We start from the raw sequence: 54,713 nt of genomic DNA, 5'->3' as shown, positions 1-54,713 counted from the left end.
TGATCGCGGGAACCTCGATCGGCGCCGTCGTTGGCGGCTGCTTCGCCGCCGGCAAGCTCACGGAGCTGTCGGACTTCGCGATCAGCCTGACCAAGCGTCGTGTCGTCGGGCTGATGGATTTTCATATCGGCGGGGCCGGGCTCATCGCCGGCGGGCGGCTCAAGCGGCTCCTGGAGCGCGACCTCACCGACACCCGCATCGAGGCGCTGCCGGTGCGTTTCGTGGCGATTGCCACCGAACTCGGCTCTGGCCACGAGATCTGGCTGACGCATGGCCCGCTGGTCGAGGCGCTGCGTGCCTCCTATGCCCTGCCCGGCGTCTTCGACCCCGTGAAGCTCAGCGGGCGCTGGCTGATGGACGGCGCGCTGGTCAACCCGGTGCCGGTTACGGCCGCGCGCGCGATGGGCGCCGACGTCGTCATCTGCGTCAATCTCAACAGCGATCTCACCGGACGCGGCACCACCATCCAGAGCCACGCGGCCGAACCCGATCCCGAGCCCGAACTCGATACGCCGCCGACATCGCGCTGGTTCGGCGGCATCACCGGTGCGGCCAAGCGTGTGCGCGGCATGGTCGGCCGCCCCAGCAGCGATCGGCCTGGGCTCGCCGGCGTCATGATCGACGCCTTCAACATCACGCAGGACCGGATCTCGCGCTCGCGTCTCGCCGGCGACCCGCCCGATGTGATGATCGGCCCAAAGCTCGGCCGCATCGGCCTATTCGATTTCCACCGCGCCGACGAGGCCTTCGAACTCGGCCGCCAGGCCACCCAGCGCGTCCTGGACGAGATCGAGGCCATGGTCGGCAGCCGCACGGCCAGCGTCGACTAAGCTGGTTGCGCCCCTAGCTTCAGGCCATCGCAATATAATCGCGCATCGCGCGGCTCTCCGCCTCGATCTCGGCGACGCGGTGCTTCACGACGTCGCCGATCGAGACGATGCCGGCGATCTTGCCGTTCTCGACGATCGGGACATGCCGGAACCGGCCCGACGTCATCATCTCCATCAGTTCGTCCATGCTGGTCTGCGGCCGGCAGGTCACGACCTTGGCGGTCATCGCCCGCGAGACCGGCATCTCCAGTGCCGCCGCACCGTTCGCGCCGAGCGCGCGGATGATGTCACGCTCCGACAGGATGCCGACGAGTGCGCCGTCCGCGCCCGTCACCACCACCGCGCCGATGCGCTTTTCGCTGAGGGTACGCACGGCTTCGGCCAATGTGCGGTGCGGTTGCACCGAGATCACATCATGGCCCTTGTCACCGAGAAGTTGAGCGACGTTCATAGAAACGATCCTCCTTTTTCAGGTGGCGCCGTTGACCGGCACGCGTTCAGCGGGACTGGAGTCCGGCCGCTGACGGATCGACTCGCCAAGGAGGCAGTTCCAAGTCCTTCGCAATGACGTAAGTGTGAGGGAAGACCGGGGCGCAGGCAAGGCTCCTTTGGCCATCGAGCAGGATGCGAAAAGTGGAAACCGGTTTTTCGCTATCGATCCTGCTCTGACTTTTTAGATGAGAGCATCGGCCCGAAAAGTGGGAACCGGTTTTCGGAACAAGCCGATGCAGAACCAAAGCCCTAGCCGCGTTAGGTTTTGACCGCGCCTTTGTCCAGAAGCGGAAACAGCAGCAGGCCGACGAGGAAGCCGCCGATATGGGCCTCCCAGGCGATGCTGGTCTCCTCGCCGAAGATCGGCACGAGCCCGGAACCGAACAGGATGTTGGTGACGAACCAGATTCCGATGAACAGGAGCGCCCGCGAATTGCGCCAGATCTGGCCGATGCGCTCGGCGGGGATTGCCTTGACGACCGCGTCATCTCCGAGCGCCCCAAAGCGCAGGCCAGGGGCGAAGACGAAGCGCGCGGCCGCCGCGGTGGCGCCGGCGACTCCAGCCGAGGCGCCCACCAGCGGCAGCACGTCGAGATCGCGCGACCACCAGTGCAGCAGCGCGCCGCCGATGGTCGACAGGCCCATCAGATTGAGGAAGCGTCCTGTACCGAGTCGGCGCGCGACCGGGCTGCCGAAAGCTGCGAGCCAGACGACGTTCGAGATCAGATGCACCCAGGAGCCGTGCAACAGGCCGTAGCTGAGCAGCGTCCAGAGCTTTGGGCCGCCATCGGCCAGAAGCAGCCGGGCGAGGCCGAGCCGGTCGGCGAGATCCTGCCCCTGCAGCGACAGCGCCAACGCGCTCAGGACCTCCTCCAGCCGGTCGGGCGCGAACCAGATGGTCAATCGCGCCGGCACGAAGGCGAACCAGGACATCACCAAGTAGTCGTTATAGTCGGACAGCAAGCCGCGCCCGGCCTGGATCAGCGCCAGCAGCGCCACCAGCCAGATAATGACGGCGGGAAGGTTCAGGATCGGCTCGCGCCCGGGAGGGGCGCCAGGACCGGAGGATGTGTCCGACATGCAGGCCAACCCTTGCCGATGGCGCAGGCCGACGCAAGCCTGCGCACGTAAACGCGAACGCCCGGAGACATAAAAAAGGGAGAGCCTCGCGGCTCTCCCTCCTCCAGGCTGCGACCGGTGCAGGCCGTTAAAGCCTGCGCCGGGGTCACTTCCCCTCCGCCCCCGCGGAGCCGTTAAAATTTATGATACATTCTAACGAGTTATCCACAATCCTAAGCTTTCATTAACCTTAACCGACCCCTGCGCAGGCCGCCCCGCCCCCGGCATGGCAAGACGGCATGCCGACTGCGTCCTCGATTCCCGTGAGGACCCGATTGTCCTTCCTCCTGACGCTTGTGGCCCATCGCGGCACGCAAGCCGTGCCGGAGGGGGACGACAGGCAGCATTGGACGCGCAATGAAGAATACGAGCACCCGACTGGTCCACGAATATTGGGACGCGTTGCGCGGCGACCGCGCCGCCCCCGAACGTGGCGAGATCGAACCCGGCGCGCTGCGACATGCGCTGGCCGATACCTTCGTGCTGGAAAACGAACCGATCGGCCCGGTTTTCCGGCTGGCGGGGACGCGGCTCTGCGCCCTCATCGGCAACGAACTGCGCGGCCGCGCCTTCACCGCGCTGTGGCCCGATGTCGAATCGCAAGGCGAGATGCGCCGTCTCGTCCAGACCGTGATGGACGAGACGGCTGGCGCCGTCGCCGGACTCTCGGGTGAGACGAAGACCGGCGCACCGGTCTATCTCGAACTTTTGCTGCTGCCCCTGCGCTATCGCGGCCGGACCCATGCGCGCGTGCTGGGCGCGCTGTCGCCGGCGGTCACGCCCGCCTGGCTCGGCCTCGACACATTGGCCGCGATGCGCATGATCTCGCTGCGCATGCTCTGGCCGCCCGTTCCATCCCAGCGCGCCTCAGAGCCGCCGATGCGCGCGGGGCCGCCAAAATTGATGGTCCTTCCCGGCGGCAGACTCTGAAAGCCTAACCAAGCGTTAACCCGAACGCGACTAGGGTCAGCCGGAATCAGGCTGGTCCCATTGATGTTGAGCGCATTGCAAACGCCCCGTACGGTCTCCCGTGCTGCCGAGCGCAGGCGGCACTATCGTATGAAGGTCGTTCTGCTGGGTCGCTACATGCTGCCCAACCGCATGGAATACCCCTGCCAGTCGGTCGACATCTCGCCCGGAGGCCTGCATCTTGCCGCGCCAGCCAAGGCGGCGCCGGGTGATCGCGTCATCGTCTATCTGGAGCATCTCGGCCGCATCGAGGGCGTCGCCGTACGCACCACGATGGAGGGCTTCGCGATGACCATCACCGCAACCAGCCGTAAACGCGAGAAATTCACCGCCCAGCTCACCTGGCTCGCCAATCGCGACGAATTGGGCCTGCCCGAAGATCGCCGCCACGAGCGCATCGTGCCGCGCAATCCGCGCTCGATCCTGACGATGGAGGACGGCATCGAGCATGTCGTGCGCATCATCGACATCTCGCTGTCGGGCACGGCCTTCTCGACCGATCTCGATCTGCCCATGGGCATGCCGGTGAAGATCGGTTCGACGCCCGCCAAGATCGTGCGCCGCTTCGACGGCGGTTTTGCCGCCGAATTCCGCTTCCCGCTCTCGGCGGACCTGCTCGACGAGAATCTCGAGCTCTAGAACACAGCGCCCCGGTGCGGGCCGCAGCCTGAACAGCGCGTTCCACGGCCACGCCTCGGCGGCAAACTGCATAGCCGGCTCTTGCGCGACGCGCAGACTACGACCAAAGCAGTGACCCGTATCACTGGGACGCCGCGACGCCTTGGTCACCGCCTATCGACTCATCATCTTCGACTTCGACGGAACCCTCGCCGACACCTACCCCTGGTTCGTGGGGGTGATGAACGGCGTCGCCGATCGTTACCGCTTTCGTCGCGTCGCGGCGCATGAGGTCGATACGCTGAGAGGCCAGAGCGCGCGGCAGGTCATTGCCCATCTTGGCGTTGCGAGCTGGAAGCTGCCCTTCATTGCCCGCCATATCCGTAGCCTTGCCGCCCGCGACAGCGAGCAGATCCCGCTCTTCGACGGCATTCACGCCATGCTGCTCAGGCTGAAGCAGGAGGGCTATGTGCTCGCCATCGCGAGCTCCAACTCCGAGCGCAATATCCGGCGCACATTGGGGCCCGAGACCGCGGCCTTGATCACGCATTATGCCTGCGGAGCGGGTTTGTTCGGCAAGGCGACGAAGTTCAGGCGGCTGGCGAAGGAGGCCCACATCCCGCATCGGCAATGCATCTGCATCGGCGACGAGATCAGGGATGCCGAGGCCGCCCGCGAGGCCGGCATGGCCTTCGGCGCCGTCGCCTGGGGCTTCACCAACGCCGACGCACTGCAGGCGCAGCGGCCGGCCTCCCTGTTCAGGCATCTCGACGAGATCGTCGCCGGTCTCTGCCTCGCTCCGGGCGCTGAAGCGCGCTGATCGGCGACATCAGCTCCCGATCGGCAGGCAAGCGCCATGGCGGAACCGGCATCCGCGAAACACTTCGCTAAAGTTAATCAAACCTGGATGCGTTAGCGGGCATCTCATAGTTAATGCGCGCTAAAGCCAGCGCTCACATTTCTTACCTTCCCATTTTGGGTCGATTTATACTGACTTTCATACCAAGCCCGGAACGGCGAAATACATAAATTTGCTTGTTTTCATTTCAATCGAAATCCATCCGCACTGAGCATGGTCATCCCCGGGACAAGGAAAGGGGACATCATGCTTTCAATTCACCGCAACTTTATCGGATCGGCGCTGGTCGCTCTGGTCATTGGCACCGGCGCGACGCAGGTTAAGGCCCAGTCGCCCGGCGGCATTCCGGTCGCGAGCCTGCCGATTTCTGCCTCGGGCGAGGCGCGTGCGCCCTATGCCTGGACCGACTTCTGCAAGCGCGTGCCGTCGGAATGCCGGGTCAACACCAGCGAGCCCGAGCGCGTCGAGATGACGGCGAAGCTGTGGAAGACCGTCGTTGCGGTCAACGGCAAGATCAATCGCGAGATCGAGCCGGTGACCGATCAGGAGCATTGGGGCGTCGTCGACCACTGGGACATCCCCGATGACGGCAAGGGCGACTGCGAGGACTATGCACTGCTGAAGCGCAAGCGCCTGGCCGAGGCCGGCATTCCGCGCCGCGCCATGCTGATGACGGTCGTGATCGACGAGGAGAACGCCGGCCATGCCGTGCTGATGATCCGCACCGATCGCGGCGACTTCATTCTCGACAACAAGCGCAACGCCATCCTGCCCTGGAACCAGACGGGCTATGTCTATGTGAAGCGCGAATCCCAGTACCAGACGGGCTGGACCTCGCTCGGCGGCGCCCAGACGCCGACCGTCGCCTCGGTGCGCTGACACCCGTTCATCACGCGAGCGCCCTGCTGCGGGCGCTGCAACACCCTCTTGGAGACTCGCTTGCGGCCTTGCACCGCAGTTGGTCTCCCATCTGACGGCGAGGCTCGGTCACGTCCCCACCCGTCCCCCAAGACTGGGTTTCGCCATAGGGCCGGTTCCTCTTCCCCGGGGAACCGGCCCGATCCTTTTTCGGGCTCAGAGCAGAATGCGAAGAACCGGGCGCCGGCTATTCGCATCCTGGCCTCACCCTTGGATCAGAGACGGATTCTGATCTCAGATGGGATCATCCGGCTCAGCCGAGGCGTTGCAGCCCGGCCGCGAACTGCTTCCAGCGCGCGACATAGCCCCGCGCCGAGGCGGTGATGCCGGCAGCGGCCGCCGCATCGAGCGTCCTAACAGCCCGCGCCGGCGAGCCGACAATCAGCGAATTGTCGGGAAACTCCTTGCCTTCCGTTACCAGCGCATTGGCGCCGACGAGGCAGTTGGTGCCGATCCTGGCGCCGTTCAGCACCGTCGCCCCCATGCCCACCAGGCTGTTCTCGCCGATGATGCAGCCATGCAGGATGGCGCGATGGCCAATCGTGCAGCCTGCGCCAACACGCAGCGGAAAACCCATATCGGTGTGCAGCACGCAGCCTTCCTGGATATTGCTGCCCGCGCCGATCTCGATCCATTCATTGTCGCCGCGCAAGACCGCGCCGAACCAGATGCCGACCTCGGCGCCGATCCTGACCCGGCCGATCAGATGCGCCTCGGGTGCGAGCCACCAGTCACCTTCGGGCGGGGTTTCCGGGGCGGTTCCGTCAAGCGAGTAGAGCGCCATGGGCCAATATCCTTCCAGGACCTGCCATGCAGGCAGGATCTGCATGCAGGATTGCAGGCCCGGCCAGCCTTCCGTCAAGCGCCGCCGAGAAGATGCAGCAGGTCGAGCACCACGCGTCCCGAGGCCATGCTCCAGAGCGAGGCGATCATGCTCGCCAGCATGACGAAGATGAAGGGCCGCCCCTCGATACGTCGGCCGCGCACGGTGTTGCGCAGGATCAGGAAGGGTGCGCTGAAGACGACAACGGGAACGCTCGCGACCGCCGCCAATCCACCGGCCTGCAGCAAGCGGAAATCGGCGCGCTGCGTCGTGAACAACTCGAACGCGCTGGCAAGCAAACCGGCAAAGGCGAAGCCGATGAACAGCGCCTGCAGCGCATCATAGGCAGCGGGCTCGATCGACAAGGGCGGGCACTCCGAACCGGACCCTTCCACCTTGGCGCATGGTTTACGAACTGTGAAGAAAACTCATAAGCAATGGTTAACCGGCCGCCGCCACGTCACTCGCGCGCCCAGCAACGCGCCGCCGCCCGCGCGATCATGGTTTACGCTCCCTTAAGCGGCCTCTGCTTCACTGAACCTCATCGATCCATCCGTCTCCCGTCAGGGAGAGCACGATGTCGTCCGGAAACCTGTCCCAGCTTTCCGGCGTCAGGCTCAGAAGGCCCCGCACGTGACCGCGTTCCTGTCCCAAGAGCATTCCGCCCAATTGGCCGCCGATCTCGCGGCCATGGTCCGCTCGCGCCTGAGGCGGCCTCCGCCGCCGCTGCCGCGCGCCGATTCCGCACTGGTGAAGGCCGCCTTCGCAATCATGCTGCTTGGCGCGGCTGCGACCGGCCTTGGCCTCTACGCCACTCATAGGGGACGCGAGACGGGGACGACGCTCCAGCCCGCCCGCATCGGCGACAGCGTGCTGATGGTGCCGCAGGACCTGACCGGCGCCGAGGCCGATGATTCGAGCCGCCTCGTCGGCATGGTGCGCCTCAGGCTGGGCTGGCCCGATCTCGGCCCGGCCCAGAACCGCACCCGACTGCTGGTGACGCTGAGCCCGCCCGACAAGGTCAACGAGCCGGCGACGCAACTTGCCGTCTATGCCCGTTTCCTGACGCCGACAGTCTGGTCCAATCCCGGTGGGCTCGTGGTGCGCGGCTTCCGCAAAGGCTCGCCCTATGAGGGCGACGAACTCTATGTCTCCGTGCCCGACGGGCGCGGCTTCGCGGCGCGCTGCCCGCTCGACACCGCAGCAGGCGCCTCGCTCGACGAGCTCTGCCGGGTGACGTTTCGCCACCGCGGCATCGACGTCAACATCCGCTTCCCGCGCCGGATCATCGCCGATTGGGAGCTGATGATCGGCGGCGTCCGCCGCACCATCGACGGCATGCTGCGCTGAGCACTTTTTAGGCACGCCGCAAGCCGGTCTCGAGGTGCGCTCCGGTGAGTCGGCTGGCGCGGATTTCGAGAACCGGAGCGGAGCGGACTTTTCGTCCGTGAGCACCGGAAGCGCAGAAAACCGCGTCAGACGGCCTCCGGAGTAGCGCTTCGGGGCCGGCGGCTCAGTCCTCGAGATCGACGTCGAGGATTGCCATGGTGAAGTTGAACGAGCGATCGCCGTCCTCGTCATCGACATGGATGATGCCGATGAACTCCTCGGCCAGATAAACTTCGGCTGAATCGTTCTTCTTCATGCGCGCCCGCACGCTGATCGCATGGTTGGCGAAGGTGCGGCGCAGGTAGCCTTCGAGCTTGGCGAGTTCTGTCTTGTCCACGGTATCGGTCCTTATCGGTTGCCGGGACGGATGCCATGGCGGGGCCGGAAGGGCAAGCCGGAAGGCTGTGGAGCCGCAGATCGACGGCTCCCCTGCTCGTCATCGCGAGTGCCGCCCTCCCATTCCCGCATGGCCACCGTCGCCCGGCGCCTGCACGCGCCGGCGCGATCTGCAATAGTGGGCACTCCCTTCGCTCATGATGGATCTCCCCATGACGCCGTGGCTGCCTGCCGCCCTCGCCTATGTCTCCAGCTGGCTCGAATTCCAGCTTCGCCATCACGACCAGCCGGGCTGCTCCATCGCCATAGCCAACGGACAGGAGATCGTTCTGGAAGCCGCCTTCGGCAAGGCGGATATCGCCACCGGCGAGGCGCTGACGCCGCGCCACGGCTTCCGCATCGCCTCGCACTCGAAGAGCTTCACCTCCGCCGGCATCCTGCGCCTGGTCGAAGCCGGCCGCCTTCGCCTCGACGACAAGGCGGGCAGCTTCGTGCCCGGCCTCCATCCCGAGGTCGCGACGGTGACGCTGGCGCAGCTCCTCTCCAACAGCGCCGGCCTGACGCGCGACGGCCCTGACAACGGCCAGTTCTTCGACCGCAAGCCCTATTGTGACAAAGCCGAACTGCTCGCCGACCTGGCATTGCCGCCCATCCTGCCCGCCTCGCAGCGCCTCAAATATTCCAATCACGGCTTCGGCCTGCTCGGCCTGGTGATCGAGGCGGTGACGGGCGAGCCCTATGCCGACTGGATCGCCAGGGAGGTCGTAGCAGCAGTCGGGCTTGCCGAAACCAGGCCCGATATCGGCCTCTGGACCGGCCCGATGGCCCGGGGACACAGCCCGAAATGGCCGCTCGGACATCGCGTCGTCGTACCCGGCGACAACCCTTGCCAGGCGATGATTTCGGCAGCCGGCTTCGTCGCCACGGCCGCCGATGTCGCGCGCTATTTCGCGCAGCTCTCGCCAAAGGCCGAGCGCAGCATCCTCTCCCCCCTCAATCGCCGCGAGATGAGTCGCCGGCTCTGGACCGACGAGGAAAGCAGCCTCGGTCGCCATTACGGGCTCGGCACCATCTCCGGTGGCGAGGGCGACTGGGCCTGGTTCGGCCATTCCGGCGGCTTCCAGGGCTTCATCACCCGCACCATTGTCCTGCCGGAGCAGGATCTGACGATCTCCGTGCTGACCAACGCCATCGACGGCCTCGCCCATCCCTGGCTCGACGGCATCGTCCAGATTCTCAAGCGCTTCCAGGAGCTCGGCGCACCCTCGGCCGCGACCAAGGAATGGGCCGGCCGCTGGTGGACGATCTGGAATCCCGGCGACCTCGTGCCCTTCGCCGACAAGGTACTGGTTGCCAACCCGACGCTGTTCAGCCCGTTCCTCGATGCCGGAGAGATCGCGATCGAAGCGCCCGATCGCGGCCGCATCATCAAAGCCTCCTCCTTCAACAGCCCCGGCGAAACGGCGCGGCTGGTGCGCGACGATACAGGCCGCATCGAGTCGGTCTGGCTCGGCGGCTCGCATGTCGTCTCGGAGGCAGCGCTGAAAGCCGAGATGCTCGCGCGCTACCAGAGCGGCAAAGCCTAGCACTTTTGCCGCCTTGGCTCGGGCTCGTCGCCGGAACGATCACGAACCGACGAGCCCGAGCTGGGGGCTCGACGCCTCGGCGCGGCCGCGGCGCGGAATGCGACCTGCCCCGCGCGCATTCCAGCCGGCCGCGACGGCGTGGCGCATGGCGCGCGCCATCCGAACCGGATCGTTCGCCCTGGCGATCGCGGTGTTGAGCAGCACGGCGCTCGCGCCGCATTCCATCGCGATGGCGGCGTCCGACGCCGTGCCCAGCCCGGCATCGACGATCACGGGAACGGCCGAGCGCGCGCAGATCAGTTCGAGATTGGCAGGGTTGGCGACCCCCATGCCGGAGCCGATCAGCGAGCCCATCGGCATCACGGCGGCTGCGCCGAGATCGGCGAGACGCGCGCAAACCACCGGATCGTCATTGCAATAGGGCAGCACGACGAAGCCCATCTCGACCAGCTGGCGCGTCGCCTCCAGCAACTCCCCGACATCGGGATAGAGCGTCTCGCGGTCGCCGATGACTTCGAGCTTGATCCAGTTGGTTCCAAGCGCCTCGCGAGCGAGCTCCGCGGTCAGGACGGCGTCACGCGCCGTCTCGCAGCCGGCGGTGTTGGGCAGGAAGCGGTAGCTGGACAAGAGCTGCGCCGTATCGGAGCCATGGCCCGCCAGCGAAATCCGGCGCAGCGACAGGGTCACGATCTCCGCGCCGCTGGCGGCGACCGCATCCACCATGATGCGCTGGTTGGGATAGCCGGCCGTCCCGATCAGCAGGCGGGAGCTGAATTGCGTTCCGGCCAGGATGAAGGGCTGTTCCGCAACGGTCATCTCAACCTCCTTGAAAGGCGCGAATGATTTCGACGCGGTCACCGGACGCCAGACGCGTGACCTGCCATTGCGACTGCTTCACCACCATCCCGTTCAGCGCGATGGCGAAGCCCTGCGGGCCCGGCAGATCGAGCTCGGCCGTGCGCTCCCGCCAGAGCGCCAGCAGATCCACCGCCGCGCTATCGTGATCGCGTCCATTGACGATGAGCTTCATGCCACTGCCTCCTGTGCTGAAAAGCGCTCCGGTCCGAAGGATGCGGCCGGCCCTGTGATGCCTCCCTCGGTGATGAGCTGCGAGATCGCCGCCGCGGTGACGGGGGCCAGCAGATAGCCGTTGCGATGGTGGCCCGTGGCGAGGAGCAGGCCTGGAATCCGGGTCTCACCGAGGATCGGGGCGTCGTCGGCGCTGGTGGGGCGGAAGCCCGACCAGATCGCGGCGATCGGCAGATCCTCGATGCCGGGCAGGACGCGCCGCGCGCCTTCAAGCAGCGCGTAGACGCCGCCAGCGGTCACGGCATCGTCGAAGCCGCACTCCTCCATGGTCGCGCCGACGATCAGCGTGCCGTCGCTCTTGGGGGCGAGATGGACCTGGTCGGTCCAGACCATGCGCGAAAGGATCGGCCGGCGCGGCGGGCATGCCAGCGCCAGCGACTGCCCCTTGAGTGGCCGCAATGGCAGGGAGAGCTCCGCTATCTCGGTCCAGGCCCCACCGGCAGCGACGACGATTCCGGCCTTCACCGGCCCTTGCTTTGTCGTGACGCCCACGGCGCGCCCAGCTTGCAGCCAAGGCGTTGCCGCCAAGCCTTCGAGCAGGATGCCGCCACGTTCGATGAAGGCTTGGCGCAGGGCCGCGATCACCCTGACCGGGTCGACCTGATGATCGCCGGGACAATGGATGCCGGCCACGACGGAGGGCCTCAGGCCGGGCTCGAGGCTTCGGGAGGCGGCACCGTCGAGCCACTCCGTCGCGAGTCCGGCCCGCCGCTGCATCTCATGGCGGAAACGCAGCCGCGCCACCTCGTCGCGCGTCGTGGCGACAAGCAGGACGCCATCCCTGCGATAGTCGATATCGAGCCCGCCATCGGCCGATAATTCGGCGGCAAAGCCGGGCCAGAGGCGCTGGCTCTCCAGCGCGAGCGCGACATGCTCCTCGCCGCCGGGCTCGAATTCGGCGGCCGCCGCCAGCATTCCGGTCGCAGCGAGGCTCGCGCCCTGGCCGATCGTGCCGCGCTCGAAAAGTGCGACCCGCAGGCCAGCGCACAGCAGGCGCCAGCCGGTCATCAGGCCGATCACGCCACCGCCGATGATGGCGACATCCGTCGAGGTCGGCGGCGCCGGAGCATCGGGCGGAGTGGCCTGCTGGTGGCGCAAACTGGTGTCGGGTGGGCCTCTCATCGCAAACTCCTCGCCGCGACGGGGGGCGAGGATATCTGCGGCCTTGCGGGCCGCCGGCTTCAAGCCGGGAAATCCATCCCTCCGCCGGTATGAACCGGATCAGGTTCGAAGGATTTCCGCGCGCTTGTCCGGGTTTCCCGGTCTGCCAGCGGTGTCTCAGCCCCTTGCCGGGGATCTCCCTGGAATGACGACGACTGTGAAAGCTCGGTAGCCGATGGTCAAGTGCTTCGGGGCGCCGGCCCTCACCGGGTGAAGTGCAACGCGCGAAAGCGCCCACGCAATACCGTCACATCCTTGCTCACCGCTTCTCTCGGCTGCGCGCCGTTCAGGCCCTTCCTCGACGCCCGCGAGATCGCGATCGAGGCTCCCAATCGCGGCCGCATCGCCAAGGCCTCCTCCTTCAACAGCCCCAGCGAGGCGGCGCGGCCGGTGTGCGACGGTACAGACTGCGTCGAGTCGGTCTGGCTCGGTGGGCCGCATGTTGTCTCGGAGGCAGCGCTGAGGGTGGAGATGCTCGCGCGTTGCGCAAGCGGCGCAAAGCCGTGACAGCGAGCTGCTACCGGAGCAGCACTCCGCTCGTCCTCGGCAAGAAGTCCGCCGTTCACGCGAGACCGAGCTAATCCTGCGCGGTCGGACGGATAACGATATCGCCCACATCGACATTGGCGGGCTGTTCAATGGCAAACGCGATGCCGCGCGCAATCGCTTCTGGCGGAATCGCGATCCTGTCTCGTTTTGCGATCACGGCTGCTTTGCTGCCCGGATCCTTTATGGTTTCAGCAAAATCCGTGTGAACGAAGCCCGGCGAAACGCCTGTTACACGCAGCTTGTCTCCAGCCTCCTGGCGCAGAGCCTCCGAGATGGTGCGCACAGCGTTCTTCGTTCCGGCGTAGACACCTTGCTGCGGCACGATCCTGAGCCCGGCCGTCGAGAGGACGGTGACGAAATGCCCGAAGCCCTGCTTGCGGAAAACAGGCAGCGTTGCGGCAACGCCATACAGAAAACCCTTGAGATTGACGTCGATCATCTCCTCCCACTCATCGACGCATAGATCGTCGAAGAACGAGATCGGCCCCACGCCGGCATTGCTCACGAGAACGTCGAGCTTGCCGTGTCGATCACAAGCAAGAGCGACGAGGCTGGCAAGGTCATCGCGCCGCCTGACGTCCGTGACTGTATAGATCGCCTCCCCGCCCGCTGCCGTGATGCGCGCGGCAAGTGCTTCAAGCCGATCCGCCCGGCGCGCACCGAGGACCAGCTTCGCGCCGCGCCCGGCAAGCAGGAGCGCGGTTGCTTCCCCGATGCCGCTGCTTGCGCCCGTAATGGCAACGACCTTGTCCGTAATGTCCGACATGATTGTCTCCCTTTCCGGGATTCATTGCAGCCGGGCAGCGGATGATCTATGCGCAACACGCCATGAAATCGTCGCCATCCTCCAGTTCTGTGGTGGACCCGTTATCCGAGGCCCTCTCCTTGCTCGATATGCGGAGCGCTCGCTGCACCCGCCTCGAAGCGGGCGGCGCGTGGGCGTTACAGTTTCCCGCGAAACCTGCCCTGAAATTCGTCGCGGTTCTGCGCGGGCAATGCTGGATCACGCTCCAAGACGAACAGCCGTACCAGCTCGAAGCGGGCGACACCTTTCTGCTGACGAACGCACCGCCCTATGTGATCGCCAATGACCCACGGAAGCTGCCAGAAGATGGGATTGCGCTGTTCGACTGGGCGCATTCCGACGTCGCTCATCACGGCGGCGCCGAGACAGTGTTGCTCGGCGGAGCCTTCGTTTTTCACGCCGGCAACGCACAACTCCTGCTCGATGCCCTGCCTCCGCTGATTCACATCCCGGCTCAGGATCCGGCCGCGGCGGTCCTCCGCGGCACGCTCGAGATTCTCGACGGGGAAATCCGGTCCTCGCGGATCGGCTCATCCCTGATAACGCATCGCCTGGCCGATATTTTGCTCGTCCAAGCCCTTCGCGGCTATGTGGCGCTTCACGGCAATGACGGCACCGGGTGGATCGGCGCGCTCGCCGACCGAAGAATTGGAGCGGCCCTCAATTTGATGCATGGCGATGTCGGCCGCCAATGGACCGTCAGCGAGCTCGCTTCGGCCGTCGGCATGTCACGATCCGGCTTTGCGCTCCGCTTCAAGGATTTGGTCGGCACCTCACCGCTCGACTATCTGCTGCGCTGGCGCATGCAGGTCGCCCGCGAAGCGCTGCGCCGAAACGAAGGCTCAGTGGCGAGCCTGGCAGCGCAGCTCGGTTACGCATCAGAAAGCGCATTCGGCAACGCATTCAAGCGCGTCCTTGGACGGGCGCCAAAGCGATACTGGTCCAGCAGCGTCCCGGCAGCGGTCGCGGCTACCGGGACTTGAGGAGAGCGACAATGGGTCGAGAGCCGGCGCCTTGCATGAGCCCGTCGCGCGCCCCCCTCACCGCATGAAGTGCAACGCGCGGAAGCGCCCACGGAACGCCGTGACATCCTTCGCCACCGCTTCCGCCGGCCGCGAGCCGTTCAGCCCCTCGGCGATGTAACCGGCCAATTCGGGCATGTCGGCGGGCGTCATGCCGAAGCGCACGATCTCGGGCGTGCCGAGCCTGAGCCCGTTCACGTCTCCAGTCACCTCTGGCAGGGGCAGGCCGATGCCACAGCTCAGGATGTTGACGGCGCGCAGCGTCTTGGCCGCTGCCTGGCCGCCGCCATAGCTGTGAGCCTCGATGGCGAATTGATGTGAGGTCGTAAGGCCGCGATCACGTGCGAAGACCGGCACCTGCCGCTCGACCAGCGCCTCGCCCAGCGCCTTGGCCGTCTCGGCCATCATCTGTGCGTAAGCACGACCATGCGCCTTCCAGTCGAGCAGCGTGATCGCCAGCGAGGCCGATTTCGCCGCGTCGAAATTCGCGGTCAGGCCCGGATAGGCAATCGCGTCGAGCCGCTTGGCGATATCGGCGTCGTTGGTGACGATCAGGCCCGAGGGCGGTCCGCCCAGGCTCTTATAGGTGCTCATCGTCATCAGATGAGCCCCCTCCTCCAGCGGCTGCTGCCAGCCATGGCCAGCGATCATGCCCGACATATGCGCGGCGTCGAACAGCACGATCGCGCCGATTTCGTCGGCGATCGCGCGGATCTCGCGGATCGGATGGGCGAAGAGGTTGAGGCTGCCGCCGATCGAGATCAGCTTGGGCCTCAACCGCAAGGCATCCTCACGCAGGCGTGCAAGGTCGACGGTGTAGTTCACCGGATCGACCGGGGCGGGATGCGTAACGATGCCGTAAAGCCCGGCCGCACCGGCGCCATGATGCGTGACATGGCCGCCGATCGCGCCCGGCGGCGCGATGATGCAATCGCCGGGCCTGGCCGCGACCATGAAGGCGTAGAGATTGGCGATGGCGCCGGAGGGCACGCGGATCTCGGCATATTTTGCGCCAAAGACCTCGGCGGCGAGTTCGGCGGCGATGATCTCGATCTTTTCGATCGCCTCCAGCCCCATCTCGTATTTGTCACCGGGATATCCGAGCGAGGGCCGGGCGCCGAGCCCCGCCGCAAGCACGGCCTCGGCCTTGGGGTTCATCACATTGGTCGCGGGATTGAGGTTGATGCAGTCGCGCTCATGGATGTTGCGGTTCTCGACCGTCAGCGCCGCGATCCGCGCCTCGACCGCGTCGAGCGACTGGCCGGCCGTCTCAGCGGCGATGCCGAGCACGTAATCCTCGCTCGCCTGCGGAACCCAGTCGCGCCTGCCCAGAGCCGTCATCGATCGTTCCTCCTCGCGGCAATTCCGCATGATGCGAGGGATATGACCGGTTTGCGCCGCGCCGCGCAAACGAGTAATCCTCGCTCGCAGGCAGAGAAAATCTCAGCCTAAGAGATGGCCTCTTATGCCCGTCAAACCACCGCGCCCTCGCCTGCCCTCCCTCAACGCCTTGCGGGCTTTCGAGGCGGCGGCGCGCTGCGAGAGCTTCGTCAAGGCAGCCGAAGAGCTCGGCGTCACGGCCGGCGCGGTGACGCAGCAGATCCGGCAGTTGGAGGCCTGGCTCGGCTTCCCGCTGTTCCGCCGCCTCGCCCAGGGGGTGGAACTCACAGAGGGAGCGCGCAACGCCCTGCCCAAGCTGACGCGCGGCTTCGACACGCTGGGACAAGCTGTGCAGGACTTACGCGCAGGGCAGGACTTGCGCGCCGGGCATGAGGACCGCGCACTGACCATCGCCGCCCTGCCCTGCATCGCCCAGCTCTGGCTCTCGCCGCGCCTGGCCGCACTGCAGGCGGCGTTTCCCGGACTGCATATCTCCGTCTCGGCGATGGAGCAGCCGCCGGATCCACGCCGCGAGCCGCATGATCTGGCACTGTTTTATCTCAGCCCCGAGGCGCGCCCCGTCGATGCGCTGACGCTGGGCCCGGACATGCTCCTGCCGGTCTGCGCGCCTGCACTCGCGCACACGCTCACAAGCGTCGGTGATCTGGCGCGCGCGACCTTGTTGCATGACGCTGTCTGGCGGGAGGATTGGCGGCGCTGGCTCGCCTTCACCGGGGGCATCGGGACGATCGACCCGACCCGCGGCCCCTCCTTCTCGCTCTACAGCCTGGCGCTCGACGCCGCGCTCTCCGGCTCCGGCGTGCTGATGGGCCGGATGAGCCTGATCGCGCCGCATCTGCGCGACGGCAGGCTCATCGCCCCCTTCAAGGACGCGATGCCGACCGGCGACGCGCTGACGCTCGTCCTGAACTCACAAGCAAGCGCGCATGGCAGCCGGCGCGAGATCGCGCTCGATCTGCTCGAAACGCAGGCACAACCGGCTCAGATCGCGCTGCCGCAATCCCCGGCCAGGATCTGATCCATCGAGCGCGACGGCTCGGCGCAGCCGGCCTCGCCGACGACCTTGGCCGGTACGCCGGCGACTGTCTTGTTGCGCGGCACGGCCTGCAGCACGACCGAGCCCGCCGCGACGCGTGCGCATTGGCCGATCTCGATATTGCCGAGGATCTTGGCGCCGGCGCCGATCAGCACGCCCTTGCGGATCTTGGGATGGCGGTCGCCGCCCTGCTTGCCGGTTCCGCCCAGTGTCACGTCCTGCAGCATCGAGACATCGTCCTCGATCACCGTGGTCTCGCCGACGACGAGGCCGGTGGCATGGTCGAGGAAGATGCCCTTGCCGATCTTCGCAGCCGGGTTGATGTCAGTCTGGAACACTTCCGACGAGCGGCTCTGCAGATAAAGCGCGAAATCGCGCCGCCCCTGCCGGTGCAGCCAATGAGCGAGGCGATGCGCCTGCAAGGCGTGGAAGCCCTTGAAGAACAGCACCGGCTCCAGCACCCGGTAGCAGGCCGGGTCGCGGTCCATCACCGCGAGCGCATCGGCCCGTATGCCCAGGCTGATCTCCGGATCGGCGGCGAGCGCCTCTTCGAAAGCCTGAGCGATCAGATCGGCGGGGACCGCCACATGCCCGAGGCGCGTCGCGACACGGTGACTGACCGCCGCCTCGAAGCTCGGCTGGTTCAGCACGGAGGCCATAATCAAACCTGCGAGCGACGGCTCGGCTGCGACGGCCTCTTCGGCCTCGCGCCGCAGCCTGGCCCAGACTGGATCGACACGGTCGAGCCCGGTCGCGGGATCGCGTGCTTCTATGACGGAGCGCCCAGACGGCATGATCATTCTCCGATGGAGACGTACGACGAATTCAAACTCTAGCACATTGCGGTGGTGGACCGCCAAACGCGAAAACGCGGAAGGGTCAGATCGGCCCCGCACCCGCTTGAATCAAGACCGCAGCCTCCCGGCGCAAAACCCTGACGGGACTCTGCTTTCCCGCCCACCGACCCACCAATTCAGACGCGCGCCAAGAAATCCAGCACCGCCTGTTTGTGGCTCTTGTCGCCGACGGCGAGATTGTGGTCGCGGCCCTCGATGTCGAACGCTTCGGCATTCGGGATCAGCGTCGCAAGCTCCGGCCCGGAGCCAGCGACATCATCCTTCGTGCCGACGCTGACCAGGGTCGGCGCCGCGATCTGCCCGACCTGCGCGGCAGTCAATGTCTGGCGCGAGCCCCTGATACAGGCGGCCAGCGCCCTGAGATCGCTCTTGGTCGCCTCGGCGAAAGCGCGGAACATCCGCTGCATCGGGTCGGTCAGGACATCGAGCGAGGGCGCCTCCATGGCATCCGCAATGCCCAGCGGCAGGCCGACGCCCTCGACCAGATGGATGCCGAGCCCGCCCAGCAGCAGCGCCCGCAGGCGATCTGGATGCGCCAGCGCCAGATGCGCCGAGATCCGCGCCCCCATCGAATAGCCCATCACCGCCGCGCGGGCGATGTCGAGATGGTCCATCAGGCGGCGCACATCTTCGGCCATGATCTGCGAGGAATAGGCGGCCGGCTCATAGAGCTTCTCGCTCTGGCCATGGCCGCGATTGTCGAGCGCGACGACGCGGTATCCAGCATGGGTCAGCGTCTTCGTCCATTGGGTGTTGACCCAGTTGACCATGTGGCTGGAGCCGAAGCCGTGCACGAGCATCATCGTCTCGCCACGCGCAACCTCGCTCGTCGGCGCGAGATCGATATAGGCGAGATTGACTCCGTCGGATGAGAAACTCTGCATGATCGCGATCGCTTGGGCCGTTGGCGTTGCCCTCTCCCTGCCATGCAGCCGCTGCTTTGGGTAGCGGGCCTGACGCCGCTTGCCTATGAAGACGGATATGAGCACTGCCGACCCCAGCCCGACACCGACCGTCGCCCGCCCCCGCTTCGCGTTCATCGATCTGGCGCGCGGCATCGCCCTGCTGGCGATGTTCGTCTTCCACTTCACCTATGACCTCGCCTATTTCGAGCTGATCGACGTCGACACCCCGCTCGAGCCGGGCTGGCACTGGTTCGCCCGCTCGATCGCCGCAAGCTTCCTGATGCTGGTGGGCGTCAGCCTCGTGCTCGCGACCCGCAACGGGCTGAACCGCCAAGTCTATCTAAACCGCCACGCCTATCTGAAGCGCCTCGCCATGGTCGCGGGCGCGGCCGCGCTGGTGACGGTCGGCACCTGGTTCGCCATGCCCGACTACTTCATCTTCTTCGGCATCCTGCATCAGGTCACGCTGGCGAGCGTCATCGCCCTGCCCTTCCTGTGGCTGCCGACACTTGCCGTCGCGCTGGCCGCGCTCATCGTCTTTGCCGTGCCGTATCTGGCGGCGCCGTATCTGACTGTCCATCCCGTCCTCGACCAATCGTGGCTGCTCTGGCTCGGACTGGCCCAGGAGGTTCCAGCCAGCGCCGATTTCGTGCCTGTTTTCCCCTGGTTCGGCTGGGTTCTGACCGGGATCGTGCTGGCGCGACTGGCTCTGCCGCGTCTCGCGCCATCGCGCCTCGCCGGCTGGCGGCCGCGCGCTTTGCCCGCGCAGGTCGTCGCCTGGGGCGGCCGCAACAGCCTGCTGGTCTATCTCGTGCACCAGCCGCTCTTCATCGGGGCACTCATGCTGGCGACGCAGTTTGCGATCGCGCGGCCCTCGGACGAAAAGCCCTTCATGCAGTCCTGCGAGCGTAGCTGCATGCAAGGAGCGCGCGACGCCGACGCCTGTCGGGCGCATTGCGGCTGCACGGTCGACGCGATCAAGCGCGAGGATCTCTGGCGAAAAGTACTTGAGAATGCGCTCAGCCCCGAGGAGCGCAGCCGCGTCTCGGCTCTCGCCAAGGCTTGCTTTCGCTGATCCCGCGACACCGCGATATCGCCCTGAGGCAATCGCGCACTGGCGCGGGCCGGCGGCGCGCGCTAGTTTGCGCGCCAGCATCACTGCAAGATCTTCGATTCACTACAAGACATCCCATTCGCAGAGCGACGATCATGGCCGAGACGGGCATTCCGCATTTCCACAATGATTCCGGCGTGGCCGTGATCCATGTCGGCGCGCATGAGTTCATGTGCATCGGCGCCAAGCCGCCCTTCGACCATCCCCATGTCTTCCTCGACATGGGCTCCGACCACGAGATCATCTGCCCCTATTGCTCGACGCTGTTCAAATATGATGCGTCGCTGAAGGGGGGCGCCTGCACCCCGCCCGAATGCGCGCATCACGAAACCTCGCAAGCGGCATGACGATGAGCCTGGTCCGCACGGTCACCGGCGCGGTTCTGTTGTTGGCGACGCTTCTCGCCGGCTGCCAATCGGTGTCCCAGGAGACCGCGCCGCGCCTCGGCGGCAAGGCCGAGCCCTATGCCCGCAGCTGGGCCGAGCCGGGTTCGCCCCGCCCGGACCTGCCGCCCGATCGCGACGGCCGCAACAACAAGGACTAGAGCGTTTTCGAGCGAAGTGGACACCGGTTCGCGTGAAGAAAACGCGACAGAACAAAGAACGAGAGACGTTTCGGTCCGCCTACCCATACAGCTTCAGCCGGATATCCCGTGCCAACTCCCCATATCCTGATCGCCGGCGCCGGGATCGGCGGTCTGACGGCCGCCATCGCGCTCGCCCGGCGCGGTATCGCGGTGACGCTGGCTGAGAAGCGCACAGGCTTCGGCGAGACCGGCGCCGGCCTGCAATTATCGCCCAATGCCGGGCGGGTGCTCGCAGCTCTCGATCTCGGCTTCGCGATGAAGCGCGTCGGCGTCACGGCCGACAGGCTCGTCATCCGGCGCTGGCGGAACGGCGCCGAAATCGCCAGCATGCCGATGACGGTCGCCTCGGCGGACGTGCCCTTTCGCGTGCTGAAGCGCTCCGATCTGCACATGCTGCTGCTCGACGCAGCCCGCCAACTCCCCAATATCCGCCTCGTCGTCGGCCGGGGCCTGCAGGAGATCGCCCAGACCCAGGACGGCATCACTGCGACCCTGGTCAGCGATGCCGGGCAGGTCGAGACCGTGCAGGCGCTCGGCGCGGTCGGCGCGGACGGGCTCTGGTCCCGGCTCAGAGAACTCAGCGGCGACACCGCGCCGCCCACCTTCACCGGCTTCGAGGCCTGGCGTACCGTTGTCCCGGCCGGCAGCGACAAGCCCCCAGCCGAAATCACGCTTCATCTCGGTGCAGGCCGCCATGCCGTGCACTATCCGGTCGCGAACAGGCGCGAGATCAATCTCGTCGTCGTCAGGGAAGCCAAGGAGGCACGCGAAGGCTGGAGCCGCGAAGGTGATGCGCGCCTGCTGGCGAGCCATCTCGCGGGCGCTGCTCCCGATCTGCTTCGCCTCGCCGGTGGGGCGGGCCCATGGCAGGTCTGGTCGCTGTTCGACAGAACCCCGGCCGTGATGGCGCAGGGCCGTATCGCCCTGCTCGGCGACGCCGCTCATCCTGTGCTGCCCTTCTTCGCCCAGGGCGCGGCGCTGGCGATCGAGGACGCGGCCGTGTTGGCGCATGAACTGGTAACGCATCTGGAGCGCGACGGCGCCTCCGGCGTGCCGGCAGCGATGGCAACCTATGCCAAGGCCCGCGCCGAGCGCGTCGCCCGCGTCCAGGCGACCAGCCGCAGCAATGGCCGTGCCTACCATCTCGGCCGGCCCTGGAGTCTTGGCCGCGACCTGGTGATGCGCCGGCTCGGCCCCGACGGCATGCGCCGGCGCTACGACTGGCTCTATGACTGGCGCGCCCCTATCTGAGCCCGCTGCGGCGTTCGGCCGCCCTGCCCCTGCGACAGCCGCCCTCGTCTTCGCCGCATTTCGTCCCTATCTCTCGTCCTCGATCAATCGGACGAGGGCCAGATGATCCGCGTCAATCTCTATGAACAGCTTGGTGGCCGCCCCCAGCGCGGGCCGCGTTGGATGACATGGCTCGCCATGGCGGCGAGCCTGGTTGTCGGCGTCACCCTGTTCCTGCTCGCAGCCAGTCTCGCATTGATCCTGATCCCGGTCGTCATGATCGTCGGGGGGATCGCCGCCTGGCGTTTGCGCAATCGACTGAAGGCAGCCGGTTTCGGGCGACCCGATCCCTTCGCCGCGCAGAAACGGCCGGCGGAGCGCGTCGACGTCATCGACGCCGAGTACCGCATCATCGAGCCCGGCGAGCCGCCGCGCCGCTGAAGCTCGAGCGTGTTCGAGCGAAGTGGATACCGGTTCGCGTGAAGAAAACGCGTTAAAACAAAGGTCTAGAGCAATTGAACGGTCCAATTGGATCGAAAATTGCTCTAGATCGGTTTCAGTTCACCATCGAGCGGCGGCGTTCCGTTGTCCGGCTGGAGCTGGAGAGTCGAACCAAACCGCCAAACCTGATGGCAAACGAGGCCGGAGGCATTCCCCCAGCAGAGGGTATCGTTCTTCACCGACCAGCGCAGTTCCTGTCGCCGTCCCATCGAAACGCTCTTCAGCTGGCGGTTTGCGTGGAATTCATAGCGCCAGTGTACGCCGTCTCCGAACTCCTTGCCGGATATCAGGCGTTCGATCGCGCTTCCACGAAGCCGTTTTAAGCCCTTGAGATCAGGACGCTCCTCGGCCTGAGCCACCAGCACCGGCAAACCGGCCAATCCTCCCAGGAGAAGCCGTTTGAGCATCAGACACCTGCCAGGCGCGTGATGATCACGCCCGCAGTGGCGCAAGCTGCCAGCGTCGGGATCATCCCGATCTTGAAGCGCAGCATCGCCACCATGGCAGCCGCCGAGAGCAGCGCCGCGCGCCAATCCAGCGAGGCCAGCACGGGCCAGTCGGGGCTGGCGAACAGCAGCTCGATCCGGCGCACCTCCCTGAACAGGACATGCAGGCCGAACCAGAGCGCGAGATTCATGATCACGCCGACGACCGCAGCCGTGATCGTGCTCAATGCCGCCGACAGCGCCTTGTTGCCGCGCAGCGCCTCGACGTAAGGCGCGCCCAGGAAAATCCAGAGGAAACAGGGCGCAAAGGTCACCCACAGCGTCAAGAGCGCCCCGAGCCCGCCCGCAAGCAGCGGCGGCAGGCTGCCCGGCGCGCGGAAACCGGCGAGGAAGCCGACGAATTGCAGCACCAGGATCAGGGGCCCGGGCGTCGTCTCGGCGAGGCCGAGCCCATCGACCATCTCACCGGCGACGAGCCAGCCATAGGTCTCGACCGCCGCCTGCGCGACATAGGCCAGTACCGCATAGGCGCCGCCGAAGGTGACGACCGCCATGGTGCTGAAGAACGTCCCCAGATGCGTCCAGACGCTCGCGCCCCCCGTCATCAGCCAGAGCAGGAACACCGGCCCGAGCCAGAGCGGCAGCCAGATGGCCAGGACCCGCAGCGCCTTGCCTGCCGACGGACGCACATGCGCCATCTCGCCGCGCGCGAACATCTGGTCGACAAGCCCGACGACATCGGGCCCCGATGCGCCATGCCCTGCGCCGGCTCCGAACAGATCGGGCCGGATGCGATGGCCGAGCCAGCCGACCAGCCCCGCCGCCAGGATGATCAGCGGAAACGGCGTCTTGAACAGAAAGATCGCAATGAAGGCTGCGATCGCGACCGCCACCATGGCGCGGTTCTTCAGCGCCCGCCGGCTGATCCGCAAACCCGCCTCGATCACCACGGCAAGCACCGCGGCCTTCACCCCGAAGAAGATCCCGTCGACGAGCGGAACCTGCCGGTAGAGCACATAGAGCGTGCTGAGCCCGAGCATCACCAGCGCGCCGGGGATGATGAACAGCAGGCCGGCGATGAGCCCGCCCAGCGTGCGATGCATCAGCCAGCCGATATAGACGGCAAGCTGCTGCGCCTCCGGGCCCGGCAGGAGCATGCAGTAATTGAGCGCATGCAGGAAACGCTGCTCGCCGATCCAGCGCCGCTCCTCGACCAGCTCCTTATGCATCAGGGCGATCTGCCCGGCCGGCCCGCCGAAGGAGAGCAGGCCGATCTTCGCCCAGACGCGGGTGGCCTCCGAGAGCGTCGGCATGGCGGGCGCCGTTTCGACCGAAGCCATGGTTGTCGCGATCGTCATCACCGCCCCCTCAGATCTTGGCCGAGCTCGCGGGCCAGTTATGGCTTTCCTCGCTCGCATCGCGGCACCAGCGATAGAACGCGTCGTAAAGCAGCATGCCGGCCTCCAGTTGCGCGAGATCATCCTTGAACATGCGCGACAGGCCCAGCGAGGCCGCAAGCAGCCCCGCCGCCTGCGGCGCGAGATCGAGCTCTGCCGTATCGGCCGCCCGCACGATCGTTGCCAGTCTGTCGAGCGGCGGGCTCGCCAGGCCAAACTCCTCGATCATGACGTCGAAGCTGCAGCGCGCGCCGCGATGGCTCCAGAACACGCCGTCGATATCGAAGGGCGTCGCGCCGAAACGGTCGGCCACATCAGCGACCTCCGACGGTGAGACGAACAGGAAGACCGCATCGCGATCGACGAAGCGCCGGATCAGCCAGGGGCAGGCGATGCGGTCGACCTTCGGCCTGGTCCGCGTCACCCAGACGGTGTGGCCGGCAGCATTGCGCGGCGGAATCTTGTTCGGCGCCACCAACATCCCGCCGGCATCGCGCCAGGCCTCGAACCCACCCGCGAGATTTTCGGCCTCGACGCCCTCATGCCTCAGCCAGGCGGCAACGCCCTCGCTGAGCTTCAGACCGCGCTGGCAGGAGACCACGACGCGCCGGCCGGCATAGCCCCTGGCCCATTCCGCCACATCCGTGTGGCTGCGCCGTTCGGAGGCCGGCAGCAAACGCGGGTCGGCGTCGAAATCCTGTGGAATACGAACGTCGATGAGTGCCGGAGCGTCGGGCAAGCCGACGAGACGGGACAATTGGGCAGTGCTGATTTCGATGTTGGAAGACATGGCGTCCATCCTGAAGATAAGGAATCTGGACGCGAACCTTGGGCCGGAGCCTCACGGGGTCGTCGCGGTGAACCCCTTGAGGGCTTTAGACCACGACGCCGCAATCGCCGTCAACGCCCGTCTTATTCGATCCGGCTGACCAGCACCTTGTCGATCCGGCGCCCGTCGAGATCGACCACTTCGAAGCGCCAGTGGCCACGGTCGAAAAACTCTCCGACGTTGGGCAAGCGGTTGAGCTCGGCCAGGATGAAGCCCGCCACCGTCTGGAAATCGGCATCGCGCGGGATGTGGATGCCGAGCTCATGCGAGAACTCGTCGACCTGCATCCAGCCGGCGACCAGATAGGAGCCGTCGGCGCGCGTCACGATCGGCGGTTCGCTCTCCTCCTCCTCCTGGAAGGCGCCGATGATCGCCTCCAGCACGTCGCCGGGCGTGATGATGCCTTCGAAATGCCCGTACTCGTCGAAGACCAGCGCCATATGCACCTTGGAGGCACGGATATCGCGCAGGATCCGCAGCGCATTGGCCGTGTCCATCACCACCGGCGCCTCGTCGACGAGCTGACGCAGATCATGCGCCGCGCCGTCCGAGAGCAGATCGATCATATCCTTGACGATGATGACGCCGATGATCGAGTCCGGCTCGCCGTCCTGGACCGGCAAACGCGAGCGGCGCGTCGCGCGCAACTGAGCCCGGATCTCGTCAATGCTGTCGGCAAGATCGACCACCTCGACCTCACGGCGCGGTGTCATCAGCGCGCGCGCCGAACGATCGGCGAGCCGCATCACGCCCGAGATCATCTCGCGCTCATCGCGCTCCAGCACGCCGGCCGTCTCCGCCTCGGCGATGATGGTGCGGACCTCCTCCTCGGTGACCTTCTCCTCCGGCTCGCCCTTCTGGCCGAGCAAGCTCAGCACGGCGCGCCCCGAGAGATCGAGCAGAAAGACCAAGGGCGCGCCGATCTTGGAGAGAAACAGCATGGCGGGCGCCGCGCGCGCGGCGACGCGCTCAGGATCGCGCAAGGCGATCTGCTTGGGCACCAGCTCACCCAGGATCAGCGAGAGATAGGTGATCGCCACCACCACCGCACCGACGCCAAGCCCGTCCGAGGCCGCGCGCGACAGCCCCTGCTCCGCCAGCCAGTCGGCCAGCCGCGCGCCCAAGGTCGCGCCCGAGAAGGCACCCGAGAGCACGCCCACAAGCGTGATGCCGATCTGCACGGTCGAGAGGAAGCGGCCCGGATTCTCGGTCAGGCGGATCGCGATCGCCGCGCCCTTGTTGCCTTGATCGCTGAGAACCTTGAGCCTGGCTGGACGGGATGAGACGACGGCCAATTCGGACATGGACAGAAGACCGTTGATCACGGTCAATGCCACGACGATCAATATCTCGGTTAACAAAACCAGCCCGCGCCATGCAAAGCCGCACTCATCAGCGGCCTGCTTCAAAAGCCCTTATAGCGTATCGCGATTGCGTGGCGATGGGGCGCAGCAAAGATTCGCGAGCTCCGGTCGAAAGGCAGGATGGGCATGACCAGCAAGACAAGCGGACCGTGGCAGCCGGCCGCGAGCGAAACGACGCCCAGTGGCCAGCGCCTCTTCGCGCCTGCCACGCAGCGCAATCGCGACGCGATCCTTGCCGTGCTGCGCGATATGCTACCTGCGACCGGGCTCGTGCTGGAGATCGCCAGCGGCTCGGGCGAGCATGTCCTGCATTTTGCCAACGCCCTGCCCGGCCTCGCCTTCCAGCCCAGCGACCCCTCCTCCGAGGCGCTGGAGAGCATCAAGGCCTGGACGCAAGCCGCGCAGAATATCCGCCCGCCCTTGCTGATCGACGCGGCGGCCGACGACTGGCCGGTCGCGCACGCCGACGCGATCCTGTGCATCAACATGATCCATATCGCGCCCTGGGCGGCGGCGCAGGGCCTGGTCCGCCAGGCCGGGCGCATTCTGAAAGCCGGCGCCCCGCTCTATCTCTACGGCCCCTATCGCCGCCCCGGCCGCGCGCTCGAGCCCAGCAACGCCGCCTTCGACGCGAGCTTGCGCAGCCGCAACCCCGACTGGGGCCTGCGTGATCTCGACGAGGTCGCAGCATTGGCAAAGGAAGCGGGCTTCTCAGCGCCCGAGATCATCGAGATGCCGGCGAATAATCTGAGCGTGGTGTTTCGGAAGTTGTGACGCAGCCTTGCCGGCCATCTCGCCTTGATAGGATCTAATCGGGCGCCGTGCTGCGCCCCACTGCGAGCAACGGGGCGCCAGCCCCAACCATAATCCCGTCGCCATGAGCCGTGGAGGGCGTCAATCGGCGCGCCTGGCTTTCGGCCAAGGGCGGGGAGCGGACCTCCACGGGCCGGATCGACCGAAGCCTAGCCTTAGCGTTCCGTAGCCAAGCAGTTCATCGGGATCAGCCACTGGCGATGGCTGAGCGTTACGACGTTCCACACCATGCCAGGGGGTGCTTCGAGGAACCGCACCCGTCGTAGAGGCGGAGGAAACAAGGTGCAGCGGGCTCGTCAGGCGTTCGAAATCGCAGTTTCTAATTTAAGCCAGTTGCGAAACGCGAGCATCGCGGAGGACATCGAGCGCGACTGAAGCCATGTCAGCCAGTAGCTCCCGAGCGACACGGAGGTCGAAAAGGGACAGACGAGCCTTCCCGCTGCGATGTGGTTCTGGAACATGGCCGTGGGCACCAGGGCGACGCCGGCACCAGATGCCGCGACTTCGGCGAGCGCAAGGGAACTGTCGAACATAGGGCCTCTGCTATGCAGCGGTCCGGTACCGGCAGCGCTGGCCCAGCCCGACCATTCGTCAGAGCGATACGATCTCAACAAGACCTCGTCCTTGAGGTCGTTGGGGTGCTTTAGGCGAGCTGCGATGGCCGGTACGCAAACCGGGGCCATGGGAGCGTCGAAAACCTTCTCGGCAACGGTGGCGTGCCAGGCACCGCTGCCGAAGCGGATGGCGTAATCCAGCCCCTCGGCAGCGATGTCGACCCGATTATTGTTAGTCGACAGCCTGAGCTCCACCGAAGGATGCAACTCATGGAATGCCTTCAGCCTCGGCAGGAGCCATCCCAGAGCGAACGTGCTGACGCTGCCCACAACCAGCACCTCGCGCTTGGCGCCAGGCGCGAAGCGATCGAGCGTTTGCGCGATCAGGTCGAAGCTCTCCCGTAGCGTCGGCAGCAGGGATCGTCCTTCGTCGCTGAGTGCCAACCCCCGCGGCAGACGCCGGAAGAGCTCGACGGCGAGCCGGACCTCTAGCGACCTAACCTGTTGACTCACAGCCGCTTGGGTCACGCAGAGCTCGATGGCAGCCTTGGTGAAGCTCAGGTGCCTCGCCGAGGCCTCGAAGGCGCGCAGCGCGTTCAGCGGAAGAAGCGGTCGGTCCATTCAAAGCCTAAAGAAAATCTATTGGCTCGTTAGAGATATCGTCGTTTGTGCAGCGTCAAGTGACAACCGATGAAGAGCGCAGAGAGCCTTGGCTTTCCACACCCTTCAACGATGAGGAAGCGATGCGACGCCCCCTGCCTCTTACCGCGAGCTTGCTCGCGATATTCTTCATAGCCGGACTTGCCGCCCAGGCAGGCGAGGTAAAGGAAGAGCGACGCCTTTATGAGCCATCTTCGACGCATCTCGTCGAGGTCGAGACTCTCACCAAAACTCCGATCGACGCATTCAAACCGGACATCTTCACGGTGTCCGAGGGTCGAACAATTCCGTATCGTTTGCTCTCGCCATCCAAACACGGCCAGGCCAAATCGCCGCTTGTCGTTGCGCTGCATGCATCGGGCGCGGTCGGAACCGACAACGTCAGCCAAGTCGGACCGTTAATCCGGAGTTGGGCCATCCCGAAAATCGCGGACGATTTCCCGGCTTACGTCGTCGCGCCGCAATTCCCCACGCGTAGCGCGAACTATAGCGGCGAAGGCAGCAACCGGGTCGCCCACGCTGGAGAACACCTCGCCGATGTCCTGGCGCTGGTCGAGGACTTGAAGCGGCGCCTGCCGATCGATCCGCAGCGGGTCTATCTGGTCGGGTTCTCGATGGGAGCTTCGGCAGCGATGCTCGCGGCCGCTACCAAGCCGAAAGCGTTCGCGGGCGTCGTCGCCTTCTCGGGAGTGCCACCGCGGCGCAGTCTCGCGGCGAAAGCAGCGAAGGTCCCATTCCTGCTCGTGCACGGTACAAAGGATAAGGAGAACCCCTATGCCGCAAGCCGGTCGTGGGCGAGTGCGTTAGCGAAAGCGGGCAATTCGCCGACATTCGTGACCTATGAGGGCATGGATCATCGGCTTAGCCCGGACCAGTTTCTAGCGTTGGGCTGGCGCACATGGCTGTTCAATCAGCGACGGGGATCCTGACCGCAGAGGTTGATGACTGCATTGCCGGACAGGAGGAGGCGGCAACTACGGTTCGACCACAACACGCCGTAGCTCATGGCTCCGAGAGGTGCCGCCGCCGGCGAGACGTGAACCCGCACAGCCTTTCAACCGAGAGGCTTTAGCCGACGCAGCGGCAGCACAAAGCGTCCCGGACCGAAAGCGCAAAGTACGAGGAGCCCCCCTGCGATCGCCAGATCCTTCTCGAAATGCAGCAATTGATTGCCATCGGACAGGACATTGTGGAAGAGGCCCGCCGCGGCGATGCAAAACGCGGCCAGCGCCAACGCCGCATGGCGGCTGAACAGTCCCAGCACGAGCAGGATGCCGCCACCGAGTTCGATAACAAGAGCGCCAGGCAGCAGCCAGCCGGGAACGCCGAAGCGCTCCATATAGGCCACGGATGGGCCAAAATGCGTCAGCTTCATCCAGGATTCGTGCAGGAAAAGCGCAGCGAGCAGCCAGCGGCCCAGCAATGCCGCACTGTCTTGGATCATCGATCGTGTCATGGTCTCGTCCTTGCCAGATCTCGTCCTTGATAAGTCGCACCGGATCGGCCCCGAGACCGATCCGGGATGGCGTGATCGTCGGGTTCAGTTCGTCGGCGCAGCAGCAAGCGCCTTTTCGAGGTCCTCACGTTCCTCGCAACCCTGTGGACAGAGCTTGACCAGGGCCGCGAGATTGCCGCGCGCCTTGGCGATCTCGCCCATCTCGACATAAAGCTCGCCTTGATATTCCAGAGCGCCCTTGTGGCCGGGATCGAAGTCGAGCGCCTTGCGGTAATAGGTCAGCGCCGTCTTCTGGTCGCCGCTCTTGCGCAGGGAGAAGCCGAGCAGATTGTAGACATCGGCATGCTGGACGCCGGCATCGATCATGCCGTTCAGATCTGTGATCGCGGCTTTGAATTCCTTGGCCTTGATCGCCGATCTGACGGCGCTCAGGTCGGGGGCGCCCTTGGTCGGCGTGGTATCGACGGCGAATGCTGCAGTCGAGGCTGCGAGAGCGCCTGTGAAAACCGCGAATGCGAGTTTGCGGATCATGATTGTCTCCAGGATTGGGATCAGGAAGGTCTGGGTCGTGTTCGGCCTCGCCCCAGAGGGGCTCAGGCGATAGCGGGGGTGAAGGCGTAGCCCGCGCCGTCCTTGGCGAAGACCCCCTTGCCGGGGAACGGGAAATGCGCCCCGCAGATCGCCATCTTCTCGGCGATGACGCGATCGATCAGGGCGCGACGCGTCGCGACGGCCGTAACGCTGTCCTGATCATAGCTGCCCTGCCAATCCGGATGCGGTGCGAGCAGGGCCGGAACATAAGCGACATCGTTGGAGATCATCAGCTGCTCGTTGCCCGAGCTGACATGGAAAGCAGCGTGCCCAGGCGTATGGCCGGGCGTCCTGACCAGCCTGACGCCCGGCGCGACCTCGGGCTCGCCATCGACGAGTCTGAAGTTCTTCCAACCCGGGAAAACCGTATTGATCCTCTGCCCGAGCGCCTTGCGGGCATCGGGCAGCTTCTCGACGCGGCCGGGCTCGGTCCACCATTTGTATTCGGTTGCGGTGACGACGAGCTCGGCATTGGGAAACATGGGCGCGTTGGTGCCGCGATCCATCAGGCCAAAGATGTGGTCGGGATGGAAATGCGAGACGAGGATCGTGCCGATCCGGGCCGGATCGATGCCGGCCGCCGCCATGTTGGCGGCGAGCTTGGTAGCTGTGGGCTGCCATTGCCCTGCGCCAGAGCCGGCATCGACCATGACATAGCGTTCGCCGATCTTGAGCACGACGACGGTCAGCGGGATCGGCACGAAGGCCGTCGTCTGGCCCGCCTTGGCGAGCGCCTCCTTGGTCTCCTCGATCGAGGCATTCTTGATGAAGGCGGGGTCGTGCGGTTTTTCCCAGATGCCATCATAGAGCGCTGTGATCTCGATCGAACCGACCTTGTAGCGGTGAAAGCCGACGACCGGATCGGGGATGGTCTGGGCTTGGGCGGGCGCGACGAGATGCAGCGGCTTCGTCAATCCGAAGGCGGCGGCAAGCGAACTCGCGACAAGCGCTTCGCGGCGTGAGAGAAGGATCATCGAGCAACTCCCGGAGGTCTCAAGGCGAGCGCCGCAGTGGCGTCGCGCAGTCCAAGAGCCGGGGCCGACCCGATTTATTCCCGCGATCACGCAAAAGAGCGCGGGAATAAACCGGACGTGATCGGGATCATAGTGGAGAGCCGCTAGAGCAGGATGCGAAAAGTGGGAACCGGTTTTTCGCATCCTGCTCTAGCTCTTTGATGAGAACCAATCTCCGCAGCCCAAGGCAAACACGGGATCATGCCCATTCCGTCTCGTTTCGAGCAGTTGGCGTTGCCGCATCAGGAGGCGGCGTTCAGCCTGGCCTTCTGGCTGCTGAACTCGCGGGCCGATGCCGAGGATGTCGTACAGGAAGCGTTTTTGCGCGCCTTCCGCGCCTTTGACGGCTTTCGCGGCGAGGACATCCGGCCATGGCTCTTCGCCATTGTCCGCAATGCCGCCTACCGCACCCTCAACAACCGCCAGCGCACCGCGAACGTGATCTCCCTCGACGCCGCTTTTCACAGACGGGAGGGTGACACAGGAACCCCGCTCGATGTTGCCGCCGAGGGCCCCTCAGTGGAGGACGCGCTGATCCGCAAAGCGGAACGAGACCTCGTACGGCTCGCTCTGGCGGAACTGCCCACGGCCTTCCGCGAAGTCGTCGTGCTGCGCGAGATCGAGGGGCTCAGCTATCGCGAAATCTCCGAGATCACCGGCACGGCGGTTGGAACCGTGATGTCGCGGCTGTCGCGCGGCCGCCTGCTGCTGCGTCGGGCGCTTGCCCGCAAAACCGGGAAGGATTGCTCCCATGCCTTGTGACCGGCACGCTCATCTGCTGAGCGCCTATCTCGACAGGGAACTGCCGGATGACGAGCATGAAGCGCTTGCGCGCCATATCGCGGACTGCCCGGACTGCGCGACCCTTGTCTCCGATCTGCGTCAAACCAGCAGCGCTGTCGCCGGCCTCGGCCGAGAGCCTATGCCCGAAGGCCTCTCTCAGCGCCTCAGGCAGTCACTGGAGCAGGCATCGGACGCTTCAGCGCCGTCGCCGTCCCAGCGGCCCGTACCGGCCCTTTCCGCAGCGATCGTGCCGCGGCACTGGACGGCCTCGGCGCTTATGCGGCAGGCGGCCGTGCTCGTATTCGCATGTCTTCTGTCGGCGCTTGCGACATGGTGGTTCGTAACCGGATCTGCGCGCGATACGCTGCTCGCACGGGATCTGCTTTCGGCCCATCTGCGCTCGCTGCAGCAGGAAAGCCCGATCCAGGTCGCCTCCTCAGACGCTCACACAGTGAAGCCCTGGTTCGCCGGAAAGGTCGATTTCTCGCCCGAGGTCCGCGATCTCGCTGCACAAGGCTACCCGCTACTCGGCGGCCGGCTCGATACGATCGCCGGCAGGCGCGTCGGCGCGCTCGTCTACAAGCGCCGGCTCCACCTGATCAATGTTTTCGCCTGGGCCTCCGACGCCCCGGACACACCGCCAACCCTGACGATGCGCAATGGCTATAATCTGCTGAGCTGGATACGCGGGGGCGTTGTCTACACGGCCGTCTCCGACCTCGACGGAGACGAGCTCAAGCAGCTTTCCCAAATGCTCTGAGTGGTCGCTGAGGTGGTGGTGGTGCGGACGGCGGGGATCGAACCCGCACAGCCTTTCGGGCCGAGAGATTTTAAGTCTCTTGCGTCTACCAGTTTCGCCACGTCCGCCTGCCCGCAGGGGTAGCGGGCGCAGGCTCCCGGCGCAAGCCGCTCAAAGCGCTTCGGCGCAAGCCGTTCCAGACTCTTCGGCGCAAGCCATTCAGTGCCGGCGGGCGGGCTTGTACCATTCGACGCCGTCGGGATCGACATAGAGGCCCGGCGCGACATTGGAGCCGATGCTCTTCTGCTCCATCGGCACGCGCACCGTGTCGTCGCGGTCGCCGCGTTTCACGTAAGGTCCGCTGGCTTGCGTCGGGTGGCCGCGCCTGCTGCTGCGCGCCTCGGTCGGCCCGGACACGTTCTGCCGGCCCGCCACCTTGTCCTGAAGCTCCGTCACCGAACGCCCGGCGAAGGCGATCCGCCCGGATCCCTCGACCACCGGCAAGGCCCGCAAGGCAGCGCCCTCGCCCGTCAGGCGCACGCCGCTGAAGCGCGGCACATAGGTCGCGCCACCGCGCCCGAGCGTATCCCAGCCGCCGGTCGCGACCAATTGCGCGCCGCAGCGCTTATGGACCTGCTCGCAGGACGCGCGCGAGGCATAGCGCGGCGCCTTCTGCTCGAATTCGGCCCGCGCATTGCGGTAGGCGAACTCGCATTGCTCGGCGCTCAGCAGGCCGGCCTCGACGCATTCGTCGCGCCGCTCATAGACCGAATGAGTGCCTTGGACCGCGTTCTTGCCCTGGATCACGCTCTTGCCTTGCGCCGCAAGATCGGCGGGCGAACCCAGATAGAGCGCTGGGGCAAGTGCTGCGATGCGGATAGTGGAGAGGAGCGATGATGCGGAAATCGTGATCATGCGGTGCACCATAGCCAAGATTGTGGCTTCACAGCAGCGAACGGCGCGAGGCCGCAAGCTCGCGCGTCGCGCCATAATCGATCTTGCCATTGCCGAGCACCGGAATCACGGCGGTGACCAGGATCGCACGCGGCACCCATAATTCGGGAAAGCCCTGCGCCTTCGCCTCGTCCAGCAAGGCGCGCTTCTCGGCATCGGGCTTTTCGGTGACGAGGACGAGCTGCTCGCCCTTGCGCGCATCGGGCAGCGCCACCACGACATGGTTCTGCCCCGGCCACAGTCCCGCGATCATCGATTCGACCGCGGCAAGCGAGACCATCTCGCCCCCGAGCTTGGCGAAACGCTTGGCGCGGCCCTTGATCACCACGAAGCCGTCATCGATCGCGACGATGTCGCCGGTGTCGTGCCAGCCGCCCTCCGGCGGCACGATCTTGCCCGGCTCCTCGGCGCTGAGATAGCCGGCCATGACATTCGGGCCCCGCACGCAAAGCTTGCCGCCCTCGGTGATGCCCTCGACCGGATCGAGCCTCGCCTCGATGCCCGGCAGCAGACGCCCGACGCTGCCCTCGCGCATGGCCACGGGCGTGTTGCAGGCGAGCACGGGCGAGCATTCGGTGCAGCCATAGCCTTCCAGGATCGTGGTGCCGTAAGGCTCCCACATCCGGCGCGTCTCGGGCTTCACGCGCTCGGCGCCGGCGACGACATAGCGCACGCTCTTCAGGTCGTCGGGATCGGCAGCGCGCGCATAGCCTTGCAGGAAGGTGTCGGTCGCGAACAGGAAGCTGCAGCCCATCTCGCCGATCAGCCTGGGTACCTGCTTGTAGTGCAGCGGGCTCGGATAGAGCACGACCTTCATGCCCTGCAGCAGCGGCATCAGGAGCCCCGCCGTCAGCCCGAAGGAATGGAAAGCCGGCAGCGGGTTCATGACAATGTCGCGCTCGGACAGGAAGCCGGCGGCGAGCTGGAAGATCTGGCGGGCGTTCGAGACCAGATTGGCATGGGAGAGTACGACGCCTTTCGGCTTGCCTTCGGTGCCGGAGGTGAACAGCACCGCCGCCGCATCGTCTGGCTTGGCCTCGTAAGCGCGATGCGCGAGCCCGGGCGCGAGGCTGAGCAGCGCACCATAGGCCTTGTCGAGGCTGGTGATCTGCTTGCGGACCTCCTCGAGATAGATCACTCGCCGCCCCTCGCCCAAGGCCGCGATCTCGTCGTCGAGCTTGGCCTGGTCGATGAAACGGCGCGAGGTGATGATGGTCTTGAGCCCGGCAAGCTCGGCCGCCGCCCGCAGATTCTTCACGCCGGCGGTGAAGTTCAGCAACGCCGGCACGCGGCCGAAGGCGGAGAGCCCGAACAGCGTCACCACCATGCCCTGCATATTGGGCAGCAGCAGGCCGACGCGTTCACCGGCTTGCGTGACGCCTGCGAGCTTGCGCCCCAGCACCAGCGCGCCCAGCACAAGCCGCCCGAAGCTGATCGGCTGGCGCTCGGGATCCTCTAGCGCGATACGAGCCCGGCCATGACGAGTGCTCGCCTGGATCAGCGCACGGAACAGCGTGATCCGCGCCGCGGGCGCGTCGAAAGACAGGGCGTCGAATTCCGTGTCGGCCATGTTTGGCTCGGCTCCAGGCAGGCGTTTCCCTCAACGCCTACCTAGAGGTTGTTAGGGACTCTGGGAATGGTTTGATGAGGTCAAAACGACGGAGATGGGAGGAGTATTGCGCAGGCGATACCACCGGTATCGGCAAGCGATGCGACGCTGCAGCTCCGACGTTTTCACCTCACCCGCAGGGCGCGGCGCTTTTGCGCGACTGCGGCGTCGTTCTTCGTAGCAAACCGGAAGGTTTGCGTTCTCGAACTGTTTGCGTCCTCGAACTCCCGGCATTCGCGCAAAATCGCCAGCGTCAAATCATCCCCAGAGTCCCTAACAGCCTCTAGGGCTTTGGCGGCCGTTGCAATCAAAAGCGCTTGACCGTTGGCGCCGTCCCCCACTGCCCTCATCCTGAGAAGCCGCGAAAGCGGCGTCTCGAAGGATGGTCCAGGAGGCTCCCGAACCATCTGGGGCATCCTGCGAGACTAAGCCCGTGGCGCTCCTCAGGATGAGGGCCGTCGGGGGATGGAGGATGAAGGCTCGCGATATCCACCGTGCCCCATGTTTTCGTCGCATTGGTTTCACCGAACGGCCAGACGAATGACAGATCCCGACCGGATTTGGCCGCTAGCGTGGCTTCGTTAGCGGGAGACGACCTCTCCCGCTCCAGCCCCTCATGGAAAGGAGAGATCATGCGTAAGCTGATGATAATCGCCACCTGCCTGCCGCTCGCCTTCGCCGCCAGCGGCATTGCCCGCGCCCAAGAGGAGCTGCCTGCCCCGGCTCGGCCGCAAGCTCCCGGCAGCCAATCCGCTCCGGGCGTCAAGAGCGTGACCGTGCTCGACAAGGGCAATCTGCCGCCGGAGCTGCGGGCACAGGTCAATGCGCTCATCTCGCAGACCGACCGGAACGAATTGCAGGAGCTGCGCCAGGCCATCGATGCGATGCCGATGGCCTCCTCGGCGCTGAGGGCCAAGGGCCTCAGCTCGGCGCAAGTGATCGCCGCCGCCATCGACGATGACGGTGAATTGACCTTGGTCGCCGAAGAGCAGGTCTGACCGAAACCAGATCTGATCGAACCATGGAACCGACCGACGAGCGTGCGCCGCGCGCCCGTCACCTAACCTAACCGAAAGGACAGGATCATGAAGCTGACCGAAGCGCGCATCGACCACGCCCTGAACCAGTTGAACGCCCAAGTCCCAAGCACCCAGGCCCTGCCGGAGAACCACCCGATCACGGACCAGCTCAGCGATGTGTTCGGCGACCATACCTTCTTCTTCGACGCCGGCGGACTCACCATCATCGAACCGGCCAAGCCCGACGACGAAAGCCCTAGCCTGGGGCAAGTGATCAAGCTCGCCAGTTGGATCGATGACGCCCGGACCAAGCTCGCCCCGCACCCACCAGAATACACTGCAGTCGTGGTCGAGCTCGATCGGGCAGCGTGATCCGGGTCCGAGAGCTTGCGACCTGAGCACGGAACCACCCCGTCATTCCGGGGCTTCGCCCCTTGGGTCCGACCTTTGGTCGGCCCAAGGATAAACTCCGCGAAGAGCCCGGAACCCAGAACCGATGCGGGTTCCGGAAAGGCTCTCAGGCGTCGAAGCCTCCATGACCACGCATATCGGTTCTGGGTTCCGGGCTCAGGCCAGCGGCCTGCCCCGGAATGACGGGCGGTGAACGCAGCCGAAAACCTAACTGAAGGCACCGATCTCGTGCTGGATCGCGCCCGAGATCTCGCGCAGCAGGTCAAAGCAGGCCCGCATCGGCGCGAAGGCGCCGCGGTGCAGCGCTTCATAGGCCCGCCTTCGCGCAGTCCCGGCGGCACGCCGAAATCCAGTCCGGTCGCCGGATCGGAATTGAGCGGGACGATCTCGCCAAGCAGCGCTGGCGAGGCCGGACATCGAGCCGCAGGATGCGCTGGATCAGGGGATCGCGCGCCAAGCAGGCAGCGGCCACAGAGGCGCGGACCATCGACCGCGGCGCCTGAAAATACGGCTGCCCCGCTGCATCTCTTGTTTCAGATCAATGTTCGTTCCCCCAACCCCACGCAACCTATGCGTGGGGTTAGGAACGCTTATCGTGCAGCACGTCACAGGAATGCAGGGCAACTGCATCGCGAGGGAACGATCGTCGCAACTGTCTTCGGTGCAGCGGCGCCTGCTCGACGCCATGGCGCAGGCTCCGCTTCAGCGCTTTCGTCGCGGCTGGGCGCATGATCGCTTCGGTCCTTTCTTCAAGGAAGACTCGATCATCGCCTTGGCGAGACGCGACATGGTGAGGATTACCGCCTCGGGACGCTATGCGAAGCTTCGGAGCGAGCCGCCCGGCCAATCCCGGCAGAGCGCCGCTCCCGGCCTTGGCGATATCTAGAGCATTTCCGCATTTCTCCGAATGGCGGAAATGCTCTACCTCCTTGTTTTATCGCATTTTCTTCACGCGAACCGGTGTCCGCTTCGCTCGAAAATGCTCTAGAGCCGGATGATTTTAGACGGAGTCACAAAGTGACTCCGTCTAAAATCTGAATCCGTCTCTCATCAAGGAGTTAGAGCAGGATCAATGCGAAAAACCGGTTCCCACTTTTTCGCATCCTGCTCTAGCCGAAGGCACCGATCTCGTGCTGGATCGCGCCCGAGATCTCGCGCAGCAAATCGAAACAGGCCCGCATCGGCGCGAAGACGTCGCGATGCAGCGCTTCATAGGTCCCGCCTTCGCGCGGCCCCGGTGGCTCGCCGAAGTCCAGTCCGATCGTCGGATCGGGATTGAGCGGGAATATCTCGCCGAGCAGGAGCAGCGAGGCCGGAATGTCGAGCCGCAGGATGCGCTCGATCAGGGCCTCGCGCGTCAATCCGGCATGCGGTCGGAAATCCGGGATATGCGTGGCCGAAAGCCAGATCCGGTGCATCACTGCAAGCCGCAGCGCATGCAGCGCAACCAGCCTGACCGACATGCGCGGCGTGTCGCTCGCCACGGTCTGCAGCTTCAGCCAGTCCGATGAGAGCCGCCAGAACAGGCGCCTCAACGCCGGCGCGAGCTCGAGCCGCGCCAGCGCGTCGGCAACCGCGAGCAATTCGTCGCGCCGCCCCTCGCGCACCGTACGGCGCGCGCGGTCGAACCAGTTGCCGGGGTCGAGCGTGTCGAGATAGGCGCGCAGCACATCGAGATCGCTATTGGCCATCGCATGGCTGGCCAGGCTATAGGCGCGCTCGAAGCGGTCCGAACGCTCGCGCATGGCGCGAAACAGGTCGGGCGCGCGCCCGGCCGCCTGGCCGAGACCATGCACGCTGTTGGCGAGCCAGCCGAGCTGCTGCAGGATCGCGTTGTTGGGGATGGCGCGCAGTTCGCGCGGATGGCGGATACGGGTCGGCCCACCCGCATCGCTCTGCCGCGCCGCCGGGCGCGAACCGGTCTTGTCGAGCAGCGAGGGACCGAAGGTGCCGATCAGCGCGGCATAGCCGGGATCATCGACCAGCGCGGTCATCTCCTCGCGCACGGTCTGAAAGAACTCCGAGGCGAAATCCGGCTCCTGGTAGATCGGGTCAGCGGCCGCATCCTCGCCTTCGCCGAAGACGGCCTCGGCGATACGCCCAACGGTCGCCGCCGCGATCTGCCGCGTGCCGAACAGCAGATAGCCGTCGCTGCCCTGGAAGCTCGTCTCGCGCACCGTCGCGATGCCCGCTCGCTTGAAAGCCTGCCGCGCGAAAGCCGGATCGAGATAGGCCAGGCGATCGCTGAGGCTGCGCGGATGCGCGCCCCGCCCCGCCGACTCGCCATGGGTGTCGAAGATCACGAGCTCGATATCGCTCAGCCCGTAACGCGTCAGCAATTCGCAGATGCGAATGCGCAGACGCTCGACCCAGAAGGTCGCCGCGACCTGACCGATATAGCGCCCGGAATCGGAATAGCCGAACTGGATGCAAAGTCGGCCGTGCTGCTTGAGATAGTCGCGGAAATGCGGGCTACGCAGCGCCTCGTCGATGATGCGCGGCCCCTGTTCCAACGCATCCGAAGTCTCGAACAGCGGCGAGATCTCGACCTTGTCGGCGACGCCGAAGCGCTTCGCCAGCCAGAGCGCGCAGAGCAGCGTGTAGCCCGTCTCCGTTTCCGCTACGAGAAAGCGCACCGGGCGCGTTCCGTCGAGATGCTTCACGATCTGCGTGATCGTCATCATCATCCGCGCAGCCGAGGCGCGTTCGGCCGCGAGCGCGCCGAAATCGACCGCCGTCGGTTCGACCTTGCCGAGCAGGGCGTTCGCCGCGCTGAGGAAGGCGCGCCGCTGCGCCGGCAGGGCAGGTTCCTCGTCGAGCGGAATGACGCCGCGCATCGCATTGTGGAGCTGCGAGGCGTTGAGCCGGAAATGCGGCAGCGCGATCGAGACGCCGTGCGCCACGCAGCCCGCCTTGACCAGGCACAGCGCCATCGCGGTCTCGTCATCGGCTCGAGCCGCCGCGATGGCCCGATCGAGCGCCGCGATCAATCCGGAGGCCTCGGGCAAGGCCATCTCGCGCTCACCGACCAGAGCCAGGGCGAAGGCCTGCAGTGCGGTCAGCGCCGGTTGCGTACCGATCGGCGGCGCAAGTGCGAGCTGGCGCTCGACGGCGGCGAGTGCGGCTGACACCATCGCCCGCACCTCGGCAGTTGCAGCCACCTCCGGCAGCTTCTCCAGAATGCGCACGAACTGTCCGCGCTTGGATTCAAGCCGGTAGCGCAGCGTGTCCCACCAGCCGATATCGGTGCGACCATCCGTGTCGCAGCCGACCCAGGAGGCCAGGATCAAGGGCCGGGGCGCGAGCTCGTGCCAGCGCTCCGGCCAGCGCGAACGTGCCGCCGTCAGCAGCGCCGCATTCAAGCGGTCGAGCGCATCGCGGGCATGGCGCACGGCGAAACGCGCCTGTTCGAATTCATCCTGCAGCGTGATCGCGCCGTCGGGCCGGAAGGAGAGCGTCTCATTCTCGACCACAGCCGCTCCCGCCGCATCGCCCGAGGCGAGATCGGCCAGCGCATGTGCCAGCTTCCGGCTCATGCCGAAGGTCGGATGGGCCGTGAACACGGCGGCAAAGCGTGGCCAGGCGGTCGCAGTGCGGAAATGCGCGAAGGGCTCGGGCTCACCCTCGGCCGCGGCGGCCAGCCTCTCAGCCAGCACCAGCAGCGGCGCATCGCCATCATCCGTCAGCCCGACATAGGCTGCTATGCGCCCTGCCCGCTCGTACAAGGCCTCGCGGCCAAGATGGCGCGCGAGACCAAGCGCAGCATCCAATGTCAGCTCGCCGCGATCCATCCGCCGCGTCAGCCAGAGCGTGACCCTGAGCACGGGATTGCCGAACGGGTCTTCGCGCGCATCCTTGCGCGCCTGCTCGATTGCGCCCTGGAGCTCCAGCGCCAGCGCCGCCGATCCACCTTGCTCCTCCAGCCCATCCGTCATCGCCCGCTCTCCCTCACGGATGGAGCAGGCAAGTTTTGGACCTCGGATGCAAGATGCCTGGGATGCAAGACCAAGGCGAAGATCACGCCACGCGGGTCTCGCGGCAGGCGACCGGCAGCAGCCAGTCGATGGCGCGCGATGCGGGAACCGCCGGCGAGAACAGGAAGCCCTGGCCGAACGGGCAGCCCAGCGCCTTCAGCGCCTGCAATTGCGCCGCCGTCTCGATGCCTTCAGCGACGATGTCCATGCCCAGGCTCGCTCCCAGGTGCAGGATCGTCTCCAGGATGGCGCGATCCTGCGCCGAGCTGAGGAAACGCTGCACGAAGGATTTGTCGATCTTGATGACATCGATCGGATAGCTGCGCAGATGCACGAGCGAGGCGTAGCCCGTTCCGAAATCATCGAGCGCGACGCGCATGCCGCTCTGCTTCAGGCGCTCGAGGATGCGCTTCACCGGGCCGGATTCATCGTCGAGGAAGACGCCTTCGGTCACCTCGATCTCGATCATGCCGGGCGTCAGGCCCTGCTCGGCGACGCGCTCGATCAGCGTCTCCGCGAAATGATGGTCATGGAGCTGCGAGGCGCTGAGATTGATCGCAAGGCTGCCGAAATCGAAGCCGGCGCGATGCCAGAGCCCGGCCTGGCACAAGGCTTTCTCGACCACCCATTTGCCCAGCCGCGCCGAAAGGTCGGGATCGTTCAGGGCCGCCTGGAAGGCCCCCGCCGCGACCACCCGCCCATCGGGCATGCGCCGGCGCAAGAGCGCCTCGAAACCCGACAGGTTCTGGTCGCAGAGCCGCAGCTTAGGCTGATAATACAATTCAAGCTGGTTCTCGACCAGGGCGCGGCCGATATCCCGGACGGTCTCGAAGCGCCGCTCGCCCTCACTCTTCATCTGCGGATCGAAGACCCTGAACGTGTTCTTGCCGGCCGCCTTGGCTGCATAGAGCGCGATATCGGCATGGCTGAACAGCTCAGCCGAACTTGAAGCGTCGAAGCCTTGCGGGATCGCGATCCCCACCGACGCGCCAAGCTGGAAGACATGCGCGCCCCAGGCGATCGGGCGACGCAAGGCATCGAGGACGCGCTCGGTCAGAGCCTCGGCCGCCAGTCGATCGGCAGCTGTGCCCATCAGCACTGCGAACTCGTCGCCGCCGATCCGCGCCACCAATCGCGCCTCGGCACAGATGCCGCGCAGGCGCAGCGCGACCTGCTTCAGGCATTCGTCGCCGAGCCCATGGCCGAAGGTGTCGTTGACCTGCTTGAAGCCGTCGAGATCGACGAGCAGGAGCGGGCCGGCAGGCTCTCCCTTCTGGCCGGACAAGATCGCCTGGAACTGGCTGCGATTGGCGAGCCCGGTCATGAGGTCGATTTCCGCCAGGAACCGCGTCTTGTCCCAGAGCGCCCGCTCTTCGGTGATGTCCTGCTTCATGCCGAAGATGCGTACCGCGACACCGTTCTCGCTCTCGACATCGGCGGTGAGCCGCATCCAGCGCTCCTTGCCGAGCGCGGTCGTGATTTTGGCGTCGAGCGTGAATCCGCCCTGCTCGCTGATCGCCTTGCTGCGCAGGGTCTGCATCGCGATACGGGACTCCGGATCGTACATCTCGACGATTCTGAGCCGATCGAGCTTGGAGCCGCGCGGGAGCTCAAACAGATCGTAGACGGCGTCGGTCCAGCGCAAGGAATCGGCGTTGGTCAGATCACATTCCCAGACGCCGATTTTTGCAGCTTCGGAGGAGCGATCGAAGATCTTCTTGCTATGCGCCAGTTGCTCGTCGCGCTCGCGCAGGAGCCGGGATTTCTCCTCCACCTCCCGCTGCAACCGCTCGACCCGCTCCAGCAGGCAAGCCAGTTCGCCGTCGCGCTGAGCCGTGAAGACACGGGACTCGCGCCAGGCCGCGGAACGCGCCGGCTCGGGTTCCGGCAAGGGGTGGTCGCGCACGATCAGGCTCTTTCAACTGAGTATCCGCTCAGGACGCCATGCTAGTGCGCGGTCGATTAAGCCTTTGTTAGTTCCAATGGGACGGGCAGGCCTTGCGCTACTCCATCACCATCGCATGATCGTCGGCGGGAGCCTCCTCCCGCTTCGGGCTGCGCAGCAGGATGACCAGCGGGATCGCGGCCAGGCACAAGAGCATCAGCAGCTTGAAATCGTCGATATAGGCAATGACCGTGGCTTGCTTGGTGACCACCTCGTCGAGCGCGGCGCGGCCGGCGAGCTTCAGCGGATCCCAGGCCTGCTTGATCGCCGGATTCTCGAAGACGCGGTTATACGCGGTGACGTAGTTGGATATCTCCGCATGGTTCACCTGCGTGTTGCGGGTCAGGAGATAGGCGACGAAGGAAATGCCGACGCTGGAGCCGATATTGCGCGACAGGTTGTAGAGGCCCGTGCCGTCGCCACGGAACTGCGCCGGCAAGGTCGCGAAGGTCACCGTCGTCAACGGCACGAAGAGAAGGCCCAGCCCCGCGCCCTGGATGAAGCCCGTAACCATGATCGTGGTCTGCGAGACATCAGGCGTCCAGCCGGACATGTCGTACATCGCCCAGGCGCTGACGCCGAGGCCGGCCGTCAGCAGCAGGCGGATATCGACCTTGCCGATCAGGCGCCCGACGACGAACATGCAGACCATGGTGCCAAGCCCGCGCGGCCCCATGACGACGCCGGCGGTGACGACCGGATAGCCCATCAGCGTCTGCAGATAGGGCGTCATCAATGCCATCGAGGCGAGATAGGTGATGCCGACGACGAAAATGAAGATCAGGCCGACGCTGAAATTCCGGTCGAGGAACAGGCGCGGCTTGATGAACGAGTTCTGCGCCGTGAAGGTGTGAACCACGAGGATGTAGAAGGCGGCGGCGCAGACCGCGGCCTCGATGATGATCTCGCCGGAATCGAACCAGTCGAGCTGGGCGCCGCGATCGAGAAAGATCTGTAGCGAGGCGATGCCGAGGCTGAGCGCGCCGAAGCCGATCCAGTCGAGCTTCGCGACGGCGTTGGTGGCGGTTTCCTTGAGGTAGATCGCAACGCCCGTGAAGGCGAGCGCGCCGAGCGGCAGGTTGATGTAGAAGACCCAGCGCCAGGAGATGTTCTCGGTCAGCCAGCCGCCGATCACCGGGCCGAGCACCGGGCCGACCATCACCGAGACGCCAAACAACGCCATTGCCGAGCCGCGCTCCTCGGGCGTGTAGATATCGAGCAGGATGCCTTGGGAGATCGGAACCAGCGCCGCGCCGAAGAAGCCCTGCAGCAGGCGGAAGCCGACGATCTGCGACAGCGACTGCGCCGCGCCGCACAGCATCGAGGCCACGACGAAGCCGACGATCGCGGCCGAGAGCACGCGCTTGCGACCGAAGCGCGCAGCCAGGAAACCCGAGGGCGGCGTCATGATTGCGGCTGCGACGATATAGGAGGTCAGGACCCAGTTGATCTGGTCCGCGCTGGCCGAGACGCTGCCCTGGATATAGGGCAGCGCGACATTCGCGATCGTCGTGTCGAGCGCCTGCATGACCACGGAAAGGATCACGCAGGCGGTGATCGCACCGCGATTGGCGACGCGGACGAACGCCGGCGCGGCGGGATCAGCCATGGCGCGGCTCTGACTTTCCAAGCGGCCAAGACTTGCCAAACGGCCAGGAGACGAAGCTCGGCAGGCCGCGCGCATGGCCGGTGTCGATATCGAGCACCACGCTCATGCCGGCACGCAATTGCGGCTTGTCCGCCGGGGTTTCGATGCGCACGCGCATGGCGATGCGCTGGACGACCTTGACCCAGTTGCCGCTGGTGTTCTGGGCGGGCAGCAGCGAGAAGCTCGCCGCCGAGGCCGGGCTGATGCTGTCGACGACGCCGGTCCAGTCCTGGTCCGGATAGCTATCGACCGCGACCGTCGCCTTCTGCCCCGGGCGCACCCAGGTGAGTTCGGTTTCCTTCGGGCTCGCCTGGATCCAGACATGGTCGGTCGAGACCAGGCTGAAGGCGTTCGTCGCCGCAGCGAGATACTGCCCCTTCTGCAGGGAGGGCACATTCGTCACGATGCCGTCCATCGGCGCCCTGACCACAGTATGCGCCAATTGGCGGGCTGCCTCGCCGCGCGCGGCGACGGCATCCTTGTAGCGGGGGTGGTCGGTTGCAGGTGCTTCAGGATCGCCATTGAGATTGGCGGCGATCCCGGCCAGTTGGGTCTGGAGCAAGGCGAGCTTCTGGACCGCGCCGTCAAGATCATGCTTCGCCTGATCGAAGATCGCCTGCGAGGCATAGGACTTCGTCGCCAGATCCTGCTGGCGCTTGAACGCCACCGTATAGAAATCGATATCGATCTTCGCCTGAACGATCTGGCTCTGCACGCCCTTGTAGCTCGCCTGCAGCGCGGCAATGTCGTTCTTGACGATGCCGATCTGAGCATCCGCACGGTCGAGGGCGAGGCGGAACTGCTGGTCGTCGAGCGTGAACAGGACATCGCCGGCCTTCACGACCTGATTGTCGTGAACCCCGATATCGCTGACGATGCCGGCGACATCGGTCGAGAGGCCGACGATATCGGCCTGAACATAGGCGTTCTCGGTCGACATGACCTGCCCGCCGACAACATAGAAATAACCACCGACGACAAGCGCGATGGGCAACAGCGCAAACAACACCCGCCGCCGGGTCCCGGTCCGTTTCGCGGCGACGACCTTGCTGGCCGGCGCCTCCGCCTGAGGCGTCGCCTCGGCCGAGGGGGCGAGCTTGCTCGCAGCACGGCGGATCTCGGTCACGTTGCTGGCCGGCGTCGGTTCGTCATTGGCCTGGGATTCGGACTTCATGGCTGCTTCATCCATGGCTGGTCTGCTTTTCCGCCCGCGGCGTGCTGCTGCAGGCGGCGGTCAGATTCGATTTCATCGCTCCCAGAAGAGCGAGAAGATGTTCGCGCTCGGCATCCGAGATGTCGCCGAAGGCTTCCGCCCGGGTCATCTCGCCGATCCCGCGCATCTCGGCGAGCTTCGGCGCGGCCTTCTCGGTGAGGAAGAGCCGCCAGATCCGCCGGTCCGTCGCATGCGCGCGCCGCTCGACCAGGCCGCAGGCCTCGAGCTTGTCGACGATGCGCCCGAGCGTGATCGGCTCGACCTCCAGCAATTCGGCGAGCCCGCCCTGCTGAATGCCCTCATTATGGGTGAGATAGGCGAGCACCTGCCATTGCGAGCGCGTCAGGCCGAGGCTGCGCGCCCGGCCATGTTGCTCGAAACGCTTTCGCAGCAAACGCGCGACATCGTGCAGGAGGAAGCCGATCGAAGGAGGCGGATGCCCTGTCGGATCATTAGGCGTGCTGTTCATAGGCATGCTTATAATATTGACGCCTAGGACTTCCAACGGGCGCGATACGCTTTGTCGCAGACCACAGCGCAGGGCGGCCATGCCGCCAGGGCGGCGCGGCGGCGGCGTCATGCTCGGGCTTGTCCCGAGCATCCGCGTCTTGAATACAGGCCTTCATCAGCAAAGACGTGGATGGCCGCCACAAGGGCGACCATGACGACAAGGCGCAACGCCTTCATCCGCCACGCACGGACAGGACTATTCGGTCGGCAGCCTCAGCGGCGGCAATCTGCGCTGGACGGGAGACGACTGGATGATCGACGTGTTCGTCATCGAATAAGGGATGAGCTTGTCGATCAACTGCTCCAGCGCCTCGACAGTTTCGACATGGGCGCGAGCGATGAAGCAGTCTTCGCCGGTGATGCGGTCGCATTCAACGATCTCCGGAATCGCGCGCAGGATCTCCGTCACATTGTGAAGCTGGCCGGGAATCGGCCGGATACGGAGCCAGGCCGCAAGCGGCAGGCCAAGCGCCTTGGGATTGATCGTGACGGTGTAGCCCTCGATCACGCCGGCCTCCTCCAGCCGCCTGACCCTTTCAGACACGCTCGGCGAAGACAGCCCGACGAGACGCGCCAGCTCCGCAATGCTGATCCGCGCATCGGCGGCGAGCGCATCGAGCAGCCGGAGATCCGTCGGGTCCAGTCCGCCATTTTCATATCGAAGGCGCTTCATCGAAACCACCATGCACTTGTAAGGAAGAAGCTGAAATCCTCCTGGTATCAGGCCTTCAATCGAGCGATCCATCCTCTCATGATGACGACGAGGGAACAACTCGTGCCATCATCGAAGCTGACGCTCAACGGAGCCGCCGAAGCCGTCCCGCCTTATGCCTGGTTCGGGGTCAGTGCCGTTTTCCACTATCTCGGGCCGTCCTTCGCCGTGCTGCTCTTTCCAGCGGTTGGAGTTCTTGGCGTGGCGTGGTTCCGGATCGCCTCGGCAGCTCTCATCTTCGCGCCCTTCACCAAGCCATGGCGAACGATCCGGGAGGCCGACGCGAAGACGAGGCTGCTGCTGGTCGGCCTCGGCACCTGCCTAGCGGCCATGAACACGGCCTTCTATCTGGCTCTTGACCGCCTCCCCATGAGCCTCGTGGCAGCCATGGAGTTCGTCGGCACGATTGGCGTCGCCCTCTATGGGCTGCGCACGCGTCGCAACGCCCTGGCGCTGCTTCTGGCGATGCTCGGCGTCTTCATCATGATCGACTTGAAAGGGTCGACGGATGCGCTGGGGCTGCTCTGGGCAAGCCTGAACGGAGCACTTTTCGTGGGCTATATCGTTCTCGGCCACAAAGCGGCGGAAGATGGGGCGAATGGCGGCGTCGAGCGTCTTGGCGCCGCCATGGCCATCGCTTTCGTCATCCTCATGCCGATCGGCTTCAGCGAGGCGGCCAGGGCATTTGGCGCGATCAATCTGGTGCTTGCCGGCATCGCGGTCGGGCTATGCTCCTCAGTCATTCCCTACATAGCCGACCAGCTTGCGATGTCCCGTCTGCCGCGTCAGACTTTCGCGCTTTGCCTGGCGATCCTGCCTGCGACGGCGACCGTCATTGCGGCGATCGTCCTCGCCCAGATCCCAAGCCTGCAAGACATTCTCGGCGTGGCTTTGGTCATAGCTGGCGTTGCGGTCCACTCGCCGCCGAAGGCGAGCGAGGGATAGCCCGCCCTTGGTCAAGCGGTCGGGGGCGGACTAGGCAGGGCTTTGGGGCGAGGATAAACGGGAACGGGGCGGCGACCCCTTCTCCCCTCGCGGGAGAAGGGAAGAGGGCACGTCATTCTCGGACGCAGCGAAGCGAAGATCCGAGAATCTCAGGACCGGATGGCACTCGTTTCAAAGATGCTCGGGTCAAGCCCGAGCATGACGGCGGAACGCCTCAGAGCTGATCCTGATAGTCGGTCTTCAGCCCATGCTTGCGCGCTTGCTTCTCTAAGGCGAGCTCGATCAGGCGGCTCAGCAGCTCCCGGTAGGGCAGCCCGGAGGCCTCCATCATTTTGGGATACATGCTGATCGAGGTGAAGCCCGGCAAGGTGTTGATTTCGTTGAAGTAGAAATCGCCACCCCGGCGGTCGAGGAAGAAATCGACCCGCGCCAGGCCGCTGCATTCAAGTGCGACGAAGGCGTCATTCGCAAGCTGCCTGACCCGTTCCATCTGCGCCGCGTCGAGCTTGGCCGGCAGGTCGACGGTCGCGCCATCCTGATCGAGGTATTTGGCCTCGTAGGAATAAAATTCATGCTTGGGGTTGGCGTTGATCTCGCTCGCCACGCTCACGAACGGCGGCTCGCCCTCGAGCACCGCCACCTCGATCTCGCGGACATCGATGCCCTGCTCGACCAACACCTTGACGTCGTAGAGGAAGGCGTCGCGCAGCGCCGCATCCAGCGCGTCCCACTGCTTCACCTTATGCACGCCGACGCTCGAGCCCATATTGCAGGGTTTTACGAAGACAGGCAGCGTCAGCTTATCGCGCACGGCCTGAGCCCAGCGAGCCGGGTCGCGCTCATAGTCGCGCTTCGCCAGCGCCAGATAAGGCAGCACCGGCAATCCCGCGAACAAGGCCAGGCGCTTGGCGATGTCCTTGTCCATCCCGATCGCCGAACTCAGCACGCCGGAACCGACATAGGCGACGCCGGCAAGCTCGAGGACGCCCTGCACCGCGCCGTCCTCGTAGAGCGGACCGTGCATCACCGGGAAGACCACGTCGATTGGCCGCGGCGACGTGGCGGAACCGATCACGGGCAGAAGCGCAGCGCGCCCGTCGGCCTGAGGCGAGAGCCGCATTTCCGGGGCATCGCCGAAGATGGGCAGCGCCCGCCCCTTCGCCTCCTCGATGAGGCGCAGGTCGTTCCACTGCCACTTGCCCTGCTTGTCGATGCTGACCGGGACCACGTCGAAGCGGTCCCGGTCGAGATGCTGGATCACCGAGGCCGCCGATTGCAGCGAAACCTCATGTTCCCCGGATTTGCCCCCGTAGAGGACCGCGACTCGGATTTTCTCTTTCATGAGCAGCGTTCTAGCTTGTCGGATCGCGCCTGCAAATCGGGGCGTGCCAAGAGAGCCCGCTCCGGCCGCGCTCCGGGCAGCCCAGGCCGCGCGGCACCGTCATCGAGATCAGGCCGGAACAGAGAGGGTGAACCGATCGAGAGCCTGGTGACGTTGCTGAGCGACAGAACCAGCGCCGCGCTCTCGCGCATCGGCCGAATCCAAATAGTCAACCGGTCAGCAACCAGCGCTCAATTCACCTAAATGAGTAAAATATCGAAGGATGGCAGCATTATTTGCAGTTCGCTGCAATTTTTGTAGAATGACTTTCTAAGGAGTAGTTCAAAAGATATTATTTAAATTGACATTCCAGAATTTCTACCGGAACTAACCACAGTCGCAAACGGCGACGTGGGGGGAGGCTCTAAAGCCATGACAGCATTCTTGTTTTCTTCTGATGGCCGCATCGGACGAGGCAAATTCTGGTCCGCGATATTGTATTATATCGGCGCATCAATAATCGTAGGGTTGCTGCTGTTTGTTCTGTGGCAGATAATTCCGGGTGAAATCACTGCAGAAGGCAGCTACAACGTCACGGGCGCTAAATCTGTGCCCTACCTGATCATTGTCTTCGGCTATATAATTTTCTGCATTTGGTCCGGTATCTGCATCGGCGTGAAACGCTACCATGACCGCAACAAATCCGGCTGGTGGCTGCTCATTCAATTTGTCCCGCTGATCGGCGCCGCCTGGTATTTCATCGAGGCCGGATGCCTGCGCGGTACTGCAGGACCAAACCGGTTTGGTCCCGATCCTCTGGGCACGCCCGCAATCACGGCTTGACGGTCTGCGTCGACCGGGGCGGCGACCTAAGGAACAGCCGCCGCTCGATGACCGAGCGGCGGCTTTTTCATTCAGTACAAAGAAGGCTGCAGCACGAGAAAGCCGCAGCACAAAGAAGGCCACAGCGCGGAGGAGACCGGGATTTCGCGCCGACCGGCTCCGCGACGACGCCAACGACGTCCTTACCCCCGCTTGGGACTGTCCAGGCCGCGCTGCACCGCCGGCCGCGCCAGCCCGCGCTCGAGCCAGAGCGGCACCTGCTTCAGGCTGGCGTAATCGACGAGCTCGGCTGCGCCGTAGAAGCCGACGAGGTTGCGCACCCAGCCGAGCAAGGCGATGTCGGCGATGCTGTAGTCCTTGCCCATGATCCAGTCTCGGCCGGTGAGCCTGGTCTCCAGCACGCCGAGCAGGCGCTTGCTCTCATTGGCGTAGCGGTCGCGCGGGCGTTTATCCTCATAGTCCTTGCCGGCAAATTTGTGGAAGAAGCCGAGCTGGCCGAACATCGGCCCCACCGCCGCCATCTGGAAGAAGACCCATTGCAGGGTCTCGTAGCGCAGGCCCGCATCGCTCGGGATGAGCTTGCCGGTCTTCTCGGCGAGATAGACCAGGATCGCGCCCGACTCCCACAGTCCGAAAGGCTTTCCGCCCGGCCCATGAGGATCGATGATCGCCGGGATCTTGCCATTGGGGTTCAGCGACAGGAATTCCGGCCCCCAGGTCTCGTTCTTGCCGATATCGATCAGATGTGGCTCGTAGGGCAGTTCGAGTTCCTCCAGCGCGATCGAGACCTTCACGCCATTGGGCGTCGGCAGCGAATAGAGCTGGATACGGTCGGGATGCTGGGCCGGCCAGCGCTTGGTGATCGGGAAAGCGGAGAGATCGGTCATGGCACTGGCCCTTATCGAAGGAGCGACGCCGCTGCGAAGCGGCGCGGTTTCGCGGAAGCTAGAGGCCGGCATGCACCGCGCATAGAGGCATGGCTGCAAATGCGGCCATGCAGCCAAGGGGACTTGAACAAGGGGGCTTGAACAAGCTGGTGCGTGACGCGGCCATGCGCCGGGCTCGGGACCGCTCCATGGTGCGCGCCCTTGCAGCAAAGGCCGCTGTGCCGGCATAGCAGCGCCCCCCTTGCAGAGGCGCGAGACGCACGGCCTCCTCGGAAAGCACACCCCGTGAACCAGGCCGTTCCGCCGCCGAATCTCGCCACCGCCACGCGCCTCGCCACGCCCACCGGCCGGATGCCTTGGCTCGGCATCGCCTGCGGCCTGACGACCAGCCTGATCTGGGGTATCCAGGCCGTGGTCTCGCGCCAGTCGGTCGCCGACGGGTTGACGCCCGCCGACGTCACGATCCTGCGTTTTACCACCGCCGCCCTCCTGCTGCTGCCCTTCGCGTTGCGGCGCATGCGACCTTTCCCGATCGGGCGAATCGGCTGGCGCCGCGCCCTGGTGCTCACAGCGCTTGCCGGCGCGCCCTATTCGCTGGTGCTCATCGCCGGCGCTTCCTTTGCCCCCGCGCTGCACGCCTCGACCATCACGCCCGGGCTGATTCCGGTCTTCACCGCCGTCCTTGCCTATGCCCTGGCGGGCGAACGACCGGGCCGGATGAGGCTGACCGGGCTCGCGCTGGTGCTGGCGGGCGTCGGCGCCTTCTCCTGGCAGGCGCTCTCTTGGCAGTCCCTTGGTCATGTCCCCGCGCATGACAGCGCCTGGATCGGCGACCTGCTCTTCGTGCTCACCGCGATGATGTGGTCGTTGTTCGGGCTGCTGGCAAAACGCTGGGGCGCGGGCGCGATCGACGTCACCATCGCGACCTGCCTGCTCTCGCTGCTGTTCCTGCCAGTCGTTACCCTGACGCTGCCGATCCGGCTCGGCGAGGTCGCCTGGGAGGCGCTCGCCTTGCAAGCCTTCTATCAGGGCGCGCTGGTCGGCGTCGGGGCGCTGTTTCTCTACACGCGGACGGTGGCGCTGCTGGGAGCCGCGCGCGCGACCCTGTTCATGCCGTTGAACCCGGCAATCGCGGCGATCACTGGGGCGGTCCTGCTCGGCGAATGGCCCTCGGCGGCGGAAATCATCGGCATGCTGCTGGTCATCGCCGGCATGACCGTGGCGCTACGCTCGCGCGGCACGGCCTGATGCTTCAGCCCTTGTGGTCCTTGGCGATCGGCTCGACATAGGCGAGCCCCATATCCCAGGGGAAATAGATCCAGGTGTCCTGGCTGACCTCGGTGATGAAGGTGTCAACCGTCGGCACGCCGGCAGGCTTGGCGTAGACCGTGGCGAAGTGGGCGTTGGGCAGCATCTCGCGCACGACCCGGGCGGTCTTGCCGGTATCCGTCAAATCGTCGACGACGAGCACACCCTTGCCCTTGCCGTCGCCAATCGCCTTGATCGAGGGCGCGACATCCTTCAGCACCTTGAGCTCAGACTGGTTCTTGTAATCGTGATAGCTCGCGACGCAGACCGTCTCGATCAGGCGTAAGCCGAGCTCGCGGCAGATGATCGCTGCCGGCACGAGCCCGCCGCGCGTGATGCAGACGATGGCCTCGAAGGGCCCCTTCTCGGCCAATCGCCAGGCGAGCGCGCGCGCGTCGCGGTGGAACTGGTCCCAGGAAACGGGAAAGGCCTTGTTGGAGGTCGGTTCGGCCATGGCGCGGGCTCCGGGCTTCATCTGGCGCATATGGCGCCGCTCTCATCGCAAACCCTATCCCTGCCGTGCTGACAAGAGGCCGCCGCCCGCCATCCCCAGAAGGCCGGGATAGCGGGCGGCGGATCGCCTCTAAAATTCTGACCAGCCCTCGGCGCTGCCGCCGGCCACTGCCAGGCGGGGCCGCGCGCGCGAAGTGGGCATGGCGGCAGAAGAGGACTTGGAGGCAAGAGCGGGCACCGGCGCGCGGCGCTGGAGCTGCGGCGCAGCCCGCCTGATCTCGCCTGCAACCCGGGTCGCGAAATCCGCGCCGGCCTCCAGCGTGAAGGCCGCGACCATCGCGCTGAGCGCCGAGGTGTCTTGCTGGAGATCGCGCGCGACCTTGGCGCTCTGGTCGGCCAAGAGCGCGTTCTGCTGGGTCATTTCGTCCATATGCGCGACGGTGCGCGCCATCTCGTCAATGCCGTTGGCCTGCTCGATACTGGCCTGCGAGATCTCGCTGACGGTGGTTGAGACTTTCGAGGCGGCCGAGACGATCTCGCGCAGGGTCGTGCCGGCATCCTTGACGAGCTGCACGCCGGTCTGGATCTGCTGAGTCGAATTCGCGATCAGCGATTTGACGCCATTGGCGGATTCGCTGCAGCGCTTGGCGAGCGCCCGCACTTCGGAGGCGACCACGGCGAAGCCCCGGCCGGCATCGCCGGCACGGGCCGCCTCGACCGCCGCATTGAGCGCGAGCAGATTGGTCTGGAAGGCGATCTCGTCGATCATCGCGATGATCTCGGAAATGCTGGACGAGGCCTGCTCGATCCGCTCCATCGCACCGACGGCCTCGGTAACGATCGCCCCGCCGCGCACCGCGACCTGGCTCGCCTCCTCGCCGAGCGCCACGGCAGCGCGCGAATTGCCGGCGCTGTGCTTGACCGAGGCCGCGAGTTCCTCGGTCGTCGCCGCCGTTTCCTGCAGGCTGGAGGCGTTGGCCTCGGTCCGCTCCGCGAGCTGCGCGCTGTCCGAGGAGATGCTGGTCGAAGCCTCATCGATCCGGCCGGAAATCTCGCGGACGGAGGACACCACCGCGGCCATCGTGTCGATCAGATCGTTCACCCCGGCGCAGAGCTGGGCGATCTCGCCGCTCTTGCCCTCAAGCGAGACGCGCCCCGTCAGGTCCTTGTCCTTGGCGCGGGCGATCACCTCGCCGGTTTCGCGCACCGCCGCCTCGAGCTGCTGGCCCTTGAAGCTCGCCGTGATGTCGGTGGCGAATTTCACCACTTTATAGGGCTGCCCCTTGGCATCCATGATCGGATTGTAGCTCGCCTGAATCCAGATCTGATTTCCGGCCTTGCCGATGCGGCGGTATTGCGCGGCATCGTATTCGCCCCGCCCGAGGCGCTCCCAGAACTGGCGATAGGCAGGCGTTTCGCGCTCTGCGGGATCGACGAACATGGAATGATGCCGGCCGACCACCTCGGAGAGCGAGTAGCCGAGCACCGCCAGGAAATTCTCATTGGCGTGCAGCACCTTGCCCGTGAGATCGAACTCGATCACGGCCTGGGCTTTGTTGATCGCCTGCTGCTGGCCTTCCAGATCGGCGAGACGGTTCTTCTCCTGCGTGATGTCGGTCGCGAGCTTGACCACGCCGATCGGCTTGCCGCCGGCGCCGAGGATCGGGTTGTAGCTTGCCTGGATCCAAACCTCCTTGCCGCCCTTGCCGATGCGCAGATATTGCCCGCGCGAGAACTCGCCGCGGCCGAGATCGAGCCAGAACTGCTTGCAGGCCGGCGTCTCGCGCTCAGCGGGTGAGACGAACATGCTGTGGTGCTGGCCCTTGATCTCGGCCAGCGTGTAACCCAGCGTCGTCAGGAAATTCTCGTTTGCGTTCAGAACCTTGCCAGCGAGATCGAACTCGATCACCGCTTGCGAGCGGTTGATGGCATCGAGTTGGCCCGTGACATGGCGATTCGAAAACAGGCTGGAAAGGCGCGACATGGATCCCCCCTTGAGCTGCCCCCGGACACGCTCGCATGACAGGTTTCGGCGGCGGGATGCCGGCGAGAACCATCAGGAAAGGATCCAGAGGTTATGCAACTTAAGATTGTCGACATCCAGTTAATGCAACCTGTAGA

General features: G+C 65.4%; 57 protein-coding genes, 1 tRNA gene and 1 riboswitch (1 of these 59 running past the window's edge). Of the genes, 25 read left to right on the top strand and 33 right to left on the bottom strand.

The window, feature by feature from the left end; genetic code table 11:
- Window positions 1–830, top strand: the 3' portion of a protein-coding gene (locus BMZ97_RS20665; protein WP_244546519.1) for a patatin-like phospholipase family protein. It extends 139 nt beyond the left edge of the window; 830 of the gene's 969 nt are visible here — the last part of the coding sequence; its start codon lies off the left edge, out of view; it ends in the stop codon at window positions 828–830.
- Between the two features lie 19 nt (window positions 831–849).
- Here BMZ97_RS20665 and BMZ97_RS20660 read toward each other — a convergent pair whose 3' ends face one another.
- A complete protein-coding gene (locus tag BMZ97_RS20660; RefSeq protein WP_092173963.1) occupies window positions 850–1,281 on the bottom strand; it encodes a CBS domain-containing protein in 432 nt (143 codons plus the stop codon).
- Window positions 1,282–1,580: 299 nt separating this feature from the next.
- Window positions 1,581–2,402, bottom strand: coding sequence for a rhomboid family intramembrane serine protease (locus tag BMZ97_RS20655; RefSeq protein WP_092173960.1), 822 nt, complete (start codon window positions 2,400–2,402; stop codon window positions 1,581–1,583).
- Window positions 2,403–2,798: 396 nt separating this feature from the next.
- Here BMZ97_RS20655 and BMZ97_RS20650 point away from each other — a divergent pair, with 396 nt between their 5' ends.
- The 4 genes from BMZ97_RS20650 (at window position 2,799) to BMZ97_RS20635 (ending at window position 5,766) form a co-directional block, all read left to right on the top strand.
- A complete protein-coding gene (locus BMZ97_RS20650; protein WP_092173957.1) occupies window positions 2,799–3,371 on the top strand; it encodes a PAS domain-containing protein in 573 nt (190 codons plus the stop codon).
- A gap of 63 nt (window positions 3,372–3,434) precedes the next feature.
- Complete coding sequence (locus BMZ97_RS20645; RefSeq protein ID WP_092173955.1) at window positions 3,435–4,049, top strand: PilZ domain-containing protein; 615 nt, start codon at window positions 3,435–3,437, stop codon at window positions 4,047–4,049.
- 142 nt (window positions 4,050–4,191) lie between these two features.
- On the top strand, window positions 4,192–4,848 hold the full coding sequence (locus BMZ97_RS20640) for an HAD hydrolase-like protein (protein ID WP_244546517.1): 657 nt from the start codon (window positions 4,192–4,194) through the stop codon (window positions 4,846–4,848).
- Between the two features lie 285 nt (window positions 4,849–5,133).
- On the top strand, window positions 5,134–5,766 hold the full coding sequence (locus BMZ97_RS20635; RefSeq protein WP_175525647.1) for a transglutaminase-like cysteine peptidase: 633 nt from the start codon (window positions 5,134–5,136) through the stop codon (window positions 5,764–5,766).
- A gap of 292 nt (window positions 5,767–6,058) precedes the next feature.
- Here the strand turns inward: BMZ97_RS20635 and BMZ97_RS20630 are convergent, their stop codons facing one another.
- A complete protein-coding gene (locus BMZ97_RS20630; RefSeq protein WP_092173947.1) occupies window positions 6,059–6,589 on the bottom strand; it encodes a gamma carbonic anhydrase family protein in 531 nt (176 codons plus the stop codon).
- A 74-nt stretch (window positions 6,590–6,663) separates the two neighbouring features.
- Window positions 6,664–6,993 (bottom strand): DUF6949 family protein, encoded by a 330-nt coding sequence (locus BMZ97_RS20625; RefSeq protein ID WP_092173944.1) that lies wholly within the window; start codon window positions 6,991–6,993, stop codon window positions 6,664–6,666.
- Between the two features lie 268 nt (window positions 6,994–7,261).
- Between BMZ97_RS20625 and BMZ97_RS20620 the strand changes: the two genes are divergently transcribed.
- Entirely contained in the window at window positions 7,262–7,978 is a 717-nt protein-coding gene (locus BMZ97_RS20620) for a hypothetical protein (protein WP_139221276.1), read from the top strand.
- 163 nt (window positions 7,979–8,141) lie between these two features.
- On the opposite strand, the gene BMZ97_RS20615 is transcribed toward BMZ97_RS20620, so the two are convergent.
- On the bottom strand, window positions 8,142–8,354 hold the full coding sequence (locus BMZ97_RS20615; RefSeq protein WP_092173939.1) for a DUF3126 family protein: 213 nt from the start codon (window positions 8,352–8,354) through the stop codon (window positions 8,142–8,144).
- Window positions 8,355–8,565: 211 nt separating this feature from the next.
- Between BMZ97_RS20615 and BMZ97_RS20610 the strand changes: the two genes are divergently transcribed.
- Window positions 8,566–9,939, top strand: coding sequence for a serine hydrolase domain-containing protein (locus BMZ97_RS20610; protein ID WP_092173936.1), 1,374 nt, complete (start codon window positions 8,566–8,568; stop codon window positions 9,937–9,939).
- A 39-nt stretch (window positions 9,940–9,978) separates the two neighbouring features.
- Here the strand turns inward: BMZ97_RS20610 and BMZ97_RS20605 are convergent, their stop codons facing one another.
- Genes BMZ97_RS20605 through thiO form a run of 3 tightly spaced genes read right to left on the bottom strand, consistent with a single transcriptional unit; the run spans window position 9,979 to window position 12,150 of the window.
- A complete protein-coding gene (locus BMZ97_RS20605; RefSeq protein WP_092173934.1) occupies window positions 9,979–10,755 on the bottom strand; it encodes a thiazole synthase in 777 nt (258 codons plus the stop codon).
- Window position 10,756: 1 nt separating this feature from the next.
- Window positions 10,757–10,969 carry a sulfur carrier protein ThiS gene (gene thiS / locus BMZ97_RS20600; protein ID WP_092173931.1) on the bottom strand — a complete coding sequence of 71 codons (213 nt, stop codon included), beginning with the start codon at window positions 10,967–10,969 and terminating at the stop codon, window positions 10,757–10,759.
- Window positions 10,966–12,150: a glycine oxidase ThiO gene (gene thiO, locus BMZ97_RS20595; protein ID WP_092174122.1), complete on the bottom strand. Its 1,185-nt coding sequence runs from the start codon at window positions 12,148–12,150 to the stop codon at window positions 10,966–10,968. Before thiO ends, thiS begins: the two co-directional genes overlap by 4 nt.
- Window positions 12,151–12,209: 59 nt before the next feature.
- Window positions 12,210–12,340: riboswitch (TPP riboswitch) on the bottom strand.
- Window positions 12,341–12,444: 104 nt separating this feature from the next.
- On the opposite strand from thiO, the gene BMZ97_RS20590 reads away from it, so the two are divergent.
- Window positions 12,445–12,696: a hypothetical protein gene (locus tag BMZ97_RS20590; protein WP_092173928.1), complete on the top strand. Its 252-nt coding sequence runs from the start codon at window positions 12,445–12,447 to the stop codon at window positions 12,694–12,696.
- Between the two features lie 70 nt (window positions 12,697–12,766).
- Here BMZ97_RS20590 and BMZ97_RS20585 read toward each other — a convergent pair whose 3' ends face one another.
- On the bottom strand, window positions 12,767–13,504 hold the full coding sequence (locus BMZ97_RS20585) for an SDR family oxidoreductase (RefSeq protein ID WP_092173925.1): 738 nt from the start codon (window positions 13,502–13,504) through the stop codon (window positions 12,767–12,769).
- A gap of 89 nt (window positions 13,505–13,593) precedes the next feature.
- Between BMZ97_RS20585 and BMZ97_RS20580 the strand changes: the two genes are divergently transcribed.
- Window positions 13,594–14,526: an AraC family transcriptional regulator gene (locus BMZ97_RS20580; protein ID WP_092173922.1), complete on the top strand. Its 933-nt coding sequence runs from the start codon at window positions 13,594–13,596 to the stop codon at window positions 14,524–14,526.
- 57 nt (window positions 14,527–14,583) lie between these two features.
- Here the strand turns inward: BMZ97_RS20580 and BMZ97_RS20575 are convergent, their stop codons facing one another.
- The gene (locus tag BMZ97_RS20575; RefSeq protein ID WP_092173920.1) at window positions 14,584–15,906 is read right to left on the bottom strand and encodes a serine hydroxymethyltransferase; all 1,323 of its coding nucleotides are present in this window, start codon (window positions 15,904–15,906) and stop codon (window positions 14,584–14,586) included.
- Window positions 15,907–16,030: 124 nt separating this feature from the next.
- Here BMZ97_RS20575 and BMZ97_RS20570 point away from each other — a divergent pair, with 124 nt between their 5' ends.
- Entirely contained in the window at window positions 16,031–16,984 is a 954-nt protein-coding gene (locus BMZ97_RS20570; protein WP_092173917.1) for a LysR family transcriptional regulator, read from the top strand.
- Here the strand turns inward: BMZ97_RS20570 and cysE are convergent.
- Both cysE and BMZ97_RS20560 read right to left on the bottom strand, forming a co-directional pair.
- On the bottom strand, window positions 16,948–17,796 hold the full coding sequence (gene cysE, locus BMZ97_RS20565; protein WP_092174119.1) for a serine O-acetyltransferase: 849 nt from the start codon (window positions 17,794–17,796) through the stop codon (window positions 16,948–16,950). The two genes, BMZ97_RS20570 and cysE, sit on opposite strands and share 37 nt — an antisense overlap.
- Before the next feature lie 179 nt (window positions 17,797–17,975).
- Window positions 17,976–18,743 carry an alpha/beta fold hydrolase gene (locus tag BMZ97_RS20560; RefSeq protein ID WP_092173915.1) on the bottom strand — a complete coding sequence of 256 codons (768 nt, stop codon included), beginning with the start codon at window positions 18,741–18,743 and terminating at the stop codon, window positions 17,976–17,978.
- Between the two features lie 97 nt (window positions 18,744–18,840).
- Here BMZ97_RS20560 and BMZ97_RS20555 point away from each other — a divergent pair, with 97 nt between their 5' ends.
- The 5 genes from BMZ97_RS20555 (at window position 18,841) to BMZ97_RS20535 (ending at window position 22,135) form a co-directional block, all read left to right on the top strand.
- Window positions 18,841–19,839, top strand: coding sequence for an acetyltransferase domain-containing protein (locus tag BMZ97_RS20555; protein WP_175525646.1), 999 nt, complete (start codon window positions 18,841–18,843; stop codon window positions 19,837–19,839).
- A gap of 134 nt (window positions 19,840–19,973) precedes the next feature.
- Window positions 19,974–20,225, top strand: coding sequence for a zinc-finger domain-containing protein (locus BMZ97_RS20550; RefSeq protein ID WP_092173910.1), 252 nt, complete (start codon window positions 19,974–19,976; stop codon window positions 20,223–20,225).
- Between the two features lie 2 nt (window positions 20,226–20,227).
- Window positions 20,228–20,422: a hypothetical protein gene (locus tag BMZ97_RS20545; RefSeq protein WP_139221275.1), complete on the top strand. Its 195-nt coding sequence runs from the start codon at window positions 20,228–20,230 to the stop codon at window positions 20,420–20,422.
- Window positions 20,423–20,530: 108 nt separating this feature from the next.
- On the top strand, window positions 20,531–21,715 hold the full coding sequence (locus BMZ97_RS20540; protein WP_092173905.1) for an FAD-dependent monooxygenase: 1,185 nt from the start codon (window positions 20,531–20,533) through the stop codon (window positions 21,713–21,715).
- 102 nt (window positions 21,716–21,817) lie between these two features.
- Window positions 21,818–22,135: a hypothetical protein gene (locus BMZ97_RS20535; RefSeq protein WP_092173902.1), complete on the top strand. Its 318-nt coding sequence runs from the start codon at window positions 21,818–21,820 to the stop codon at window positions 22,133–22,135.
- A gap of 104 nt (window positions 22,136–22,239) precedes the next feature.
- Here BMZ97_RS20535 and BMZ97_RS20530 read toward each other — a convergent pair whose 3' ends face one another.
- The 4 genes from BMZ97_RS20530 to BMZ97_RS20515 all read right to left on the bottom strand — a co-directional run bounded on the left by BMZ97_RS20530 (window position 22,240) and on the right by BMZ97_RS20515 (window position 26,213).
- Window positions 22,240–22,602, bottom strand: coding sequence for a hypothetical protein (locus tag BMZ97_RS20530; protein ID WP_092173900.1), 363 nt, complete (start codon window positions 22,600–22,602; stop codon window positions 22,240–22,242).
- Window positions 22,602–23,999: a chromate efflux transporter gene (chrA, locus tag BMZ97_RS20525; RefSeq protein ID WP_092173897.1), complete on the bottom strand. Its 1,398-nt coding sequence runs from the start codon at window positions 23,997–23,999 to the stop codon at window positions 22,602–22,604. The genes BMZ97_RS20530 and chrA overlap by 1 nt, the downstream gene beginning before the upstream one ends.
- Before the next feature lie 10 nt (window positions 24,000–24,009).
- A complete protein-coding gene (locus BMZ97_RS20520; protein ID WP_092173894.1) occupies window positions 24,010–24,828 on the bottom strand; it encodes a chromate resistance protein ChrB domain-containing protein in 819 nt (272 codons plus the stop codon).
- 122 nt (window positions 24,829–24,950) lie between these two features.
- Window positions 24,951–26,213 (bottom strand): CNNM domain-containing protein, encoded by a 1,263-nt coding sequence (locus BMZ97_RS20515; protein WP_175525645.1) that lies wholly within the window; start codon window positions 26,211–26,213, stop codon window positions 24,951–24,953.
- Between the two features lie 144 nt (window positions 26,214–26,357).
- Here BMZ97_RS20515 and BMZ97_RS20510 point away from each other — a divergent pair, with 144 nt between their 5' ends.
- On the top strand, window positions 26,358–27,005 hold the full coding sequence (locus BMZ97_RS20510; RefSeq protein ID WP_092174113.1) for a DUF938 domain-containing protein: 648 nt from the start codon (window positions 26,358–26,360) through the stop codon (window positions 27,003–27,005).
- A 335-nt stretch (window positions 27,006–27,340) separates the two neighbouring features.
- Here the strand turns inward: BMZ97_RS20510 and BMZ97_RS20505 are convergent, their stop codons facing one another.
- A complete protein-coding gene (locus tag BMZ97_RS20505; RefSeq protein WP_092173891.1) occupies window positions 27,341–28,219 on the bottom strand; it encodes a LysR family transcriptional regulator in 879 nt (292 codons plus the stop codon).
- A gap of 122 nt (window positions 28,220–28,341) precedes the next feature.
- On the opposite strand from BMZ97_RS20505, the gene BMZ97_RS20500 reads away from it, so the two are divergent.
- A complete protein-coding gene (locus BMZ97_RS20500; protein ID WP_092173888.1) occupies window positions 28,342–29,187 on the top strand; it encodes a carboxylesterase family protein in 846 nt (281 codons plus the stop codon).
- Window positions 29,188–29,312: 125 nt separating this feature from the next.
- Here BMZ97_RS20500 and BMZ97_RS20495 read toward each other — a convergent pair whose 3' ends face one another.
- From BMZ97_RS20495 to BMZ97_RS20485, 3 genes are all read right to left on the bottom strand, one after another.
- Complete coding sequence (locus BMZ97_RS20495) at window positions 29,313–29,702, bottom strand: DoxX family protein (RefSeq protein ID WP_175525644.1); 390 nt, start codon at window positions 29,700–29,702, stop codon at window positions 29,313–29,315.
- 96 nt (window positions 29,703–29,798) lie between these two features.
- A complete protein-coding gene (locus tag BMZ97_RS20490; protein WP_092173882.1) occupies window positions 29,799–30,245 on the bottom strand; it encodes a tetratricopeptide repeat protein in 447 nt (148 codons plus the stop codon).
- Between the two features lie 62 nt (window positions 30,246–30,307).
- Window positions 30,308–31,279, bottom strand: coding sequence for an MBL fold metallo-hydrolase (locus tag BMZ97_RS20485; RefSeq protein WP_092173880.1), 972 nt, complete (start codon window positions 31,277–31,279; stop codon window positions 30,308–30,310).
- 240 nt (window positions 31,280–31,519) lie between these two features.
- Between BMZ97_RS20485 and BMZ97_RS20480 the strand changes: the two genes are divergently transcribed.
- Entirely contained in the window at window positions 31,520–32,080 is a 561-nt protein-coding gene (locus tag BMZ97_RS20480) for a sigma-70 family RNA polymerase sigma factor (RefSeq protein WP_092173877.1), read from the top strand.
- Window positions 32,070–32,861, top strand: a complete 792-nt coding sequence (locus BMZ97_RS20475) for an anti-sigma factor family protein (protein ID WP_092173874.1) — start codon at window positions 32,070–32,072, stop codon at window positions 32,859–32,861. Before BMZ97_RS20480 ends, BMZ97_RS20475 begins: the two co-directional genes overlap by 11 nt.
- 19 nt (window positions 32,862–32,880) lie before the next feature.
- On the opposite strand, the gene BMZ97_RS20470 is transcribed toward BMZ97_RS20475, so the two are convergent.
- From BMZ97_RS20470 to BMZ97_RS20460, 3 genes are all read right to left on the bottom strand, one after another.
- Window positions 32,881–32,968 (bottom strand) — tRNA-Leu (locus BMZ97_RS20470).
- Window positions 32,969–33,059: 91 nt separating this feature from the next.
- On the bottom strand, window positions 33,060–33,755 hold the full coding sequence (locus BMZ97_RS20465) for a DUF1190 domain-containing protein (RefSeq protein WP_175525643.1): 696 nt from the start codon (window positions 33,753–33,755) through the stop codon (window positions 33,060–33,062).
- A 28-nt stretch (window positions 33,756–33,783) separates the two neighbouring features.
- Window positions 33,784–35,364: an AMP-binding protein gene (locus BMZ97_RS20460; protein WP_092173869.1), complete on the bottom strand. Its 1,581-nt coding sequence runs from the start codon at window positions 35,362–35,364 to the stop codon at window positions 33,784–33,786.
- Window positions 35,365–36,035: 671 nt separating this feature from the next.
- Between BMZ97_RS20460 and BMZ97_RS20450 the strand changes: the two genes are divergently transcribed.
- From BMZ97_RS20450 to BMZ97_RS20435, 3 genes are all read left to right on the top strand, one after another.
- Window positions 36,036–36,401, top strand: a complete 366-nt coding sequence (locus tag BMZ97_RS20450) for a hypothetical protein (RefSeq protein WP_092173864.1) — start codon at window positions 36,036–36,038, stop codon at window positions 36,399–36,401.
- A gap of 87 nt (window positions 36,402–36,488) precedes the next feature.
- Window positions 36,489–36,794, top strand: coding sequence for a hypothetical protein (locus tag BMZ97_RS20445; protein ID WP_092173861.1), 306 nt, complete (start codon window positions 36,489–36,491; stop codon window positions 36,792–36,794).
- A gap of 634 nt (window positions 36,795–37,428) precedes the next feature.
- Window positions 37,429–37,719, top strand: a complete 291-nt coding sequence (locus BMZ97_RS20435) for a hypothetical protein (RefSeq protein WP_139221274.1) — start codon at window positions 37,429–37,431, stop codon at window positions 37,717–37,719.
- A 223-nt stretch (window positions 37,720–37,942) separates the two neighbouring features.
- On the opposite strand, the gene BMZ97_RS20430 is transcribed toward BMZ97_RS20435, so the two are convergent.
- From BMZ97_RS20430 to BMZ97_RS20405, 6 genes are all read right to left on the bottom strand, one after another.
- Window positions 37,943–40,768, bottom strand: a complete 2,826-nt coding sequence (locus BMZ97_RS20430; RefSeq protein ID WP_092173853.1) for a phosphoenolpyruvate carboxylase — start codon at window positions 40,766–40,768, stop codon at window positions 37,943–37,945.
- An 82-nt stretch (window positions 40,769–40,850) separates the two neighbouring features.
- Window positions 40,851–42,713 carry a putative bifunctional diguanylate cyclase/phosphodiesterase gene (locus tag BMZ97_RS20425; RefSeq protein WP_139221273.1) on the bottom strand — a complete coding sequence of 621 codons (1,863 nt, stop codon included), beginning with the start codon at window positions 42,711–42,713 and terminating at the stop codon, window positions 40,851–40,853.
- Window positions 42,714–42,810: 97 nt separating this feature from the next.
- Window positions 42,811–44,361, bottom strand: coding sequence for a DHA2 family efflux MFS transporter permease subunit (locus BMZ97_RS20420; RefSeq protein WP_092173848.1), 1,551 nt, complete (start codon window positions 44,359–44,361; stop codon window positions 42,811–42,813).
- The gene (locus BMZ97_RS20415) at window positions 44,354–45,574 is read right to left on the bottom strand and encodes an HlyD family secretion protein (RefSeq protein WP_092174110.1); all 1,221 of its coding nucleotides are present in this window, start codon (window positions 45,572–45,574) and stop codon (window positions 44,354–44,356) included. The genes BMZ97_RS20420 and BMZ97_RS20415 overlap by 8 nt, the downstream gene beginning before the upstream one ends.
- A gap of 7 nt (window positions 45,575–45,581) precedes the next feature.
- The gene (locus tag BMZ97_RS20410) at window positions 45,582–46,082 is read right to left on the bottom strand and encodes a MarR family winged helix-turn-helix transcriptional regulator (protein ID WP_092173845.1); all 501 of its coding nucleotides are present in this window, start codon (window positions 46,080–46,082) and stop codon (window positions 45,582–45,584) included.
- A 237-nt stretch (window positions 46,083–46,319) separates the two neighbouring features.
- Complete coding sequence (locus BMZ97_RS20405) at window positions 46,320–46,796, bottom strand: Lrp/AsnC family transcriptional regulator (RefSeq protein ID WP_092174107.1); 477 nt, start codon at window positions 46,794–46,796, stop codon at window positions 46,320–46,322.
- A 78-nt stretch (window positions 46,797–46,874) separates the two neighbouring features.
- On the opposite strand from BMZ97_RS20405, the gene BMZ97_RS20400 reads away from it, so the two are divergent.
- Window positions 46,875–47,780 (top strand): EamA family transporter, encoded by a 906-nt coding sequence (locus BMZ97_RS20400; protein WP_348272119.1) that lies wholly within the window; start codon window positions 46,875–46,877, stop codon window positions 47,778–47,780.
- A gap of 214 nt (window positions 47,781–47,994) precedes the next feature.
- On the opposite strand, the gene BMZ97_RS20395 is transcribed toward BMZ97_RS20400, so the two are convergent.
- Complete coding sequence (locus BMZ97_RS20395; protein WP_092173843.1) at window positions 47,995–49,122, bottom strand: D-alanine--D-alanine ligase family protein; 1,128 nt, start codon at window positions 49,120–49,122, stop codon at window positions 47,995–47,997.
- 411 nt (window positions 49,123–49,533) lie between these two features.
- Between BMZ97_RS20395 and BMZ97_RS20390 the strand changes: the two genes are divergently transcribed.
- Window positions 49,534–49,944, top strand: coding sequence for a DUF805 domain-containing protein (locus tag BMZ97_RS20390; protein WP_092173840.1), 411 nt, complete (start codon window positions 49,534–49,536; stop codon window positions 49,942–49,944).
- A 182-nt stretch (window positions 49,945–50,126) separates the two neighbouring features.
- On the opposite strand, the gene BMZ97_RS20385 is transcribed toward BMZ97_RS20390, so the two are convergent.
- On the bottom strand, window positions 50,127–50,831 hold the full coding sequence (locus BMZ97_RS20385) for a glutathione S-transferase N-terminal domain-containing protein (RefSeq protein WP_092173838.1): 705 nt from the start codon (window positions 50,829–50,831) through the stop codon (window positions 50,127–50,129).
- A 285-nt stretch (window positions 50,832–51,116) separates the two neighbouring features.
- On the opposite strand from BMZ97_RS20385, the gene BMZ97_RS20380 reads away from it, so the two are divergent.
- Window positions 51,117–52,079, top strand: a complete 963-nt coding sequence (locus BMZ97_RS20380; protein ID WP_092173835.1) for a DMT family transporter — start codon at window positions 51,117–51,119, stop codon at window positions 52,077–52,079.
- Window positions 52,080–52,083: 4 nt separating this feature from the next.
- Here the strand turns inward: BMZ97_RS20380 and gpt are convergent, their stop codons facing one another.
- Complete coding sequence (gene gpt, locus BMZ97_RS20375; protein WP_092174102.1) at window positions 52,084–52,593, bottom strand: xanthine phosphoribosyltransferase; 510 nt, start codon at window positions 52,591–52,593, stop codon at window positions 52,084–52,086.
- 129 nt (window positions 52,594–52,722) lie between these two features.
- Window positions 52,723–54,576, bottom strand: a complete 1,854-nt coding sequence (locus BMZ97_RS20370) for a methyl-accepting chemotaxis protein (protein ID WP_092173832.1) — start codon at window positions 54,574–54,576, stop codon at window positions 52,723–52,725.
- Window positions 54,577–54,713: the final 137 nt, after the last annotated feature.

This window comes from Allobosea sp. OK403 (assembly GCF_900113835.1).
GTDB lineage: Bacteria > Pseudomonadota > Alphaproteobacteria > Rhizobiales > Beijerinckiaceae > Allobosea.
Note: the sequence above shows the minus strand (reverse complement) of the source record. Positions and strands in the feature narration are given on the sequence as shown.

Bases quoted from the DNA above. Each gene is read 5' to 3' on its own strand.
- BMZ97_RS20475 (WP_092173874.1), top strand. From the start codon at position 32,070: ATGCCTTGTGACCGGCACGCTCATCTGCTGAGCGCCTATCTCGACAGG.
- thiO (WP_092174122.1), bottom strand. From the start codon at position 12,150: ATGAGAGGCCCACCCGACACCAGTTTGCGCCACCAGCAGGCCACTCCG.
- BMZ97_RS20450 (WP_092173864.1), top strand. From the start codon at position 36,036: ATGCGTAAGCTGATGATAATCGCCACCTGCCTGCCGCTCGCCTTCGCC.
- BMZ97_RS20605 (WP_092173934.1), bottom strand. From the start codon at position 10,755: ATGACCGTTGCGGAACAGCCCTTCATCCTGGCCGGAACGCAATTCAGC.
- BMZ97_RS20510 (WP_092174113.1), top strand. From the start codon at position 26,358: ATGACCAGCAAGACAAGCGGACCGTGGCAGCCGGCCGCGAGCGAAACG.
- BMZ97_RS20430 (WP_092173853.1), bottom strand. From the start codon at position 40,768: ATGACGGATGGGCTGGAGGAGCAAGGTGGATCGGCGGCGCTGGCGCTG.
- thiS (WP_092173931.1), bottom strand. From the start codon at position 10,969: ATGAAGCTCATCGTCAATGGACGCGATCACGATAGCGCGGCGGTGGAT.
- BMZ97_RS20635 (WP_175525647.1), top strand. From the start codon at position 5,134: ATGCTTTCAATTCACCGCAACTTTATCGGATCGGCGCTGGTCGCTCTG.
- BMZ97_RS20650 (WP_092173957.1), top strand. From the start codon at position 2,799: ATGAAGAATACGAGCACCCGACTGGTCCACGAATATTGGGACGCGTTG.
- BMZ97_RS20660 (WP_092173963.1), bottom strand. From the start codon at position 1,281: ATGAACGTCGCTCAACTTCTCGGTGACAAGGGCCATGATGTGATCTCG.
- BMZ97_RS20485 (WP_092173880.1), bottom strand. From the start codon at position 31,279: ATGATCCTTCTCTCACGCCGCGAAGCGCTTGTCGCGAGTTCGCTTGCC.
- BMZ97_RS20390 (WP_092173840.1), top strand. From the start codon at position 49,534: ATGACAGCATTCTTGTTTTCTTCTGATGGCCGCATCGGACGAGGCAAA.
- BMZ97_RS20480 (WP_092173877.1), top strand. From the start codon at position 31,520: ATGCCCATTCCGTCTCGTTTCGAGCAGTTGGCGTTGCCGCATCAGGAG.
- BMZ97_RS20465 (WP_175525643.1), bottom strand. From the start codon at position 33,755: ATGATCACGATTTCCGCATCATCGCTCCTCTCCACTATCCGCATCGCA.
- BMZ97_RS20495 (WP_175525644.1), bottom strand. From the start codon at position 29,702: ATGATCCAAGACAGTGCGGCATTGCTGGGCCGCTGGCTGCTCGCTGCG.
- BMZ97_RS20530 (WP_092173900.1), bottom strand. From the start codon at position 22,602: ATGCTCAAACGGCTTCTCCTGGGAGGATTGGCCGGTTTGCCGGTGCTG.
- BMZ97_RS20545 (WP_139221275.1), top strand. From the start codon at position 20,228: ATGAGCCTGGTCCGCACGGTCACCGGCGCGGTTCTGTTGTTGGCGACG.
- cysE (WP_092174119.1), bottom strand. From the start codon at position 17,796: ATGCCGTCTGGGCGCTCCGTCATAGAAGCACGCGATCCCGCGACCGGG.
- gpt (WP_092174102.1), bottom strand. From the start codon at position 52,593: ATGGCCGAACCGACCTCCAACAAGGCCTTTCCCGTTTCCTGGGACCAG.
- BMZ97_RS20655 (WP_092173960.1), bottom strand. From the start codon at position 2,402: ATGTCGGACACATCCTCCGGTCCTGGCGCCCCTCCCGGGCGCGAGCCG.
- BMZ97_RS20555 (WP_175525646.1), top strand. From the start codon at position 18,841: ATGAGCACTGCCGACCCCAGCCCGACACCGACCGTCGCCCGCCCCCGC.
- BMZ97_RS20395 (WP_092173843.1), bottom strand. From the start codon at position 49,122: ATGAAAGAGAAAATCCGAGTCGCGGTCCTCTACGGGGGCAAATCCGGG.
- BMZ97_RS20405 (WP_092174107.1), bottom strand. From the start codon at position 46,796: ATGAAGCGCCTTCGATATGAAAATGGCGGACTGGACCCGACGGATCTC.
- BMZ97_RS20400 (WP_348272119.1), top strand. From the start codon at position 46,875: ATGATGACGACGAGGGAACAACTCGTGCCATCATCGAAGCTGACGCTC.
- BMZ97_RS20415 (WP_092174110.1), bottom strand. From the start codon at position 45,574: ATGAAGTCCGAATCCCAGGCCAATGACGAACCGACGCCGGCCAGCAAC.
- BMZ97_RS20410 (WP_092173845.1), bottom strand. From the start codon at position 46,082: ATGAACAGCACGCCTAATGATCCGACAGGGCATCCGCCTCCTTCGATC.
- BMZ97_RS20560 (WP_092173915.1), bottom strand. From the start codon at position 18,743: ATGCAGAGTTTCTCATCCGACGGAGTCAATCTCGCCTATATCGATCTC.
- BMZ97_RS20645 (WP_092173955.1), top strand. From the start codon at position 3,435: ATGTTGAGCGCATTGCAAACGCCCCGTACGGTCTCCCGTGCTGCCGAG.
- BMZ97_RS20420 (WP_092173848.1), bottom strand. From the start codon at position 44,361: ATGGCTGATCCCGCCGCGCCGGCGTTCGTCCGCGTCGCCAATCGCGGT.
- chrA (WP_092173897.1), bottom strand. From the start codon at position 23,999: ATGACGATCGCGACAACCATGGCTTCGGTCGAAACGGCGCCCGCCATG.
- BMZ97_RS20460 (WP_092173869.1), bottom strand. From the start codon at position 35,364: ATGGCCGACACGGAATTCGACGCCCTGTCTTTCGACGCGCCCGCGGCG.
- BMZ97_RS20370 (WP_092173832.1), bottom strand. From the start codon at position 54,576: ATGTCGCGCCTTTCCAGCCTGTTTTCGAATCGCCATGTCACGGGCCAA.
- BMZ97_RS20535 (WP_092173902.1), top strand. From the start codon at position 21,818: ATGATCCGCGTCAATCTCTATGAACAGCTTGGTGGCCGCCCCCAGCGC.
- BMZ97_RS20570 (WP_092173917.1), top strand. From the start codon at position 16,031: ATGCCCGTCAAACCACCGCGCCCTCGCCTGCCCTCCCTCAACGCCTTG.
- BMZ97_RS20445 (WP_092173861.1), top strand. From the start codon at position 36,489: ATGAAGCTGACCGAAGCGCGCATCGACCACGCCCTGAACCAGTTGAAC.
- BMZ97_RS20385 (WP_092173838.1), bottom strand. From the start codon at position 50,831: ATGACCGATCTCTCCGCTTTCCCGATCACCAAGCGCTGGCCGGCCCAG.
- BMZ97_RS20585 (WP_092173925.1), bottom strand. From the start codon at position 13,504: ATGTCGGACATTACGGACAAGGTCGTTGCCATTACGGGCGCAAGCAGC.
- BMZ97_RS20550 (WP_092173910.1), top strand. From the start codon at position 19,974: ATGGCCGAGACGGGCATTCCGCATTTCCACAATGATTCCGGCGTGGCC.
- BMZ97_RS20500 (WP_092173888.1), top strand. From the start codon at position 28,342: ATGCGACGCCCCCTGCCTCTTACCGCGAGCTTGCTCGCGATATTCTTC.
- BMZ97_RS20520 (WP_092173894.1), bottom strand. From the start codon at position 24,828: ATGTCTTCCAACATCGAAATCAGCACTGCCCAATTGTCCCGTCTCGTC.
- BMZ97_RS20630 (WP_092173947.1), bottom strand. From the start codon at position 6,589: ATGGCGCTCTACTCGCTTGACGGAACCGCCCCGGAAACCCCGCCCGAA.
- BMZ97_RS20610 (WP_092173936.1), top strand. From the start codon at position 8,566: ATGACGCCGTGGCTGCCTGCCGCCCTCGCCTATGTCTCCAGCTGGCTC.
- BMZ97_RS20575 (WP_092173920.1), bottom strand. From the start codon at position 15,906: ATGACGGCTCTGGGCAGGCGCGACTGGGTTCCGCAGGCGAGCGAGGAT.
- BMZ97_RS20490 (WP_092173882.1), bottom strand. From the start codon at position 30,245: ATGATCCGCAAACTCGCATTCGCGGTTTTCACAGGCGCTCTCGCAGCC.
- BMZ97_RS20505 (WP_092173891.1), bottom strand. From the start codon at position 28,219: ATGGACCGACCGCTTCTTCCGCTGAACGCGCTGCGCGCCTTCGAGGCC.